Annotated in this window: 39 protein-coding genes and 1 riboswitch (1 of these 40 cut by a window edge); of the genes, 18 read left to right on the top strand and 21 right to left on the bottom strand. The window is 70.9% G+C overall.

Features of this window, described 5'->3' with window-relative positions:
- Window positions 1-165: the end of an isochorismatase family protein gene (locus ACFVYR_RS09110; protein WP_384252689.1), read on the top strand. It extends 384 nt beyond the left edge of the window; the window shows 165 of its 549 coding nt (coding positions 385-549); the start codon falls outside the window, past its left edge; it ends in the stop codon at window positions 163-165.
- Window positions 166-203: 38 nt separating this feature from the next.
- On the opposite strand, the gene ACFVYR_RS09115 is transcribed toward ACFVYR_RS09110, so the two are convergent.
- The 4 genes from ACFVYR_RS09115 to ACFVYR_RS09130 form a co-directional block, all read right to left on the bottom strand.
- Window positions 204-992: a GNAT family N-acetyltransferase gene (locus ACFVYR_RS09115; RefSeq protein WP_384252686.1), complete on the bottom strand. Its 789-nt coding sequence runs from the start codon at window positions 990-992 to the stop codon at window positions 204-206.
- A 93-nt stretch (window positions 993-1,085) separates the two neighbouring features.
- Entirely contained in the window at window positions 1,086-2,132 is a 1,047-nt protein-coding gene (locus ACFVYR_RS09120; protein ID WP_384252684.1) for a PhlD, read from the bottom strand.
- 201 nt (window positions 2,133-2,333) lie between these two features.
- Complete coding sequence (locus tag ACFVYR_RS09125; protein ID WP_384252682.1) at window positions 2,334-3,155, bottom strand: helix-turn-helix domain-containing protein; 822 nt, start codon at window positions 3,153-3,155, stop codon at window positions 2,334-2,336.
- Window positions 3,156-3,588: 433 nt separating this feature from the next.
- Window positions 3,589-4,476, bottom strand: a complete 888-nt coding sequence (locus ACFVYR_RS09130; RefSeq protein WP_384252680.1) for a Gfo/Idh/MocA family protein — start codon at window positions 4,474-4,476, stop codon at window positions 3,589-3,591.
- A 224-nt stretch (window positions 4,477-4,700) separates the two neighbouring features.
- On the opposite strand from ACFVYR_RS09130, the gene ACFVYR_RS09135 reads away from it, so the two are divergent.
- Both ACFVYR_RS09135 and ACFVYR_RS09140 read left to right on the top strand, forming a co-directional pair.
- Window positions 4,701-6,182 carry an MFS transporter gene (locus ACFVYR_RS09135; RefSeq protein ID WP_384252678.1) on the top strand — a complete coding sequence of 494 codons (1,482 nt, stop codon included), beginning with the start codon at window positions 4,701-4,703 and terminating at the stop codon, window positions 6,180-6,182.
- Window positions 6,183-6,184: 2 nt separating this feature from the next.
- Window positions 6,185-6,814, top strand: coding sequence for a TetR family transcriptional regulator (locus ACFVYR_RS09140; protein WP_384252676.1), 630 nt, complete (start codon window positions 6,185-6,187; stop codon window positions 6,812-6,814).
- On the opposite strand, the gene ACFVYR_RS09145 is transcribed toward ACFVYR_RS09140, so the two are convergent.
- Entirely contained in the window at window positions 6,765-7,709 is a 945-nt protein-coding gene (locus ACFVYR_RS09145) for a DMT family transporter (RefSeq protein ID WP_384252674.1), read from the bottom strand. The genes ACFVYR_RS09140 and ACFVYR_RS09145 overlap by 50 nt on opposite strands.
- Window positions 7,710-7,927: 218 nt before the next feature.
- Here ACFVYR_RS09145 and ACFVYR_RS09150 point away from each other — a divergent pair, with 218 nt between their 5' ends.
- Window positions 7,928-8,503 (top strand): TetR/AcrR family transcriptional regulator, encoded by a 576-nt coding sequence (locus ACFVYR_RS09150; RefSeq protein ID WP_384253010.1) that lies wholly within the window; start codon window positions 7,928-7,930, stop codon window positions 8,501-8,503.
- Window positions 8,504-8,743: 240 nt separating this feature from the next.
- Window positions 8,744-10,585 carry an asparagine synthase (glutamine-hydrolyzing) gene (asnB, locus tag ACFVYR_RS09155; RefSeq protein WP_384252671.1) on the top strand — a complete coding sequence of 614 codons (1,842 nt, stop codon included), beginning with the start codon at window positions 8,744-8,746 and terminating at the stop codon, window positions 10,583-10,585.
- Between the two features lie 18 nt (window positions 10,586-10,603).
- Here asnB and ACFVYR_RS09160 read toward each other — a convergent pair whose 3' ends face one another.
- The 4 genes from ACFVYR_RS09160 to ACFVYR_RS09175 all read right to left on the bottom strand — a co-directional run bounded on the left by ACFVYR_RS09160 (window position 10,604) and on the right by ACFVYR_RS09175 (window position 13,709).
- Window positions 10,604-10,876, bottom strand: coding sequence for a plasmid mobilization protein (locus ACFVYR_RS09160; protein WP_384252669.1), 273 nt, complete (start codon window positions 10,874-10,876; stop codon window positions 10,604-10,606).
- A gap of 255 nt (window positions 10,877-11,131) precedes the next feature.
- Window positions 11,132-11,887, bottom strand: coding sequence for a sulfite exporter TauE/SafE family protein (locus tag ACFVYR_RS09165; RefSeq protein WP_384252666.1), 756 nt, complete (start codon window positions 11,885-11,887; stop codon window positions 11,132-11,134).
- A gap of 167 nt (window positions 11,888-12,054) precedes the next feature.
- Window positions 12,055-13,299 carry an RNA polymerase sigma factor gene (locus tag ACFVYR_RS09170; protein WP_384252664.1) on the bottom strand — a complete coding sequence of 415 codons (1,245 nt, stop codon included), beginning with the start codon at window positions 13,297-13,299 and terminating at the stop codon, window positions 12,055-12,057.
- On the bottom strand, window positions 13,293-13,709 hold the full coding sequence (locus ACFVYR_RS09175; RefSeq protein WP_384252662.1) for a YciI family protein: 417 nt from the start codon (window positions 13,707-13,709) through the stop codon (window positions 13,293-13,295). Before ACFVYR_RS09175 ends, ACFVYR_RS09170 begins: the two co-directional genes overlap by 7 nt.
- 305 nt (window positions 13,710-14,014) lie before the next feature.
- Between ACFVYR_RS09175 and ACFVYR_RS09180 the strand changes: the two genes are divergently transcribed.
- Window positions 14,015-16,096: a pectinesterase family protein gene (locus ACFVYR_RS09180; protein WP_384252660.1), complete on the top strand. Its 2,082-nt coding sequence runs from the start codon at window positions 14,015-14,017 to the stop codon at window positions 16,094-16,096.
- A 41-nt stretch (window positions 16,097-16,137) separates the two neighbouring features.
- Here ACFVYR_RS09180 and ACFVYR_RS09185 read toward each other — a convergent pair whose 3' ends face one another.
- The 3 genes from ACFVYR_RS09185 to lpdA all read right to left on the bottom strand — a co-directional run bounded on the left by ACFVYR_RS09185 (window position 16,138) and on the right by lpdA (window position 21,679).
- Window positions 16,138-17,667, bottom strand: coding sequence for an MFS transporter (locus ACFVYR_RS09185; RefSeq protein WP_384252657.1), 1,530 nt, complete (start codon window positions 17,665-17,667; stop codon window positions 16,138-16,140).
- Between the two features lie 325 nt (window positions 17,668-17,992).
- Window positions 17,993-20,143, bottom strand: a complete 2,151-nt coding sequence (locus tag ACFVYR_RS09190) for an MMPL family transporter (protein ID WP_384252654.1) — start codon at window positions 20,141-20,143, stop codon at window positions 17,993-17,995.
- A gap of 132 nt (window positions 20,144-20,275) precedes the next feature.
- Window positions 20,276-21,679, bottom strand: a complete 1,404-nt coding sequence (gene lpdA / locus ACFVYR_RS09195) for a dihydrolipoyl dehydrogenase (protein WP_384252651.1) — start codon at window positions 21,677-21,679, stop codon at window positions 20,276-20,278.
- A 274-nt stretch (window positions 21,680-21,953) separates the two neighbouring features.
- Between lpdA and ACFVYR_RS09200 the strand changes: the two genes are divergently transcribed.
- The 3 genes from ACFVYR_RS09200 (at window position 21,954) to ACFVYR_RS09210 (ending at window position 24,440) form a co-directional block, all read left to right on the top strand.
- Window positions 21,954-22,823 (top strand): SAM-dependent methyltransferase, encoded by an 870-nt coding sequence (locus ACFVYR_RS09200; protein WP_384252648.1) that lies wholly within the window; start codon window positions 21,954-21,956, stop codon window positions 22,821-22,823.
- Between the two features lie 285 nt (window positions 22,824-23,108).
- Complete coding sequence (locus ACFVYR_RS09205) at window positions 23,109-23,984, top strand: TauD/TfdA dioxygenase family protein (protein ID WP_384253007.1); 876 nt, start codon at window positions 23,109-23,111, stop codon at window positions 23,982-23,984.
- Between the two features lie 33 nt (window positions 23,985-24,017).
- On the top strand, window positions 24,018-24,440 hold the full coding sequence (locus ACFVYR_RS09210) for a hypothetical protein (RefSeq protein WP_384252645.1): 423 nt from the start codon (window positions 24,018-24,020) through the stop codon (window positions 24,438-24,440).
- A gap of 133 nt (window positions 24,441-24,573) precedes the next feature.
- On the opposite strand, the gene ACFVYR_RS09215 is transcribed toward ACFVYR_RS09210, so the two are convergent.
- The 3 genes from ACFVYR_RS09215 to ACFVYR_RS09225 all read right to left on the bottom strand — a co-directional run bounded on the left by ACFVYR_RS09215 (window position 24,574) and on the right by ACFVYR_RS09225 (window position 26,992).
- Window positions 24,574-25,014, bottom strand: a complete 441-nt coding sequence (locus tag ACFVYR_RS09215) for a subtilase-type protease inhibitor (RefSeq protein WP_384252643.1) — start codon at window positions 25,012-25,014, stop codon at window positions 24,574-24,576.
- Between the two features lie 291 nt (window positions 25,015-25,305).
- On the bottom strand, window positions 25,306-26,487 hold the full coding sequence (locus ACFVYR_RS09220) for a diaminopropionate ammonia-lyase (protein WP_384253004.1): 1,182 nt from the start codon (window positions 26,485-26,487) through the stop codon (window positions 25,306-25,308).
- Window positions 26,488-26,548: 61 nt separating this feature from the next.
- Entirely contained in the window at window positions 26,549-26,992 is a 444-nt protein-coding gene (locus ACFVYR_RS09225; RefSeq protein ID WP_384252640.1) for a DUF3093 domain-containing protein, read from the bottom strand.
- Window positions 26,993-27,201: 209 nt separating this feature from the next.
- Between ACFVYR_RS09225 and ACFVYR_RS09230 the strand changes: the two genes are divergently transcribed.
- On the top strand, window positions 27,202-30,012 hold the full coding sequence (locus ACFVYR_RS09230; RefSeq protein ID WP_384252637.1) for a hypothetical protein: 2,811 nt from the start codon (window positions 27,202-27,204) through the stop codon (window positions 30,010-30,012).
- A gap of 101 nt (window positions 30,013-30,113) precedes the next feature.
- Here the strand turns inward: ACFVYR_RS09230 and ACFVYR_RS09235 are convergent, their stop codons facing one another.
- Window positions 30,114-30,506: a signal peptidase I gene (locus ACFVYR_RS09235; RefSeq protein WP_384252634.1), complete on the bottom strand. Its 393-nt coding sequence runs from the start codon at window positions 30,504-30,506 to the stop codon at window positions 30,114-30,116.
- 147 nt (window positions 30,507-30,653) lie between these two features.
- Here ACFVYR_RS09235 and ACFVYR_RS09240 point away from each other — a divergent pair, with 147 nt between their 5' ends.
- The gene (locus ACFVYR_RS09240; RefSeq protein WP_384252631.1) at window positions 30,654-32,279 is read left to right on the top strand and encodes a class I adenylate-forming enzyme family protein; all 1,626 of its coding nucleotides are present in this window, start codon (window positions 30,654-30,656) and stop codon (window positions 32,277-32,279) included.
- A 34-nt stretch (window positions 32,280-32,313) separates the two neighbouring features.
- On the opposite strand, the gene ACFVYR_RS09245 is transcribed toward ACFVYR_RS09240, so the two are convergent.
- Complete coding sequence (locus tag ACFVYR_RS09245) at window positions 32,314-32,460, bottom strand: hypothetical protein (RefSeq protein ID WP_384252628.1); 147 nt, start codon at window positions 32,458-32,460, stop codon at window positions 32,314-32,316.
- Window positions 32,441-33,148: an alpha/beta fold hydrolase gene (locus ACFVYR_RS09250; protein WP_384253001.1), complete on the bottom strand. Its 708-nt coding sequence runs from the start codon at window positions 33,146-33,148 to the stop codon at window positions 32,441-32,443. The genes ACFVYR_RS09245 and ACFVYR_RS09250 overlap by 20 nt, the downstream gene beginning before the upstream one ends.
- A gap of 349 nt (window positions 33,149-33,497) precedes the next feature.
- On the opposite strand from ACFVYR_RS09250, the gene ACFVYR_RS09255 reads away from it, so the two are divergent.
- On the top strand, window positions 33,498-33,995 hold the full coding sequence (locus ACFVYR_RS09255; RefSeq protein ID WP_384252625.1) for a GNAT family N-acetyltransferase: 498 nt from the start codon (window positions 33,498-33,500) through the stop codon (window positions 33,993-33,995).
- 17 nt (window positions 33,996-34,012) lie between these two features.
- On the opposite strand, the gene ACFVYR_RS09260 is transcribed toward ACFVYR_RS09255, so the two are convergent.
- Entirely contained in the window at window positions 34,013-34,849 is an 837-nt protein-coding gene (locus ACFVYR_RS09260; protein ID WP_384252622.1) for a hypothetical protein, read from the bottom strand.
- 152 nt (window positions 34,850-35,001) lie between these two features.
- Here ACFVYR_RS09260 and ACFVYR_RS09265 point away from each other — a divergent pair, with 152 nt between their 5' ends.
- Entirely contained in the window at window positions 35,002-35,733 is a 732-nt protein-coding gene (locus ACFVYR_RS09265; protein ID WP_384252619.1) for a class I SAM-dependent methyltransferase, read from the top strand.
- Window positions 35,734-35,784: 51 nt separating this feature from the next.
- Here ACFVYR_RS09265 and ACFVYR_RS09270 read toward each other — a convergent pair whose 3' ends face one another.
- Window positions 35,785-36,261 (bottom strand): VOC family protein, encoded by a 477-nt coding sequence (locus ACFVYR_RS09270; protein ID WP_384252617.1) that lies wholly within the window; start codon window positions 36,259-36,261, stop codon window positions 35,785-35,787.
- A 145-nt stretch (window positions 36,262-36,406) separates the two neighbouring features.
- Complete coding sequence (locus tag ACFVYR_RS09275; RefSeq protein ID WP_384252614.1) at window positions 36,407-37,189, bottom strand: arylamine N-acetyltransferase; 783 nt, start codon at window positions 37,187-37,189, stop codon at window positions 36,407-36,409.
- Between the two features lie 471 nt (window positions 37,190-37,660).
- On the opposite strand from ACFVYR_RS09275, the gene ACFVYR_RS09280 reads away from it, so the two are divergent.
- The 5 genes from ACFVYR_RS09280 (at window position 37,661) to ACFVYR_RS09300 (ending at window position 44,010) form a co-directional block, all read left to right on the top strand.
- Window positions 37,661-39,883 carry an MMPL family transporter gene (locus ACFVYR_RS09280; RefSeq protein WP_384252612.1) on the top strand — a complete coding sequence of 741 codons (2,223 nt, stop codon included), beginning with the start codon at window positions 37,661-37,663 and terminating at the stop codon, window positions 39,881-39,883.
- Between the two features lie 228 nt (window positions 39,884-40,111).
- Window positions 40,112-40,912, top strand: a complete 801-nt coding sequence (locus ACFVYR_RS09285; RefSeq protein ID WP_384252610.1) for a PTS sugar transporter subunit IIA — start codon at window positions 40,112-40,114, stop codon at window positions 40,910-40,912.
- Between the two features lie 90 nt (window positions 40,913-41,002).
- Window positions 41,003-42,577, top strand: a complete 1,575-nt coding sequence (locus tag ACFVYR_RS09290) for a PTS ascorbate transporter subunit IIC (RefSeq protein WP_384252608.1) — start codon at window positions 41,003-41,005, stop codon at window positions 42,575-42,577.
- Window positions 42,578-42,684: 107 nt separating this feature from the next.
- Window positions 42,685-42,869: riboswitch (cobalamin riboswitch) on the top strand.
- A gap of 29 nt (window positions 42,870-42,898) precedes the next feature.
- On the top strand, window positions 42,899-43,624 hold the full coding sequence (locus ACFVYR_RS09295) for an energy-coupling factor ABC transporter permease (protein WP_384252605.1): 726 nt from the start codon (window positions 42,899-42,901) through the stop codon (window positions 43,622-43,624).
- Window positions 43,624-44,010 (top strand): energy-coupling factor ABC transporter substrate-binding protein, encoded by a 387-nt coding sequence (locus tag ACFVYR_RS09300; protein WP_384252602.1) that lies wholly within the window; start codon window positions 43,624-43,626, stop codon window positions 44,008-44,010. The genes ACFVYR_RS09295 and ACFVYR_RS09300 overlap by 1 nt, the downstream gene beginning before the upstream one ends.
- Window positions 44,011-44,138: the final 128 nt, after the last annotated feature.

Consider the following 44,138-nt stretch of genomic DNA (forward strand, 5'->3'; position numbering starts at 1 on the left):
GTGGAGTCGACGGCCCGCGCGGCGCACGAGCACGGCTACCACGTCACCGTCGCCGTCGACGCCGTGACCGACATGGACGCCGACGCTCACCGCAACAGCGTGGAGAAGATCTTCCCGAGGCTCGGCGAGACGGACACGGCGGAGGCCATCGCCAAGCTGCTCTGAGCAGCCGCCGCCGCGGGAGGCGGCGGGTGAGGCTCGTCCTACGGCCGGTACACGTAGGGCGTGGTCGTGCAGAGCGTGGCGAAGCCCAGGCGGTCCAGGATGGGGCGGCTGTCGTCCGAGGCGTCGACCTGCAGATAGCGGTAGCCGCGTGCGACGGCGATCCGGGCGCGGTGGTCCACCAGCGCGCGGTAGATGCCCTTGCCGCGCCACCGCGGATCGGTGCCGCCGCCCCAGAGCCCGGCGAAGTCGGTGCCCGGGCGGAACTCCATCCGCGCGCCGCACACCGGCTGCTCCCCGGCCATCACGACGACCGCGACGATCTCGTCGGGCGTCGCGGTGAGCCGGTCGAGCACACGCCGGGCGAGCTGCTCGCTGAGCGCGGCGTCGTCCTCGCCGAAGGCCGCCAGGTGCGCCTGGGCCATGAGGCGCGCGCTCGCGGCGTCCGTCACCGGCAACAGCCGTACACCTTCGGGCAGGTCGGGGCCCGGAGGCAGGGCGTCGGCCTCCGCGACCATGACCGTCTCTGTCGGTTCGGCCTCGAACCCGGCCGCGAGGAGCCGCTCGGCGAGGTCGGCGGGGCGGTCGTAGGAGTGCAGCTTCCACTCGAACTCCCGCCCGGCGTCGGTGTAGTGGCGCACCTGCTCCGCGATCACGGTGTCCGCGGTCGTCGCGTCGATGTCGGCCCACAGCACGCCGTTCCAGGCATGGGCGTCACCGGTCACCCGCACGACACCGCCGGTCCTCTCGACCCGCGCGCCGTCGCCCTCGCCCAGTGCGCCGTGCCGAAGCTGCCGGTCGTACGCGGTCAGTACCGCCTCGTGATCCATGGGGTCACCTCAGCAGGGCGCGGAGGAGGCGGCAACCGGATTTCGCGGGGCCTCCCTGCCGGGTCCCGCCCTTGCGCGGGCGGAACACAGGATCTAAGCGGCGCCCCGCCATCGGCACCGCAGCGCCGTCGCGGCGAAGCCGGGGCCGAAGGCGACGACGGCGCCGTGCGCGCCGTCGTCGGGCGGGTCGGCGTGGGTGCGTTCCAGGACGCGCAGGACGCTGACGCCGCCGAGGTTCCCCTCGTGGCTGAGCGTGTCCGTGGCGTGTCGTGCGGCGTGGTCGTCGAGGTGCAGGGCGCCGGCGGTCTCGGTGATGATGCGGGGGCTTCCGGGGTGGAGCACGGCGAAGTCGAGCCTCTGCGGGCCGAGCCATTCCACGAGGCGGGGCAGTACGTCGGTGACCGCGGCCAGGACCTGCTTCGTGGAGTCGAAGTGGATGCCGTCCGCGGCCATCCGGCCGCGCTGCCGGTCGAGGCTGTCCGGCAGCACGTACTCGAAGGCGTCGTCGATGGCGAGCCCGGCCCCCGTCGGGGTGTCGGTGACGACCGTCGCGGCGGCAGCGTCACCGAACAGCGCCTTGTAGATCATTGACTCGATGGTGGTGTCGCTGTGGTGGTAGATGCCGGAGAGCACTTCGGCGGCGACCACGAGGACCTTGCTGCCCGGCCGCGCAGCGATGAGGTCGGCGGCCCGGGCGAGGGCCAGTGCGCCGCCCGGGCAGGCCACCGTCGCCAGTGCGATGCGGCGCAGGTCGGGACGGAGGCCGAGGCGCGAGACGAGGGCGATGTCGAGGTTCGGGACGGCCCAGCTCGTGGTGTGCGTGGTGACGAGGGCGTCGATGTCCTGTGCGGTGAGCCCCGCCTCGTCCAGGGCCAGGGTCGCGGCGTGCTCGGCCATGGTGAGGGAGTCGGCGAAGGCGGTGCGGACACGCTCGCCGACATCGGCCGTTCCGGCGACGGTGGGGGAGTCGAGGGGCCGTGTGAAGTAGCGGGTCCGCACCCCGCTGTTGCCGATGACGCGGAGGATCGCGCGCAGGCGCGGATGGTCGGGGTGGCGGGCGCTCACGTCGTCGGCGATCTCTGCCGTGGTGACCTTGTGTTCACCGACGACGGTGTGCGGTCTGAGTACGTGAGCAGTCACGGGGCGGCTCCCCATATGTACGCAAAAGGTGGGGTGTGGCCAAACTACTGCACTGTGCCGGGAGTGCCCTGTCGAGAAGACGCCCCTAGGGCGCCGAAGTGTCGAAGGTTTGTGCGAGATCCCCGGGGTGGCTCGCGCGTGCCGCGCCGGCGTCGTACGGGAATGGAGCGGATCGTCCCGCCCGTGGCCGGTCGGGGAGTGTCAGCCGGAGCGGAGGATGGGCACGCGGGCGTGGACGCGCCGCGCGCCGGGGTGGAACACCAGGATCATCAGCCGGGAGCCGGGCGCCGTCAGGGGCTGCGCCGCGCACATGGTGACCCAGCCGGGTCCGTCCAGGGCGTGCATCAGGGGGCGCTCGTCGCCGTCGGAGTGAGGGTGCGAGCTGCCCGTGGTGTAGAGGTCGGCGGCCTCCGGGTCGGCGAGGATCTCCTTCTCGATCTGCCGCAGAATGTCGTCGTCCGGCCTGGTGGCGAGCGCCGCGCGCAGTTGCTGCAGCACCATCGGGGCCCAGGCGTCGCGCCAGTCCATCAGGGTCTCGCGGCCGTGCGGGTCCAGGAGCATCCACCGCAGGGTGTTGGCCGGGACCTTGCCGTTCGGGAACATGTCGGCGAAGGCCGCGTTGTGGGCGAGCATCTCCCAGGACGCGTCCGTCACGTAGGCCATGTGCCCGATTCCGTCGACGGCCTCCTGCCAGACCCCGGGCACCTCCTTGCCGGAGGACAGATGCAGCGGTCCTGGCGGGTCCTGGAGCAGTGCGTAGCGACAGAGGGACACCCACTCCTGTTCGTTGAACCCGAAGAGACGGGCCACGTCGCGGAGCAGTGAGGTCGGCGGGTTGGGGTAGCTGCCGGATTCGAGACGGTGGTACGTCCCGAACGTGCGGTGGAGCAACTGGTCGACCTGGTGCTGGGACAGGCCGGGCGCGCGTCGGCCCTGGCCCGTCGGGCGGGCGAAGCCGTGTGATTCCGGGGCTATGAGGGCGCGTCGTTCGCGGAGCAGAGCGCGGAGCGCCGTCTTGTTCATGGTGGGTAATCCCTCTTGATGCACGCCGAGTTGGAGCGTGATCAGTCTAAATATTCACATCGGCTTTGGTAGTAAACATTGCCCGAAGAAAACGATCAGTCACTCGGGCATGATGGAGCTTGCGGGGTCACCGACCTGCAGGTTTGATCGTCGGACGGCGACCGTGCACAACAGCGGGGCGTCTTGTCCGGGGAGCTTGAGAATGGCTGAAATTCCCCGGCATTGGGTACCCCCTAGGCCTATAGGGCCGACACGGGAAGCGTGTGGGACAACTGTTCGTATTCCGGTCTGCGTGGGCGGAATCCGAGCAGCGCAGGACCACACGGCTCTTCTTCCCGTACCGGTTTCGTAGGGCCACCGGCTGCGGTCGGTGCCGTCACTCGCCATTACGTAGCGGCCACGGTACCGACCGCCCGTGGTTGGTCCCGGGCGATCACGTGGCCGTGACGCACTCCTCCGCCTGTGCCAGGATCTCCGTGACCCGCAGGCCGAACCGCACGTCGCACGGATGCGCCCGGCCACTGTCCGCGCACTCGGCGAGTTCCTCGATCGCCGTCCGGAACGCGTCGCCCGCCTCCTCCCACGGCGGCAGCACGGCCGTCCCGCTCGTACCGCGCAACTCCACCGCCAGCCCCGCGCACTTGACCGGCGCCGTCAGGCTCAGCGCCGCCGTGCTGGACGCCCCGCCGGTGTGGCGCAGGATCAGATGGACCGTGTCCCCGGGGCCGGCCGCAGCTGTCACGGCGCTCACGTCGCCGAGCACGGGCAGGAGCATCGACAGGGCGTGCGGGCCCACGTCCCAGAGCCCGCCCCGGCTCGCGCGCCACGGCGAGGAGAACGCCGCGCCGCCGTCCGGGGCGTAGAACGATCCGTACCAGTCGGCGCGGCCGGTGAACCAGCCGCCCACGGTGGCCTGTTCGGACACCCAGGCCGCGGGTCCCGCGGCGAAGCGCAGCGTGAAGAAGACCACGGACGCGACCCCGGCACGCTCGACCGCCGCCACGAGTTCGCGCGCCCCGTCCACCGTCGTGGCCACCGGCTTGTCGAGAAGCAGATGGCAGCCGGCCGCCGCGGCCCGGGCGGCGAGCGGCGCCTGCACGTCGGGCGGCACCGCGAACGCCACGGCGTCGCTGGCGGCGAACAGTTCGTCCACGTCCGGGTACGCCGTCGTGCCGTGCGCGGCGGCGAGTGCGGCCGCCGCCTCGGGGCGACGGCCCCAGACGCCGCTGAAGTCGACGCCGGAGTGCAGGGCCAGCGCGGGAGCGTGCGTGGCGGAGGCCCAAGGGCCCGTGCCCACCAGGCCGATTCGGAGACGGTTCATGGGCGGCAGTATGACCGAGACGGCCCGACGCAACCCTCCCCGGCGGGCGCCGCCCCGGTCGGTGGGGCGGTTGACGGCCACCTCACGGCGGGCTGCCGGAGTGCGCGTACGACGAAACGCCATCCCGGATACGCAACGCATTCCTGGCCGAATTCCTCGGAGTGAATGGCCATTCACCCGCTATGGTGAATTCGAATTCACCTGAGCCGGCCGGGGGAGATGCCATGGGGGCCGTTCCGATATCGGGTGACGCGAGGGGCCTGCGTGCCCGCCTCGCCGTCCCCGTCCTCGCCTTCGGCGGGATCCTCATGGCCGTCACCCAGACCGTGGTCGTCCCGCTGCTGCCCGACCTGCCCCGGCTGACGGGCAGTTCGGCCGGCGCCGTGTCCTGGCTGGTCACCGCGACACTGCTGTCCGGTGCTGTCCTCACGCCCGTCCTCGGCAGGGCCGGTGACATGTACGGCAAGCGCCGCGTGCTGCTCGTCGCCCTCGCTCTGATGGCCGGCGGCTCGGTGCTCTGCGCGCTCACGTCCGACATCCGGCTGCTCATCGCGGCGCGCGCCCTGCAAGGCGCCTCCGCCGCGGTGGTGCCGCTGTCCATCAGCATCCTGCGCGACATACTTCCGCCGCGGCGCACCGCGTCGGCGGTCGCCCTGATGAGCTCGACGGTCGGCATCGGGGCCGCGCTCGGTCTGCCGCTGGCCGCGCTGATCGTGCAGTACGCCGACTGGCACGCCATGTTCTGGGCGACAGCGGCGCTGAGCACCTGCGGGCTCCTGCTCGCCGGGTGGGCCGTGCGCGAGTCGCCGGTGCGCTCGCCGGGGCGGTTCGACACGTGGGGCGCGCTGGGACTCGCGGCGGGTCTGATCTGCCTGCTGCTCGCGGTGTCGCAGGGCGGCCAGTGGGGGTGGGGGAGCGGCCCGGTCCTCGGTCTTCTCGCGGGGGCGGTCGTCATCCTCTCCGTGTGGTGGCGCCTGCAACTGCGGGCGGAGCAGCCGCTGGTGGACCTGCGCCTGGCCTCCGGGCGACGCGTGGCGCTCCCGCACGTGACGGCCCTGCTGGCCGGATTCGCCTTCTACGCCAACTCGTTGGTGACCGCGCAGCTGGTGCAGGCGCCCGCCGCGAGCGGCTACGGCCTGGAGCTGTCGATCGTGGCGACCGGCCTGTGCCTGCTGCCCAACGGCGTGGTCATGCTGGTCCTCTCGCCGGTTTCGGCCCGTGTCTCGACGGCGCGCGGCCCCAGGGTGACCCTGGCCGCCGGCGCCCTGTTCATCGCGCTCGGCTATGCCGTACGCATCGTGGACAGCCGGGAGTTGTGGGTGATCATGGTGGGCGCCGCGGTGGTGTCGACGGGGACCACGTTCGCGTACTCCGCGCTGCCCACGCTGATCCTGCGGGCGGTGCCGGTCGAGCAGACCGCCTCCGCGAACGGCGTGAACGTCCTGATGCGCACGATCGGGCAGAGCGTCTCCAGTGCGGCCGTCACCGCCGTACTCGTCCGGCACACCTCGGCCGTCCAGGGCCTGCGGGTCCCCACCCTGGGCGGCTACCAGCTGGCCTTCGCGATGGCCGGAACCGTCGCGCTCGTCGCGTGCGCCGTGGCCCTCGCCATACCCTCGGACACGGCCCAGGACGGCGAGCGGACGGCCGCCGGGCCCGGCGGATCCGGCGGGTCCGTCTACAGGGCCACCCTGGAAGGGAGATGACCATGGCGGGAGGGAACGGGACCACGGTGAGCGGGTCACCACGGACGGGCACCGGCGCGGACCCGGAACCGCCGCCACCCGCCGCCCGCAGGGACGCCGAGGCGACCAAGGATGTCATCGTGCGCGCCGCACGCCACCTCCTCGCCCGGCACGCGCACGGTGACATCACCCTCAAGGCGGTCGCCGAACGGGCCGGAGTGAGCGCCCCGCTGATCCTGAAGTACTTCGGCAACAAGGACGCGCTGTTCTCCCGGATCATGTCGTTCGAGGCCGACGCCGACGGCTTCCTCGACGCGCCCCTCGCCGACCTCGGCCACCACATGGTCCACCAGTTGCTCACCGGCCAGGCCGAGCGGGGCGCCGACCCGATTCTGCGGATCGTCTTCGCCCCGCTCCACGGTGAGCAGGGCGACGTCCTGCGCGCCAACTTCCGTACCCAGGTGGCCCAGCGGCTGAGCGAGCGGCTCTCGGGCCCGGACGCGGGGCTGCGGGCCGAGCTCGCCGTGGGGATGCTGCTCGGCCTCGGCGTGATGTACGGCATCGCCCGCGGCCCGCACCTGCGCGGCACGGAGATCGCCGAGATCACCGGCCGGTACGCACCCGCGGTGCAGGCTCTGCTGACGCCCGGGTGACCCGCGCCGCCGACTTGGCGGCAGGGCGCGCACCGGCTCCACGCCGTACGACCGCCACCGCCGCGAGCCCGACCGCAAGGCCCGCCATCGTCTGCGGACCGAAGGGCTCACCGAACATCAGGGCGCCCCACAGAGCCGTCACCGGTGCCATCAGGAACATCAGCGTGTTGACCTGCGTCACCCCGGAGCGCCGCAGGATCAGCCAGTACAGGCCGTAGCCCCCGAACGTGGAGAGCGTCACCAGCCATCCGATCGCCGCCCAGAAGGACGTCTCGGCGGGCGGCGTCGCGGCGCCCGCCACCAGCGCGAGCGTCGTGAAGACCACGGCACTGGTGACGCAGTGCACCGTCAGCGACACCGCGGGGCCGACCGCGCGGGGTGCGCGCCGGTCCAGGAACGTCGCGGCGACCAGCGAGAACATGCCGAGGAACGGCACCAGGTAGGCCCACCACGCGGCGTCGCCACCGCCCGCGAAGTCGGCCGCCGTCACGATGACGACCCCGGTCACTCCGAGACCGAGGCCGACCCATTGCGTGCGGGAGACGTAGTGGCCGAGCAGCGGCCCGGCGAGGGCGCCCGCGACGAGCGGCTGGGTGCCGTCGATCAGCGCGGTCGTACCGCTGGAGACGCCGAGCTGGATGGCGTAGTACACGGTGAGCAGGTAGCCGCTCTGCGACAGCGCTCCCACGGCTGCCTGACGTCCCACGTCGCGCGTGGTCAGGCCCCGCCAGGAGGCCCGGCCCAGCAGCAGGGCGACGAGCCCGAGGACGACGGCGAGCGGCAGGAAGCGCCACATCAGCACGGTCACCGCGGACGCGCTGCCCGCGCCCAGTTTCGCCCCGATGAACCCGGAGCTCCAGGTCAGTACGAAGGCGGTCGACAGCAGGACGTTCATGGATTCCTCCTCGTCAGACAGGCCCGAGGCGGGCGAGCCGGGTAAACAGATCTGTTTACCTGACTTCGTGCCGAGTATACAGATCGGTATACAGGTCGGTATACGGATCGGTCTACTATGGAGGCATGACCGAGAACCGGCATGAGGTCGAGAACGGGCGCGAGCGTGAGAACCGGCGCGGCGCCGGGAGTGGGGCGGTCGCGCCGCGGCGCATCGTCATGACGCCGGGGGCGCGCCGCGCCCTCGACGCCGCGGGGCGGCTCTTCTACGAGCGCGGCATCCACGCCGTCGGCGTGGACCTGATCGCCGCCGAGGCCGGCGTGACGAAGAAGACCCTCTACGACCGCTTCGGCTCCAAGGAACAGATCGTCGTCGAGTACCTCGCCGACCGGGACGAGCGCTGGCGCGCCTTCCTCGCCCCCTACCTGGAGGCGGCCCGCACGCCGGACGGCCGGATCCTCGCCGTCTTCGACGCCCTGCGCGACTGGGCCGAGGGGCGCCTCGCCAAGGGGTGCGGCATGGTCAACGCGCACGCCGAGATCAGCGACCCCGCCCACCCCGCGTACCCGATCATCACGGGTCAGAAGGCCTGGATGCTCGCCCTCTTCACCGGGCTCGCCGAGGAGCTGACGACGCGCGGGGCGGTCCGTCTCGGGCGGACGCTGATGCTGCTGCACGAAGGCGGCCTCGTGGCGCACGGGCTGCGGGTCTTCCCCGGAGCCCTCGGTCAGGCGCGTGCGGACGCGGAGGAACTGCTGCGCGCCGCTGTGGCGCGGGACGCCGAGGATCGTTGACAAGTCTTTGCCCGTGGCCGGAATCTTCCCTTCCGTCGCGGGTGTCGCTCCCGTGTCCGGCGGGGTGACTGGCCCGGTCGCGCGTACGTCGTGTCCTTTCGCCTCGGCAAAGTGCGGCTGAAATGGCCGGGGTGGGCGACATGGCCGCCCGTGCAGGGCCGTTGACCGTATGCGTTCGCGGGCGCACGCTGCAGATGTAGGTGCTAGATACATCTAGTGCGGCAAGCGGAAGGAATGCGCATGTGCGGCATCACCGGCTGGGTCTCCTTCGACCGTGATCTGACGGCCGAGTCCACCACTCTGGACGCCATGACGGAGACGATGTCCTGCCGCGGTCCCGACGACCGCGGCACCTGGACCGGGGGGCCCGCCGGGCTCGGACACCGCCGACTGGCGATCATCGACCTGCCCGGCGGACGCCAGCCCATGACCGTCGAGACACCGACCGGCACTGTCGCCCTCGTCTACTCCGGAGAGACCTACAACTACACCGAACTCCGCCGTGAACTGACCGGCCGCGGCCACCGGTTCACCACCGAGTCGGACACCGAGGTCGTGCTGCGCGGCTACCTCGAATGGGGCGAGGCCCTCGTCGAGCGGCTGAACGGCATGTACGCCTTCGCGATCTGGGACGCCCGCGACGACCGGCTCGTCATGATCCGCGACCGCATGGGCATCAAGCCCTTCTACTACTACGAGACCCCCGACGGCGTCCTCTTCGGCTCCGAGCCCAAGGCGATCCTGGCCAACCCGCTGGCCCGCCGACGTGTCACCCTGGACGGCCTGCGGGAGCTGTTCGCCACGGTCAAGACGCCCGGTCACGCCGTGTGGGACGGCATGCGCGAGGTCGAGCCGGGCACCGTCGTCACCGTCGACCGCTCAGGGCTGCGCCGACACGTCTACTGGACCCTGCGGACGCGGCCGCACACCGACGACCGCGAAGCGTCCGTGGCCAGGGTGCGCGAGCTCCTCGAGGACATCGTGCGCCGCCAGCTCGTCTCGGACGTACCGCGCTGCACGCTGCTCTCCGGTGGCCTCGACTCCTCGGCGATGACGGCGCTCGCCGCGCGGCAACTGGCCGAGGCGGGCGAGACGGTACGCAGCTTCGCCGTCGACTTCGTCGGCCAGGCCGACAACTTCGTCGCCGACGAACTGCGCGGCACGCCCGACACCCCCTACGTGCACGACGTCGCGAAGGCGGCGGGCACCGAGCACCGTGACATCGTCCTGGACTCGGACGCCCTCGCCGACCCGGACGTGCGCGCCAGGATGATCCGCGCGCGGGACATCCCGATGGGCTTCGGCGACATGGACGCCTCCCTCTATCTGCTGTTCCGCGCCATCCGCGAGCACTCCACGGTCGCGCTCTCCGGGGAGTCCGCGGACGAGGTTTTCGGCGGCTACCTGCAGTTCTTCGACGAGACGGCGCGCACGGCCGACACCTTCCCCTGGCTGGTGAAGTTCGCCGACCACTTCGGCGACGACTCCGGCGTCCTGCGCCCCGAGGTGGCGGCCGCGCTCGACCTGCCCGCGTACATCAAGGACAGCTACGCGAGCGCAGTCGCGGGCATCGAGCGACTGGACGGCGAGAGCGACTTCGAGTTCCGGATGCGGAAGATGTCCTATCTGCACCTGACCCGATTCGTACGCATCCTGCTCGACCGCAAGGACCGCGCGAGCATGGCCGTCGGCCTGGAGGTGCGCGTGCCGTTCTGCGACCACCGTCTCGTGGAGTACGTGTACAACGCGCCGTGGTCGCTCAAGTCCTTCGACGGAAGGGAGAAGACCCTGCTGCGCGAGGCGACGGCCGATGTGCTGCCGCGGTCGGTGTACGACCGGGTCAAGAGCCCGTATCCCTCGACGCAGGACCCCAAGTACGCGGTCGCTCTCCAGCGGCACGTGAAGGACCTGCTCGCTCGGCCCGACCACCCGGCCTTCGCGCTCGTGGACAGGGAGCAGGCGGCCCGGGCCGCCGAGCGCGATGCGCCGCAGATCACTCAGGCCTCCCGGCGCGACCTGGAACGGACGCTCGACCTGGCGCTCTGGCTGGACCTCTACGAGCCGGAGATCGTCCTCACCTGACGTCCCTGGGGGCGCCTGTCACCCATCGGGCTCCGACGACGCGGCGAGCGTGTCGAGGAACCGCTGGAGCGCGGGCGTCCCGTCCGGATTGAGGCCGCGCTTGACCGGCGGTACGGCGGCTCCGCGCCGGCTGTCGGACGCCTGGCACGGACCGGGCTGCTCCTCGGCCCTGAGGGTCACGGCACGTCGGACGAACTCGGCTACCGGCATCCCGAGATGATCCGCGTGGCGCAGAATCGCGGCGTACTCGTCGGGCGTGAACAAGACCTGCACAGGCTTGGCACCGTCCATGGACGCATGATGCCGGTCGGGCGTGTGTGGCGCGCTGTGGTTGGCATATTCACCCTCGAAGGCGTGAATGCCGGGGCAGGGCGTCGGCCGGGGATTGGAATGCGACCCCGACCGGACGGGGGAATCTCGGTCGGGGTCACATCATGTTCAACGATAAACCATGCGGTTGGGTTTCCGGGACGCGGGCTCCTGAGTGTGAGCTGCGTTACGCCTGTGCGTCCTCGTTGCGATCCCTGTCCCTGCCGGTCAGTGCCCCTATCGCAAGATCATGATCAGCGAAGCCGTGACCCCCACCACGACGATGAAGGCGCGCATCGCCACCGGAGGCAGCTTCCGGCCGAAGCGCGCGCCGATCAGGCCGCCCGCCGTCGAGCCGAGGGCGATCAGCCCGGCGGCCGTCCAGTCGACGTCGGCCACCACGATGAAGAGGACGGCCGCGACGCCGTTGACGAGCGAGGCGAGAACGTTCTTCGCGGCGTTGAGGCGCTGCAGGTCGTCCAGGAGGAAGGCCCCGAACAGGCCCATGAGCAGCACCCCTTGGGCCGCTCCGAAATATCCTCCGTAGACGCCGGTGACGAGGACTCCGCACCACATCGGGATGCCGCCGTCGTTCTTTCCGCCGCCCTCGCGGTCCTTCAGCCTGCGGGCCAGCCGGGGTTGCAGCAGGACCAGGAGGCATGCGGTCAGGATGAGGACGGGGACCACCGCCTGGAAGGCGTCGGCGGGCAGCTCCAGAAGGAGCAGGGCGCCGGTCAGCCCGCCGATCAGGGAGGCCGTGCCGAACCGCACCAGGCGCCTGAACTGCCCCTTCATCTCCCTGCGATAGCCGTACGCGGCGCTCAGCGTGCCCGGTACCAGGCCGATGTTGTTGGACACGTTGGCGAGCACGGGTGGGAAGCCGAAGGCCAGCAGGGTGGGGAAGGTGATGAGGGTGCCCGACCCGACTACCGCGTTGAGCCCGCCGGCCGCGACACCGGCGGCCCCGACAGCCACCATCTCCAGCGCTTCCACACGTCACCTTTCCTGCCGTGTCAAGGAGTCCGCGCACCGGGGCCGGATGTCCGGCTCCAGGGTCGAAGGCCCTCCGCCGGGCCGTCACCCGGATGGAAGCGATCTTGGTGCACGGTGAAAACCCAAGTCAATCCTCGGGTTTTCTTGCATCCCTCCAAGGTATGGCTTCAAGCCTCTCGGGGTGCCAGACGGGCGGCGCGCCTCCGCAGGTAGTGGGCCTCGGGGCGGCTGAGAGTGCCCTGCGCCGCGGACCGGTACGCGGCGCAGGCACCTTCGACGTCGCCCGCCTTCTCCAGGAGATGCGCGCGTACGGCTTCCAGCCGGTAATGGCCCGCCAGCCTGCCCTCCAGGGCGCCCAATGCATCGAGACCGGCCTGCGGCCCGTGCACCATCGCACAGGCCACGGCGCGTCCGAGCGCCGCCATGGGTTCGGGAGTGCGGCGCACGAGATGGTCGTACAGGGCGAGGATCTGGGGCCAGTCGGTGGCCTCCGCGCTCGGGGCCTCGTCGTGCAGGGCGGCGATCGCGGCCTGCAACTGGTAGACGGCCGGCGGGCCTTGGAGCAGTGCCTCCTCGACCAGTGCCGTTCCCTCGGTGATCGCCCGCCGGTCCCAGCGGCTCCTGTCCTGCTCGTCGAGCGGGATCAGCTCGCCGTGCGGCCCGGTCCGTGCGGCGGTGCGCGCCTCGGTGAGCAGCATCAGCGCCAACAGGCCCGTCACCGTGCCCTCGTGGGAGAGCAGACGGCGCACGGAGCGCGTCAGGCGGATCGCCTCCCTGGCGAGGTCCGCGCGGTGCAGCGCGTCACCGGATGTCGCCGTGTACCCCTCGTTGAAGATCAGATAGAGCACCTGGAGGACGACCGCGAGTCGCGCGTCGCGGTCCTCGGGGCCCGGCTGCCGGAACGGCATGCCTCTGATCTTCCCCTTGGCCCTGCTGATCCGCTGGGCCATGGTCGCCTCGGGCACCAGATGCGCCCGGGCGATCTCCGCCGTGGTGAGTCCTCCGACGGCGCGCAGCGTCAGGGCGACCTGCGCGGCCGGGGTCAGCTCCGGGTGGCAGCAGAGGAACAGCAGCGTGAGGGTGTCGTCGTCCGCCGGGGCGCGGCTCTCGCCCGGCGGGGGAGCGGTGAGCGCGTCCCGGGGGGTGAGCAGCGCAGCGTCCTCCTCGCGCCGCCGCCGCGCCTCGTCGGCGCGCAGCTGGTCCGTCAGGCGGCGCGAGGCCACCTTGATCAGCCAGCCGCGCGGGTTGTCGGGCAGGCCCTGTCCGGGCCACTGCCGGGCCGCGGCGAGCAACGCTTCCTGTACGGCGTCCTCGGCGGCGCCGAAGTGCCCGTACCGGCGTACGAGCGCGCCGAGGACCTGCGGCGCGTGCTGTCGCAGCAGGTCCTCGACCTCGGTCGTACGTCTCAACACTCGCCGCCCGAGGCGTCCTGGACCGGCCGGATCACGACGGGCGGTTCGACGTGGCCCTCGGGTCCGGGGCAGCTGATGACGCGCCGGGCGATCTCGGTGACCCGCTCCAGGCTCTGGCACTCCAGGAGCCAGTACCCGGCCAGGACCTCCTTCGTCTCGCCGTAGGGACCGTCCGTGATCACGGGGCGGCCGTCCTTGTCCTGGCTGACGAGGCGGGTCCGCGCGGGCTCGGTGAGTCCCTGCGCGTCGATGAGTTCGCCGGACTCGGCGAGGTCGTTGTTGATCTCGCCCATGTAGGCGAACATCGCCTGCAAGTCCTTCTCGCTCCAGACCGGTCTGTCCGTGGAGGGCTTGCCCGCCATCGCCTCGTAGTCGGCCTGCGATCCCTGGACCATCACCAGATACTTCATGACTTCGCTCCTCAGCTGCGCCGTCGCCCCTGGTGGGCGGCTTTCACAGGGGACGTCGGAGCGGACGGCGCGTTCTCGACAGCCTCGGGAAGGAATTTCCGGGTCGGGGTGGCGGAAGGGGCTGACGCGCAAATCCTATCGACGGACGGCGGAGCGTTCCTGGCGCGAAGGGACGCGAAGGGATTCACCGGCGCGGTTCGCGCGGGGCGGCAACCTTTCGGGGCTCGACGGCGACTGATCAGCGGCCAGTGCCTCCGTACGGAGGCGGGTCCCCCCCACGTACGCCCAGAGACAGGAAGCGACACATGACTGAGCTGCACGGCACGGCGCGACACCGCAAACGGCGGATTCCCCCGCTGGTCGGCGTCCCGGTGGCGCTCGCCGTCGCGGGCACATTGGCCTACGGCACGGCCTTCGGTGTGGCCCTCGGTGCGGCCGGGCAGGACGCCCCGGCGCCTCGCCGGGCCGCCGCCGCGACCGCATCCGGGCCGGCCGGGGCCGACGACGTCGCCGACGGTTTCGCGTCGGTCGACGCGCTGGGCCAGCGGGGGACGTACGGCGGACGGGACGGCAGGACCGTCACCGTGCGGACCCTCGCCGGTCTGGAGAAGTACGCGACCGCCCCCGAGCCGTACGTCATCGTCGTGGCGGCCACGATCGCCATGGAGCCCAAGGGCAGGGAGATCAAGGTCGCCTCGGACAAGACGATCGTCGGGGCGGGCACCTCGGGGCAGATCGTCGGCGGCGGGTTCTTCCTCGGTCGGGGCGTCCACAACGTGATCATCCGGAACCTCACGATCCGGGACTCGTATCACGGCGTCTGGAACGACAAGGAGCACGACTGGGACGCCGTCCAGATGGACGGCGCGCACCATGTCTGGATCGACCACAACGACCTGCGGCACATGGCGGACGGCCTGATCGACAGCCGCAAGGACACCACCTGCGTGACGGTGTCCTGGAACAGGCTCAGCGACAACAACAAGACCTTCGGCATCGGCTGGACCGAGAACACCACCGCGGACCTCACGATCCACCACAACTGGTTCCGCGAGACCGAGCAGCGCAATCCCTCCACGGACAACGTCGCCCACGCCCACCTCTACAACAACTACCTGCAGGACGACCCGGGCACGGACATCACCTCGTCGTACGGCGACTACGCGCGCGGCAGGACGAAGATGGTCCTGGAGAACAGCTACTTCGACGGCGTCCACAACCCCGTCATCAAGGACACCACCGCCGCCCTCGTCCAGCGCGGCAACGTCTTCTCCGGCACGAGCGGACGCAACGAGAGCGGCGGTACGGCGTTCGATCCGAAGGCGTACTACGACTACACCCTCGACAAGGCGGCCGACGTCCCCGCACTCCTCAAGTCCGGCGCCGGGCCGCGGAGTTCGCTCGGCGCGACGGCCGGGCCCCGGACCCGCGCCGCCCTCACCGTCGCCAAGGACGGCAGTGGCCGGTTCACGAGCGTGCAGAAGGCGATCGACGCCGTTCCCGCGGGCAACAGTTCCCGCGTGGTGATCCAGGTCGCGCCCGGCACGTACCGCGAGACGGTCAGGGTCCCGTCGGACAAGCCCCACGTCACGGTCGAAGGGGCGGGCGGCAGCCGCAAGGACACCGTCGTCGTCTTCGGGAACGCCGCAGGAACGCGGAAGCCGGACGGCTCGGGAAAGTACGGCACCAGCGGCAGCGCGACCTTCGCCGTGGAGGCGGATGACTTCCGGGCCCGCAATCTCACCGTTTCCAACGACTTCGACGAGGCGAGGAACCAGCACCTGGACGGAGTGCAGGCGGTGGCGCTGCGCACGGCTGCCGACCGGGTCCGCCTCGACTCGGTCATCGTCAGCGGCGACCAGGACACGCTGCTCCTCGACACCGCGGCCAAGGACAGGCCTGGCCGCGTCCGCATGACGGACTCCTACGTAGTCGGCAACACCGACTTCGTCTTCGGCCGCGCCACAGCGGTGATCGACAGGTCCGTCCTCTCGCTGAAGAAGCGCTGGGACGGCAGCTCCGCCGGATACGTCACCGCGCCCAGCACGGCCGCCGGACGCAAGGGATTCCTGATCACCCGGTCGACCATCGACGGCGGCGTGGCCGCGCGGAGCTTCTTCCTCGGCCGGCCGTGGCACGCGGGCGGCGACGCGGCGCTCGATCCGCAGACCACCATCCGCGACAGCAGGCTCGGCGCTGCCGTCAAGGCGGCGCCCTGGACGGACATGGGCGGCTTCTCGTGGAAGGACGACCGTTTCGCCGAGTACCGGAACAGCGGTCCGGGTGCGGGCGGTCCCAGCGGTGACCGCCCGCACCTGACGGACGCGCAGGCCGCGGCGCAGGAGGCCGCGGACTGGCTCGGCGACTGGACACCCTCAGCCGGCTGACGGAGACGCAACTCGTCAACCGGCTGGTCGCGGGCGGGAGGTCACCCCATGTGGACGGGTGCCGTGCCTTCGGTCATCTCCTGCTTTCCGGCGGTGATGGCCAGGCCGGTGACGAGCAGGCCGGCCAGGAACATGATGCCCGCGCCGACGAAGGCCAGGGTGTAGCCGTGCGTCAGCGCATCGGCCGCCCTGGCCACCAGGCCGTGGTCGTCGGTGGCGAGGCCCCGGTAGAAGGAGGCGGCCGCGTCGGGGAGCCGGTCGTTGGCCGCCGAGGTGGAGACGGTGGCCAGTACGGCGAGGCCCAGGGCGCCGCCGATCTGCTGGGCGGTGTTCAGGAGCGCGGAGGCTATGCCGGTCTCCTGGTGGTCGACCCCGCTGACCGCGCCCAGCGTCATCGGCACGAAGCCCATGCCCAGGCCGAGCGCGGTGACGAACATCGCGGGCATCAGATGTCCGGCGTACGACGAGTCGGGGGTGAGCGTGGCGAACCAGAACATGCCCGCGGCGGCCACCAGCAGACCGGGTCCCGCGATCGCCCGGGGAGCGAGGCGGGTGACCAGCTTGGCGCTGAGGGCGGCCGCGACACCCATGCCGAGGCTGAACGGCAGGTTGGCGAAGCCGGTCTTGACCGCGCTGTAGCCGAGGATCAGCTGCATGTAGAGGGTGAGGAAGTAGAAGGTGGCCATCATGCCGGCGCCGATGAACAGCATCGTGGCGTAGGAACCCGAGCGGTTGCGGTCCTTGAAGAGTCGCAGCGGCATCATCGGGTCCGCCGCGCGGCTCTGGATGACCAGGAAGGCGCTGAGCAGGACGGCTGCGACGGCGAAGCAGGTCAGGGTCAGGCCGTTGGTCCAGCCGTGTTCGCCGCCGCGCGTGATGCCGTAGACGAGGGCGATCAGGCCGCCCGTGCCGGTGACGGTGCCCGGAAGGTCGAGGCGGCCCCGGTGCCGCTCGGCCTCGACGAGCGTCCTGGTCCCGGCGAGCACGGCGAGGCCGATGGGGATGTTCACGAAGAACACCCACCGCCAGTCGAGGGCGTCGGTGAGGACGCCGCCGAGCAGCAGGCCGACGGTGGCGCCGATCCCGGCCATCGCGGCGTAGACACCCATGGCCTTGTTGCGCGGTTTGCCCTCGGGGAACGTCGTGGCGATCAGCGACAGGGCGCTGGGGGCCGCGATCGCAGCGCCGACGCCCTGGAGGATGCGCGCGCCGATGAGCAGGCCCTCGTTCGGGGCGAGCCCGCCGAGCAGCGATGCCAGGGTGAACACGGCGATGCCCACCTGGAACATCCGGCGCCGTCCGAAGAGGTCCCCGGCCCGCCCGCCGACCAGCAGCAGCCCGCCGAAGGCCAGCGCGTAGGAGTTGACGATCCAGGCCAGATTGGCGTCGGACACGTCCAGCGCGGTCTGGATGCTGGGCAGCGCGATGTTGGTGATCGTGCCGTCGAGCACCACCATCAGCTGGGCGGCGGCGATCACGAAGAGGGCCAGACCGAGGTGACGGCCGCCGGGCGGGGCGCCGGACGTGTCCGCCGGCGCGGGGGAGATGACAGCGGGGCTGTCAGTAGACATGAAAGAGCTCCAGAACGAGGCGTGGACACATTTCGCCGGAACGGGAAACGGGTGTGGAAGGTCGGCTTCCATTCCGGTGTGAGAGGGCCATGGTGTACCGCTGCGGAAAGCAGGGGAAAGCGGATCAGCCCTGGACGACGAGAAAGCCTAACACCCAATAGTCGCTGGTAGAGGCCTCGGATAGGCGGCTTTCTTACCGCCCGTCAATGGACTTGACTTTTCCGTCCGCTTCCTAGGCTATCGACTTCCGGCGGTTTATCGATTTCACTTGCATTTTCGTTCTGGTTGTGAGCAATGGCGGCAGGAGGGGTGGAGGATTCTGTGCTCACACTCTTCGCGTGGAGGCAAATTGGCCTACGTCCCCGGCCCCGTTCCGCTTCCGCTGCTCGTCCCCGTGGCCGGGCCACCACGCGGCATGGCCGATGAGGGCCGTCAGCGCCGGCGTGAAGATCAGCGCCATGACGAACGCGGCGATGACGATGCCGAAGGAGAGCGAGAAACCCATCTGGGAGAGCGTGGAGTTGCCCGCGAGCATCAGCGTCGCGAACGTACCCGCGAGGATCACGCCCGCGGAACCGATCGTCGGCCCCGAGTGGCGTACCGCCGTGCCCGCCGCGTCGTGCGGATTGCGGCCCTCGCGGGCCTCCTCGCGCAGCCTCGACACCATGAGGATGTTGTAGTCGGTGCCGAGCGCCACCACGAACAAGTACATGATCACCGGCAGCATGAACATCAGGCCGGGCTGGTCGCCGATCCGCTGGAAGAGCAACGAGGTCGCGCCGAGGGTCGCGCCGAAGCCGAGCGCGACCGACAGCATCAGGTACCAAGGCGCCACCAGGCCGCGCAGCAGCAGGCCGAGGATCACCATGATGGCCAGCGCCGCCACCGGGAAGACGACCGAATAGTCGCGGTCCACCGCCTTGTTGATGTCGACGTAGACCGCCGTGGTGCCGCCGACGAGTCCCCGCGTCCCGGCCGGCGCGTCCTGGTGGGCGGCGGGCCGCAGCCGGTCCTTGACGGTCGAGAGCGCCTTGTCGGAGGCGGGTGGGTCGGCGAGGATCACGGAGTACGAGGCCGTCGTACGGTCAGGGCTGAGGCGCGGGGGCGCGACCTCACCCACCCCGCCGACGCCGGAGAGCCGCTCGCGGAAGGCGGCGGCCGCGGACTGGCTGACGGGGCGGTCGGTCGTGGACGTCAGATAGACGGAGGTCGGGTCCGTGGTGCCCGCGGGAAAGCCCTTCTGGAGGTCGTCCAGCGCGGCCATCGACTCCTTGTCCTTCGGCAGCGAGGATCCCGCCAGGTCGAAGTTGGCCTGGTAGCCGAGGGCGCCGAGCGTGAGCGCGCCCATGAAGAGCGCGGAGACCAGCGCCCAGACGGCGGGCTTGCGGGCGATGGACGTCCCGAGTCTGGCGAACCCCGTGCCGTGTGGCTCCTGTTGCCAGGACTTGGACGGCCAGAACACCTTCGTGCCGAGGAGCGAGACCACCGCGGGGACGAGGGTGAGGCCGGCGAGCAGTGTCACGAACACGGCGATGGCCAGGGCCGGGCCCATCGACCGCAGCATGCCGAGCGAGGACAGCGTCAGCGCGGCGAAGGCGACGATGACGGCGCCCGCGGCCGACGTGATGGCCTCGCCGACCCGCTCGACGGCGTACACCATGCCGTGCTTGGGATCCTCGCCCGCGCGCAGCGCCTCCCGGTAGCGGAAGAGCAGGAACAGGATGTAGTCAGTGCCGACGCCGAACAGGACGACGGTCAGGAGCTGCTGGATGGAGGAGTCCGCCTTCATGTCGAAGGCCTTGTTGGCGGAGGCGATCAGGCCGGTCGCCATCGGCGAGATCAGACCGATGAGGACCACGGGCAGCAGCGCGATGATGGGGCTGCGGAAGATGACGAGCAGCAGCACGATGATGATGACGATCGTGCCGGCGCCGACGAGCAGGCCCGCCCGCTCGGACGCGTCGCTCTGGTCTAGCGCCTGCGCCGCGGAGCCGGTGATTCCGGCCGACAGGTCCGTGCCCCTCAACTCCGGCTTCAGACCGGCCCGCAGCTCTTTCACCGCGTCCTGCTGCGCGGTGTCCTCGGGGTCGGTGAGCTTCGGCATCGCGACGGCCGAGGTCTGCACGAGCCCGTTGGGCGAGACCCCGCTCACCACGATGGCCTGCACCTGGGGAATCTTCCGGTCCTGCAGATCCTTGGAGACGCGTCTGACGTCGGCGGAGTCGGCGGCCGTCAGCTTCCCGCCGTCGGAGCGCTGGAAGACGATGATCGCGCCGATGTTCCGCTGCCGGGGGAAGTCCCTCTCCTGCACATCGGCGGCGCGAATGGACTCGTAGTGGTGGGGGAGGAAACTCGCCTCGTCGCTGCTGGAGGTGAGCTTCGGCGCCAGTGAGATCACCGCGCCGGCCGCGACCACCCACGCCAGAATGATCCACCAAGGGCGGCGCACCACGAATCGGCCCAGTGCAGAGAACATCGGCTACTGCCTCTCCTCGCCCCCGAGGCACATCAGTCGTGTTCCGCCCAGCATCGGCCGGACCGGGCGGCCCCGCCACTCGAACCACCGGATTCCGGTCGTTCGCGTTCCGGCGGGGCGCCCGGCGCCGCCTCAGAAGTTGATCATGTGTCCGGCCAGGCCGTGCACCGCTTCCTTGACGGCCTCGCCCAGGGTCGGGTGCGCGTGGACGTTGCGCGCCACCTCGTGGACGGTGAGGTCCCACTGCTGGGCCAGGGTGAGCTCGGGCAGCAGCTCGGTCACGTCGGGGCCGATCAGGTGGGCACCGATGATCTCGCCGTGCGTGTCATCGCTGATGATCTTCACGAAGCCGACGGTGTCGCCGAGGCCGTGTGCCTTGCCGTTCGCCTGGAACGGGAACTTCGCGACCTTGACGTCGAAGCCCTTCTCCTTGGCCTGCGCCTCCGTCCAGCCGAAGCTGGCGATCTGCGGCTGCGAGTACGTCGCGCGCGGGATCATCGGGTAGTCGAGTTCCATCGTCTCGGCGTCCGCGAGCGTCTCCGCGGCGACGACACCCATGGCCTCGGCGGTGTGCGCCAGCATCAGCTTCGCGGTGACGTCGCCGATGGCGTAGATGTGCGGGACGTTCGTACGGCAACGGCCGTCGACGTCGATCGCGCCGCGCTCGGTGAGCGCCACGCCCGTCGCCTCGAGACCGAAGCCGGTGACGTTCGGCGCGAAACCGATCGCCTGGAGGACCTTGTCGGCCTCCAGGACCTGCTCCTTGCCGTCCTTGCCCGTGACCGTCACCCGGACCTGCTCGCCGGACTCGTCGATCGACTCGACGCGGGTCGAGGTCATGACGTCGATGCCGAGCTTGCGGTACTGCTTGGCCAGCTCCTTGGAGACGTCCGCGTCCTCCAGCGGCGCGACACGGTCCAGGAACTCGACGATGGTGACCTTCACGCCGTAGTTGTGCAGGACGTACGCGAACTCGATGCCGATGGCGCCGGCGCCCGCGATCACGATGGAGCGCGGCAGCGTGTCGGCGAGGATCTGCTCCTCGTACGTCACGACCCGCTCGCTGCGGCTCGTGCCGGGCAGCAGACGCGGCGTGGCACCAGTGGCGATGATGCAGTTGTCGAAGCCGATCGTGGCGGTCGTGCCGTCGGACTTGGCGACCCGCAGCGTGTTCGCGTCGAGGAAGGTGCCCCGGCCGTCGAACTCCGTGATGCCGTTCTTCTTCATCAGGAAGTGGACGCCCTTGACCCGGCCGTCCGCGACCGTGCGGCTGCGGTTGAACGCCTCGCCGTAGTCGAAGGACACCTGCCCGTCGACCTTGATGCCGTACGTCTTCTGCTCGTGCGTGAAGAGGTGGGCGAGCTCGGCGTTGCGCAGCAGCGCCTTCGTCGGGATGCAGCCGACGTTGAGGCAGACACCGCCCCAGTACTTCTCCTCGACGACTGCCACCCGCTTGCCCAGCTGGGCGGCGCGGATGGCGGCAACGTAGCCGCCGGGTCCTGCTCCGAGCACGACGACGTCGAAGCGGTCTTCCATGGGGAGGTCCTCTCTGGGTGGTACGGGTCCGGTGGTGCGGATGGCTCTCGCCACGATCATCCGTCATCCGGAGCGCCCGGGGGGCGGCGGGTGGGACACGCCACAGCGCGTACCGCTGCCCAGGACGCACACGGGGACCGCGGCAACCGCCAACCGTCTTTCCCCGCAAGTGTGTTGGAGATTCGCCAGTAGGTTCACCCGAACGTGGATCACCGGATAGTGTCGCCGCAGGAACACGTTCCGTACATGTCGTGGGAGAGGTGGAGAACGCGCCGTGGAGAGTGAGAACCAGCCCGAGACGATGTCGATTCCCTATGACGTGCCGACCTCGGCGCGCGGTTACGGCTGGATGCTGGGCGGCAAGGACAACTACGAGGTGGACCGGAAGTTCATCCTCTCCACCGTGCCCTCGTTCCCCGAGGTCGTCGACATCGCCCGACAGAACCGCGAATTCCTCTTCCGCGTGGTGCGCTATCTGACGCGCGAGGCGGGCATCCGCCAGTTCATCGACATGGGCTGCGGACTGCCCACGGACGACAACGTCCACCAGGTCGCCCAGCGCTTCGCCCCCGACGCCCGCGTCGTCTATGTCGACAGCGATCCGATCGTTCTCGCGCACGGCCGCGCCCTGCTCGCCGACGACTCGTCCACGACGGTCATCATGGGTGACATGCGCGACCAGGAGGCGATCCTGGAACACCCCGACGTGGCGCGCCTCATCGACTTCGACGAGCCGGTCGCCGTGCTCTTCCTCTCCGTGGGGCACCACCTCACCGACGCCGACGACCCGGCCCGCATCCTGCGGACGATCATCGACCGCGCGGCGCCCGGCAGCCATCTGAGCTTCTCGCAGGTCGTCGCCGACGACCCGGAGCGCGGAGCGGCGATGACCGCGCACATCGCAGGCGGCGGCGTGCCCTGGCAGACCCGCACGCCCGCCGAGGTTGACGTACTGCTCGAAGGACTCGAACCGGTGGAGCCCGGCGTGGTCAACCTCGTCGACTGGCGCCCCGACCCCGACCAGCCGCCGCTCGCCCCGGTCCACCCCGACCTGGCCCCGTTCCTCGGCACGACCGAGTCCAGCAAGGGGATATACGAGTACGGAGGAGTGTTGCGCAAGCCCCGGCAGGAGCGACAGGCCTGAACCGGTGGCCGCCGGTCGCCACGGGCGCCGTCAGCGGACGGTTGACCCGCAGCGGCCGGCGCCCCACAATGACGACCATGATCCAGCACCTGACCGCCGCGGTACGGACGTTCAACGTCCCGTGGCGGCGCGGGTGCGAGCGATCGGGCCGCTAGCTGTACGGAGTCCCCGCTCCGCACGGCCGTCCGCCCGTTTCCGCCCTGTGAAGGATCACATCCCATGACTGCCGCACCGCAGACTCCGTTGCCCGCAGCTCTGCGCGAAGCCCGCGTCCCCGCCGACGGCATGTACGAGGGCCGCCGTACGCTGCGCCGCCTGCCCGACGACTGGCAGGAGCGCCCCTACGAACTCCTCGACGTCGTGCCGCAGGGCCGCGTCATCGGCGCCGAGATCCGTGGCGTCGACCTCGCGCGCCCCCTGACGCCCGCCCTGCGCGAGGAGCTGAACCGCGCCCTCCTCGAGTGGAAGGTCCTCTTCTTCCGCGGCGCCCGCATCACCTCCGAGCAGCAGCGCGCCTTCGCCCTCAACTGGGGCGACCTGGAGACCAACCCCCTGCTCGCCCGCGGCTCCGCCGACGACGTCGTCCGTTTCGACAAGGGCGGCAGCGCCACGCCCACCTACGAGAACGTCTGGCACGCGGACGTCACCTTCCGTGAACGCCCCGCGCTGGGTGCGGTGTTGCAGCTGCACGAGGTGCCGCCGTTCGGCGGGGACACGATGTGGGCGGACATGGCGGTCGCGTACGACAACCTTCCCGACCCCGTCAAGGCACGCATCGACGGCGCGTACGCCGTGCACGACTTCATCCCCGGCTTCGCCCGCTTCTACGGTCCCGACAAGCTCGCCCCGCTCCAGGACCGCTTCCCCCCGGTCACTCACCCCGTGGTGCGCACGCACCCGGAGACCGGGCGGCGGATGCTCTTCGTCAACACCTCCTTCACCACGCACATCGTGGGCATGGACCGCGAGGAGAGCGACCGCCTGCTCGGCTACCTGGTGCGCCAGGCCCATGTGCCGGAGTACCAGGTGCGCTTCCACTGGCAGCGGGGCGACGTCGCCTTCTGGGACAACCGCGCCACCCAGCACTACGCCGTCGACGACTACGCCCCGCACTGCCGCGTCGCGGAGCGCGTCGCCATCGCGGGCGACCGGCCGTACTGAGGATTGTCAGTGGTGGATGCGAGGGTGGTCGGCATGACACCACTGCGACTCACCGACATCGAGGCGGCCCTGCGCGGCAGTTGGGGCGCGGACACGGCCGACCCCGGCTCCGGCGAGAGCTGGCCCCCGGACAACCCCGAGAGGGACCAGTGCGGCGTCACCGCGCTCGTCCTGAACGACCTGCTGGGGGGCGAGCTGCTCCTGGGCGAGGTCCATGTCGACGGCGAGCGGACGGGGTACCACTGGTGGAACCGCCTGGCCTCGGGATGCGAGATCGACCTCACCCGCGGCCAGTTCCTGCCGGGGGAGACCGTCACGGACGGCGTCCCCGTCGTCCGGCCGCCGGAGATCCGCCGCTGCCGCCAGGAGTACGAGCTGCTGCGTGCCCGCGTCCTGAGCAGACTCGGCGAGCTGAACAGGGACAGCCGGATACCGGGCGCTCAGGCCACGTCGTAGCTGCGGGTGCGCGTGGGGGGGAACACTACGGCCCCCGGTGTCGCCCGACACCGGGGGCCGCCCCGCGTCCCGGCCGCCTTCCCCCACGAAAGGTCACCGGGACTCCCCTGAGTGTGGTTCAGGGTCTGGTCCCTCAGAAGGTCAGTGCGACACCCTCTCCGAGACCAGCCTTCATCTCACACCGGTTCGCGAAGGTCTTGGACCAGGCGACGTGCTTGCCGTTCCAGACGCCGGCTGCGGTCACCGTGACCGGCTGCCACTCCTTGGTACAGATGGCGTCGGACGAGGAGCCGACCAGCGCGGTGAACTGACCGTTGACCTGGTTCAGTTCGGCGCACGCGGCCGCCGCCGCGGGGTGGCTGCCCCCGGGGCGCGGCGCGCAGGTGAGTGTCACGGCGCGCTCCACCGTGGCGGAGCCGGCGTCCTCGCCCTGGCCGACCGTGAACACCAGGGCTGACGGCGCGTAGAGGCTCATGGTCTTCGGGGCCTCGGCCTGCGCGGTGCCTGCTGTCGCGGCGAGGACGCAGGTGGCCGCTGCCGCGGCTGCTCCTACGGCCTTGAGGGTGCGACGCATGGTGGACTCTCCTTCGATCGATTCGGTTGGTGATGACTGCGGTGAGGAGTCTTACCGGTGCGGAGAGTGAATGCCATGCGGATGGTCGATTTCCGGATGTGCCGGTCCGGTGAGCGGTGTTAGTACGCCCGTTCGGGCAGCTCAGGAGCGGTGGAGGTGGCCCCGTACCACCTGTCCAGCATATGGACTTCTGGCAGTGGTATAACCAAGAACTATCCACTGACCTGCGGAAACCGCAAATTGGTTCAGGCTTCGACGATCTGCATCGACTGGAAATCATCGCTGAATACGTCATTTTTGTACGTATTGGTGCCGCGTCCGGCCCTCCGGCTGCCGTGTGTCGGCGGTCGCGCCCTCGGTGCTGATCAGTACGAGAGCCGCCTCGGGGCCGACCCCGAGCGCGGTGCGGCGGCCATCACTGCCCCGGCCGGTGAGTGCGGCGCGCACCCCGGCCAGGGCGGCGGCGCCGCACGGACCGGACGAGACTCCCAGGGCCGCCAGGTCGCGCGCGGCCGACATGCTGCCGGCGTCCGTGACGGCGACCGCCGCGTCGAGGCCGTCGCGGAGCACGGGCCAGGCGAGGGTGGAGGGCGTGCCGCAGTTCAGCCCGGCCATGACCGTGACGTCGGTCGGCACGCTCGTGAGCCGTCCCGCGTGAAGACTCTCCAGTACGCACGCCGCTCCCACCGGCTCCACCGACAGCAGGGACGGAGAGGCTCCACCGGACCGGGGGCCCGCGGTCCGTCCGCCGCGGTAGTGCGTGACGGCCGCCTGGGCGAGCGACCCCACCCCCACCGGGACGGCGACCAGGCTGGGCGACTCCACGCCCGCGGCGCCCAGTTGGGCGTCCACCTCGGTGAACAGGGTCGCGTACCCCTCGACGACCAGCGCCGGGATCTCCTCGTAGCCGTCCCACGCCATGTCCTGGACGAGCACCGCGCCGGGCGTCACGGCCGCGTCCTTCGCCGCCCGCACCGCCGCGTCGTACGACCCGGACACCCGCGTGACCTCTGCGCCCTCGCCCTCGATGGCGGTCACCGCCTCCGGGTGCACGCCGTCCGGGACGAAGACGTGCGCCCGCAGACCGAGCCGCCCGGCCGTGCGGGCCACGGCCCGGCCGTGATTGCCGTCGGTGGCGGTGACCAGTCGCAGCGGCCGGTTGTCGACGGTCCCTGACGCGTCGTTCGCGTCGCGCGTCAGGATGTGGTGGATCGCCCAGGAGGCGCCCAGCGCCTTGAAGGCGGGCAGGCCGAGGCGCGTCGACTCGTCCTTGACGAAGACCCTCGCCACCGACAACTCCCGTGCGAGCGCGGGTAGTTCGCGCAGTGCGGTCGGTGCGTACCCGGGCAGTGAAAGGTGGAAGTCCCGGGCGCCCGGCGGAGGCGGGGCGCACGTCCACGCGCGGGAGGCAGGCCGCGCGTACCAGGGGAGGGGGGAGGGGGATCCGGCCACGGAGTCAGTCGCTGGTGTGATCACGAAAACCAGCGTGCGGTCGGCCGGCGCTCCGGTCCAGGGCGAGGCGGCGGCGCGCCGGTCAGCCGCGCGAGAACGCCAGCACGGCCGCCAGGTTCATCGGCTGCCGTGTCGACACATAGACATACGGCGCGCCTCCCCAGGAGTTGCGCAACTCGATGCGCAGCGCGGTCGGGACGTAGGAACGCAGGAGCAGCAGCGCGTACGGATTCGCCCTGACCGTGCGCCACTCGAAGGCCTCGCGCTCGTCGAGGATCTCCGTCGTGCCGAGCGCCTCGATGGGAATGACCCGCTTGCCGATGACGAGGGAGCCCGGCGTCACGAGGATGCGCACACTGCCGTGTACGTGCACGATCGCGGCGGACACCGCGATGCCGACCGCGGCCACCGTGACCGCGGCGAACACGCCGAAAGGCATCGCCCCCACCGCCAACCCCGCCCCGCCGAGCGCGATCAGTCCCCACCAGGAGCGGGGCACGCTCAGCCGCTCTTCGTAGATGTGCATGACCGCATCCTGGCAGGCAGTCCCCCCGCCTCGGGCAGGGGGCTCCCGTGGCGCGCCCCTCTCCTGTGCGTCACCCGTCTCTCGCTGCCCGTGATTTTTGCTCGCGCGTGCTGCCCATGGGTACCGAGAGGCAACTCATGGCCATCGTTTTCCGTCATCGAAGGAGTAAGCGGGGCACATGAGTTCGTCCGTGCGCCCTGATGTGTGTGATGACGAGGAGGACCACGTTGAGAGGTGTCGCACGCGTGGCGACCACGGCCTTGGCGGTGCTCGCGCTCGCGGCGGTCTCGCCGGGCGCAGCGCAGGCCGGGCCGACCGCCGGCTCCCCGCCTCCGGCGCCCGCGTCGGCCGGGAGTGACGGCAAGGGCCTGCCGGAGGGCTGGCGGCTGACCGGTGAGGGCGCGGGCGAACAGCTCGTGTGGGCCTCGCCCGACCCCGTGCCCATGGGGGACGCTCGGATCGAGTTCTACTCGGGCGACAAGCTCCTCGGCCACCCCGTGGCCGCGCGGGACCGACGCTCGTTCCGGCTGCCGCTGAACGGCGCGCGCCTCGGTGACGCCAAGAAGCTGAAGGTACTTGCGGCAGGACGCCGCCTGGACGAGGCCGGGGCCGACGAGCGGTCGCGCGGTCGCCTCGCCGCGCCGCCGACGGGCTCCGCGGCGCTTCCGCCCGCGAACAAGGTCGACCCCGGAGTCCCGGGCCGCTACCGCACCGTCACGGGTGAGTACGCGCTCAAGTCGGTACGCCTGCCCGGGTTCCCGGCCCCGGTGGAGATGCGGGCCAAGGTGGTCGGCCCCGCCGACGCGCCCGGCAAGCGGCCGCTGGCCCTCTTCCTGCACGGCCGCCACTACACCTGCTACGGCGCGGGGGACGGGGAGGGCATGGGCTGGCCCTGCACGGGCGGTACGAAGCCGGTGCCGAGCCACGCGGGCTACCTGCGCGCCCAGAAGCTCCTGGCCTCGCAGGGGTACGTCACGGTGTCCATCGCAGCCAACGGCATCAACGGCCAGGACGACGTCGCCGAGGACGGTGGCGCGCAGGCCCGTTCGTCGCTGGTGCGGCTGCACCTCGCCCGCTGGGCACAGTGGGCCGACAAGCGGTCGACCGCCCCGGCCGCGGTGCGCGCCGTCGCACCGGCGGACCTGTCCCGCGTCCTCCTCGTCGGACACTCCCGGGGTGGCGAAGGCGTCAACCGCGCCGCGCTGGACAGCCTCTACCGACCGCCCGCCGACCAGGACGGGTACCGCGGACCGGTGCGCTGGAAGATACGCGGCAACGTCCTGATAGGCCCCACCGTCTTCGGGCAGAACCCGGTCCCCGACGTCCCCTCCACGACGATCCTGCCGGGCTGCGACGGCGACGTGTCCGATCTGCAGGGCGAGATCTACGTCGACGGCACGCGCGGCGTCAGCCGCGGCGCCGCCCTGCACAGTGCCGCCTACGTGGTCGGCGCCAACCACAACTTCTTCAACAGCGAGTGGACCCCAGGGCAGGCCACCGCGCCCGCCGAGGACGACTTCTCCTCCGAGGGCGGCTCCGACCCGGTCTGCTCGAAGGGCACCGCGACCCGGCTGACCGCCTCGCAGCAGCAGGCCGCCGGCGCCACCTACATAGCCGCGGCGGCCCGGCTGTTCGTCGCGGGCGACGACCGGGTACGTCCCCTCCTCGACGGCTCGGACCGGCGCGCCCCCTCGGCGGGCCCCGCGCGGGTGCTGACCCACGCCGTCGGCGCGCACCGCACGGGGGCGCTGCTGCCGGACTCCTCGACGAAGGTCACGGGCGGCCGGGTGTGCGCCCAGGTGGCCGCGGACGCGGCCCACGCCTGCCTGCCTGACGGGGCGTCCGGGTCCTCACCGCACTTCGCCCGCTGGGAGGTCGCCCCGGAACCGGGCCGTGACGCCGTGGCCATGAGCTGGTCGCGGGCGGGTTCACCGGTGCGGGTGAGTCCGGCGCGCCCGGTCTCCCTGGCGAAGGCCAAGGACGTGGCGCTGCGGGTGATCGTTCCGCCCAACACCACGGGGACCCGCCTCGACGTGTCCCTCGTCGACGCCTCGGGCCGACGGGCGAAGCTCGGCGGGGTCCGGGTCGACGGACTGCCGGGCAGCGACCGGACCGCTTCCTACTGGGGGCGCGAGGTCCGGGTACCGCTGTCGGCGGCGGTCCGGGGCAAGCTGGACCTCAAGCACGTGAAGTCCCTCGAACTCACCCCGCGCACCGGCTCCGGCAAGGCGTGGCTGATGGACGCCTGGGGCTGGCGCCCCGGCACCCCCGCGGTGCGGCCCGCCGAGCTGCCGCGGGTCGACATCGGCCGACTGACCGTCGAGGAAGGCGACTCGGGCGTGCGCACCTACCGCGTGCCGGTGTCCGTCTCGGGCAAGGGCAGCGGCCAGGTCCGGCTCTTCCCGCTCGACCCCGCCGAGGGCGGGGCGGCGCCCCGCACGGTGACGGTGCGTGCGGGTGAGCGTGTCGACGTGCCGGTCGAGGTGCGCGGCAACACCCGCTGGGGCGCCGACGTCGCACACGACACGCTCGTCAAGGCGGTGCGCGGCGCGGTCGTCGGCTCCTACCACGGCGGGGTGACGGCCCGGAACGACGACCCGATGCCGAAGGTCACGCTGAAGCCCGTCGCGGACCGGGTCACCGAGGGCAAGTCGCTGACCTGGCGCATGACGCTGTCCGAGCCCGTCGATCTGGACGTGACGGCCAGCCTCTCCTTCCAACCGGTCGAAAGCGGCAAGGAGTTGTCCACCCTGGACGTGGACCCGCGCTGGCTGAAGGAGCAGTTCGGTGTGTCGCCGCGTCCGGAGCGGCCGCTGTCCAAGGTGGGGAACGGCCCGGACGGGGGCCTGTTCCTGACCGTGCCGGCGGGGAAGAAGAGCGCCGAGGTGCGCGTACCCACCGTCAAGGACCGGGTGCGGGAACCGGCCGAATCCCTGAAGGCTCAGCTCTACGTCTACAACGAGAGGTGGGAGCCACAGCCGGGCCCGGTGGTCACCGGAACGGTGCGGGACGCCTCGTAGCGCCTGCCGAAGAGCGGTCGACCCGGCGCCTCCGCCTCGGGTCGACCGCTCCACCACTTGGGTAAGCGGCCATTTCCAGTCGTCATGATTGCTGCCCCGGGTCAGGGCAGCGGTCGCGCCTCGGCTTCGTCCTCCGGTACCGCGTAACCGGGCACGGACGGCCACCGAACGGTCAGCACCACCGACTCCTCCTCCGCGATCCACGAGTGGTCGACCCCGCGCCCCCACACGACGTAATCGCCCTGCTGCTCCAGAAGTACGCTGCGGCCGGGGAGTTCCACGCGGAAGCGGCCGCTGATGAGGACCAGGAGGGCCGTGCGTTCCTCGCCCTCCACCCACCGCAAGCGCTCATCGCCTTTGGGGTGGACACCCCACTTGATCTCCACGGCCTCGCTGTGCCGCGGATCGCCGGGTTCCTTGAAATGCCCCAGGACCCAGCCCCGGTCGAGTGCGGCATCCTTGCCCGCGTTGCCCACATACACGCTGTCGTTCACGTGGCCGGACGCTAGCAGCCGCTCTCCCCGCCGGCTCCCGCCGAGCCGACCGACCGCCTCAAGCCGGGGCATAATACTCCGCCGGTCGATGGCCGAAGTCGCCCCCCGTGACGCCGCGACTCCGGCCGGGCATGTTTGCATATGTTCATGATCGTTAACGCACGGGAAACATTCGAGCCGCGGACGTACGTGGACCAGATCCTGGAGCACTGGCACGAGGACGAGGACGCCGAGGCGCTCGTCCAGGGTGCGCAGCGGCTGACCCGGGGGCAGGCTCGGCGGCGGCTGTTCAGCCTGGGGCACGCCCTTCGTCGGCAGGGGCTCGGGCCCGGCGACGGAGTGGGACTGTTCCTGGCCAACCGCGTGGACTCCGTCCTGGTGCAGCTCGCGGTCCATCTCATCGGCTGCCGCGTCGTGTTCCTGCCGCCGGAGCCGGGGCCGGGCGAACTCGCCGCGCTGGTCGAGCAGTCCAGGGCGCGCGCCGTGGTCACCGACCCGCTCTTCGCCGACCGGGCGGCCGACGCGGCCGGCCGCAGCGTCCACGCACCCGTGCTGCTCAGCCTCGGCCCCTGTGCACAGCGGTGCACGGACCTGCTGGCCGTGGCGGCCGAGTGCCCCACGGAACGCCCCGAGGGCGTGCCCGCCCCCGAGCCGGACGAGGCCGTCACCGTCCTCTACACCGGCGGCACCCTGGGACGCCCCAAGCTCGCCGCGCACAGCCACCGGCTCTACGACGTGCTGACGCACCTGGTGGGGGACGGCTCGGAGGGCTCAGGACCCTCGGTCTTCCCTGCCATGTCCGAGGGCACGGACCGAGTGCTCGCCGCGACGCTGCTCACCCACGGCAGCGGCCATCTCACCTCGCTGCAGGCGCTGGTGACGGGTTCCGTCCTCGTCGTGCTCCCCGAGTTCGAGGCGGGCGCGGCGCTTCAGGTGCTGCGCGATGAGCGGATCACCGCCACCATGTTCGTACCGCCCATGCTGTACGCGCTGCTCGACCACCCGGAGTGCGTCCCCGGCGCACTTCCCGACCTGCGCCGGATCGCCGTCGGCGGCGCGGCCTCCTCGCCCAGCCGCCTGCAGCAGACGGTCGAGCTCTTCGGCCCCGTACTCAGCCAGGGCTACGGGCAGTCGGAGGCGCTCGGCATCGCCGCGTACGGCGCCGAGGAGATCGCCTCGGCGGGCGCCGAGCGGCCCGAGCTCTGGCGCAGCTGCGGTCGCGCCATCGCCGACGTCCAGATCGAGATCCGGGGCGAGGGCAGCACGGAGGCGCTGCCCGCCAGGCAGGTCGGCGAGGTGTGCGTCCGGGGCGAGACGGTCATGCTCGGCTACTACGAGGACCCCGAGCGCACCGCGGAGGCGCTGCGCGACGGCTGGCTGCGCACCGGCGACATGGGCTACCTCGACGCCGACGGGTATCTCTACCTCGTCGACCGGGCCAAGGACATCATCGTCACCGGCAGCACCAGCGACAACGTCTACTCCCGCGTCCTTGAGGACTTCCTGCTCACGCTGCCCGGTGTGCGCAACGCTGCGGCGCTGGGCGTGCCGGACGAGGAGTACGGCGAGGCCGTGCAGATCTTCCTGGCCACGGCCGAGGACGCCGACGTGGACCCGGACGCGGTCGGCGCGGCGGTGACCGCCGAGCTGGGCGAGCTGTACACGCCCCGCAAGACGGTCCTGCTCGACCGGCTGCCGACGACGAAGGTCGGCAAGGTGGACAAGAAGGCGCTGCGCGCAGCGTGGACGGGCGGGGCCCTGCAGACGCGCTAGTTCTCCCGGTCGTACACCTGCCCCCGGCCTTCGGTCACCGCCAGAACTCCCGGAGCGCGACGACGAGTGCTTCGGGCGCCTCCTCGGCGATGTGGTGCCCGGAGGCGATGGGGCCGCCCTCCAGTCGGCCGCCCGCCCAGTCGCGCCAGACGCCCAGCACGTCACCGTAGAGGTCGGTCATGTCGTCGCGGGTGGCCCACAGCACCTGTAGGGGACAGCCGACGCGCCGGCCGGCCCGCCGGTCGGCGTCGTCGTGCTCCCGGTCGATGCCGAGACCGGCCCGGTAGTCCTCGCACATCGCGTGCACGGTGGCCGGGTCGTGGATCGCGCGCCGGTAGTCCTCGTACGCTTCGGCGCCCATCTGCTCGCGGGTGGCCTTGTACCAGGCGTCGGGGTCGGCGTTGATGACGCGTTCGGCGGGCTTGTCGGTCTGGCCGAGGAAGAACCAGTGCCACCAACTCGCGGCGAACGCGGCGTCGCAGCGCCTCCCAGATGGGGACGGCGTCGAGCACACTGAGGGCGGACACGGCCTCGGGATGGTCAAGGGCGAGACGGGTGGCCACGTACGCGCCCCGGTCGTGCCCGACGACGGCGAACCGTTCGTGCCCGAGCCGGCGCATGAGCGCCAGGCAGTCGTCGGCCATGGCGCGCTTGGAGTACGGGCGATGCAGCTCGTCGGTCGGCGGCTTGTCCGACTCGCCGTAGCCCCGCAGGTCGGGGCAGACCACGGTGTGACCGGCCGCGGCCAGCAGCGGGGCCACGCGGTGCCAGGTCGCGTGCGTGCGCGGATGACCGTGCAGAAGCAGCACCGGCGGGCCGCTGCCGCCGTGCCGCACCCTCAGGCGAACGCCGTCGCCCTCACACCGCATCAACTCGAAGCCGTCGAACACGCAGCCTCCTGTATCTCAGACGTCTGCATCTCAGACATATGCATCTCAGACGTCTACATGTCAGACGTCTGCGTCTCGGACACCCGCACCTCAGACATCTACACGTCAGACACCCGCACCTCGGACATCTACACGTCAGACGTCTGCACCTCAGACGTCCATACCTCAGACAACTTCCCCGCCGGCGCCGGCGCCAGCGCCTCTGACGCCACCGCCGTCAACATCCCGGCCCGTCTGCCCCGGAGTGCTCCCTCCATACCTCGGCGCCCGCTCGCTCGGCCCGCGAAATGCAGTCGAGCCCCGGTGGCGGAGTTCGTAAGGTTCTGCCATGCCCACGCCCGTAACAACCCCCGACATCCAGCTCCTTCGCCCCGACCACGCGCCCGCGCTGCTCTCCTTCGAGGAGACGAACCGCGCCTACTTCGCCGCTTCGGTGCCCGACCGCACAGACGCCTACTTCCGCGACTTCGACGACCGCCTGCGCGCACTCATCGCCGAACAGGACGCCGGGATCTGCTACTTCCACGTGCTGGTGGGAGACGGCGGTGAGGTCGTCGGGCGGGTCAACCTGGTCGACGTGGCGGACGGCCGCGCCGACCTCGGCTACCGGATCGCGGAGAAGGCCGCGGGCCGGGGCCTGGCCACCTGGGCCGTCCGACAGGTCTGCGAACTCGCCGTCACCACCTACGGGCTGACGGGACTGCGCGCCGCGACGACGCACGACAACCCGGCCTCCCGAGCCGTGCTGGCCCGCACCGGCTTCGAGCCGGTCGGCGAGGTCCGGCTCTCCGGTAGTCCCGGGATCAGCTACGCCCTGACGTTCTGACGCGCGCGGCCCGGGGATCAGTCGGTGCGCGGCCGCGACTCGTGCAGCCGCGTGTGATAGCGGCCCTCCGACTCGTACCCCGTGGGGTCCGCACCCGCGAGGATCACCTGACGGACGGCGTCGCGACGTTCCTCGGGGCTGGTGAACAGGCGCTGCGCATAGGTCCGCGAGGAGTCCGTCACCGTGGTGAGGCCGTGTGCGGCCAGGGTCTCGGCGATACGGTCGTAGGGCACGGTCCGCAGCACGAACGCACTCACCCACACCGGCTCCCGCGCGCAGCCCAGCAGGGCGTCGAAGGTGCGGTGCGAGATGTAGCCGATACCGCCGGTGACCGTGATCAGGCCGGTGCGGGCGACCGCGCGGCGCAGCCCGTCGCTGGGCGGATGCCGCTCCAGGTTCTCGGCGTACGCCTCGTCGAGCAGTCCCGCGTCGAGTGCGTAGCGGGTGGCGTTCTCCGCCATGTCGAGACCGATGACCGGGGTGGCGTCGAGGCGGCGCCGTGAGGCGTAGAACTCCTTGTCGCGCTCGACGAGTTCGTGCGGAGTGAGGGCCGCCGCCTCGTCGCAGGTGTAGTGCGCGTACAGGTCGGCGAGGGTCAGATCGTGGTTGAGCAGCGCCGCGTTGATGCCGTACGAGCAGCACAGGTCGAGGACGGTCACGGGGCCCTCGCCGCCGGACCGCTGCCGGGCCCGCAGGTCGCGGGTGCGGCGGAACACGGCCTGGGCGTGCTGCGGGATCTCGTACTCGTAGGGCGCCAGCGTCCGGAAGTAGGCGCGCGGGTCCGGCTGGTCGTAGATGTCGTCGAATCGGGTCTTGCCCGATGCGGTCCTTGTCCTGTTCCGGTCTGTGGCCATGGGGCACCTCCGGGAGCGAAGAACGGGTCTGGGGCGAAAGTGCACCTCTACCCGACCCGTACCGCCCCCCGGTAGACCTCCTGGCGCTATCCGGCCACGTCGCCGCCCCGGCGGAGACCCGCGCGGCCGTCCCCCTGGCTACCCTGGAGCCGATGTTCTCCTCCCAGGGTCCCACGCTGCGTGAGCTCGCCGTTCAGGCGCTGTCGTCCACCGAGCACGGGTACGACCTGCTCGCCCCCAAGTTCGACCACACCCCCTTTCGTACGCCTGGCCGGTTCCTGGCGGCGACCGCCGACGTGCTGTGCCCCTTGGGACCCTTCGACGCGGGCCTCGACGTCTGCTGCGGGACCGGCGCGGGCGTCGGGGCGCTGCTGCCGCTGTGCCGCGAACGGATCACCGGTGTGGACTTCAGCGCGGGGATGCTGGCCGCCGCGGCACAGGCGGTGCCCGAGCCCGGCCCCGGCGGCCCCGCGGTCGACTGGGTGCGCGCCGACGCCCGCGCCCTTCCCTTCACCGAGGGCTACGACCTGGCCGTCAGCTTCGGGGCGTTCGGCCACTTCCTGCCCGCCGAGCGGCCCGCCCTGTTCGCCGGCGTCCACCGGGCACTGCGCCCCGGCGGCCTCTTCGCCTTCCCGATCGGCGCACCGCAGGGCTTCACCTCTCGTTGGTACTGGGCGTTGCGCGGTTTCGACGGCGTGATGCGCGTGCGCAACCTGCTGTGGCGCCCGCGGTTCGTCATGTACTACCGGACGTTCCCGCTCGGCGGTGTGCGGGCGGATCTCGTCGACGCGGGGTTCGACGTGCGGCTGCGGCCCCTGGAGGAGTTCGGGCGGCGCGCCGACGGGGCTCCCCACTGGCGCCTCGTGGTGGCGCGAAAGATGTAGGACGGGCCCCGGCCGTGTACCGGCCGGATCTCGCCCGTGCTTCCGGAGCCGCTACACCTTGCCGTCGGCCGCCGCCTCCAGCGCGGCGACGTCCAGCTTCTTCATGCCGAGCATCGCCTGCATGGCGCGCTGGGACCGCTCGGGGTCCGGATCGGTGATGAGCTCGCCGAGCACGGCCGGTACGACCTGCCACGACAGGCCGTACTTGTCCTTCAGCCATCCGCAGGGCCCTTCTTCGCCGCCCTCGGAGAGCTTCGTCCAGTAGTGGTCGACCTCTGCCTGGTCGGCGCAGTCGATGTGGAAGGAGACGGCCTCGTTGAAGGTGAAGTCAGGGCCGCCGTTGATCGCCGTGTAGGACTGCCCGTCCAGCACGAACTCCACCGTCAGGACGGTGCCGGCCGGGCGCGGGGCGCCTTCTCCGTAGTAGGAGACCTTCTTGATCTCAGAGTTCGGGAAGACCGAGACGTAGAACTGGGCGGCCTCCTCGCTCTGCAGGTCGAACCAGAGGTTGGGCGTGATCCTGGGCATGATGCTCTCCTGTCGCGTACGGGCGGTCCTGCCCGCGTTCTCCATGTCCGGCTATGTGGCTCTGCCTATGTGGTTCTGCCTATGTGGACCGTCGCGGTGCCCGGAACTCATCGGCCCGTGCCGACCGGATCGCGTCATCCGCCCGTCAGCGGAGCTCGCGCACGCGCGGCTCCCGTTCGAGCACGATGCCGAAGTGCTGCTCGTACGCCGCGAGCACCTCGGCCTCCGTGGTCAGCTCGGTGGTCTGCCGTTCGCCGGCCACGGTGGTCGTCAGGTTGCGGCCGCTGAGGGTGATGCGGCCGGTGCCGGTCAGGCGGGAACAGACCAGGGACTGCGTGAAGTGGGAGTCGGGCGACGTGCGGTGGTACCAGGCGCCGACCTTGAAATCGGTCAGGGCGCGCGGCCTCGGCTCGGCGAGGTACTGCGGCTTGCCGTCCCGGGAGACCGCCAGATCGCCCTCGGGAGTCTCCGTGACGCGGAACGTACCGTCCGGGTCCGCCTGCTCGCCCCGGTCGCCGAAGGCCAGCGGCAGTTGGCTGTGCGCCCCGAAGCCGACATCCGCCAGCCAGTCGCCGCCGTCCTCGGTGCGTACGCGCAGCGCCAGATGGTCGTAGGGGATGCCGGGCTGCCCCGCGTCGTCGTACACCCGGGCCTGCAGCAGCGCGACGTCGAAACCGAGGCTCGTCAGCAGGGCGGCGAACGCGCCGTTGAGTTCGTAGCAGAAGCCGCCTCGGCGCGCGTCCACGACCTTCGACACCAGTGCCTTGTCGCTGAGTTCGATGTCCTCGTCCAGGTGGATCGAGAGGTTCTCGAAGGGAACGCCGCGCAGGTGTGCCAGGTGCAGGTCGTGCAGGGCCCGCGAGGTGGGGTCGACGGGCCGGTCGGCGCCGATGCGCCGCAGGTACGCGTCGATCTGTTCGGTGTCCATGGAGACCAGTGTGGCGGGGCGGCGGGGAACCCGGCTCGGGCCTCGGACGGCGCCCGCGCCCTCCGTCGGTCCTAGGACTCCGGAACGAGTCAACCGGACGACGAGAACAGGCCATCGGCCGTTCACGCCGTCGCCCGGCACCGATAACGATGCGTGAATGATGCAGGTAAATGGCCGAAGGCGCCGGACGGCAAAAAGGGAATGGGCAATTCCGCGCCAATGATGAAGAAGTCATTGACACGTGACTGCACCCTGTGAACTAGAAAAGGAGATCGGCCCTCCTCCCATGGGATGACTTCGCGCACGGTGCACTACAACGGCCGTGGGCCGATAGTCCGGCTCGCAGGCGGACTTGTTCCGCGCAATCGGCAGTGAGGATGGAGAGGAATCCTGCTGAACACCCTGACGTGCGCCGATCACGGCGGAAGAGGGGCGTTCCTGCTGCCGAACCCGACGGGAGTCCCCTTCGCCGTGGCTACGTTCCTGTACAAACTAGGCCGCCTCGCCTTCCGGCGGCGCCGCTATGTGGCGCTGCTCTGGGTGGTGGCGCTGGCGGGGGCCATCTTCGCCTCCTCGGCCGCCCCCGCCCCGCCCGAGGACTCCTTCTCGATGCCGGGTACGGAGTCGCAGAAGGCCTTCGACCTGCTGGAGAAGCGCTTCCCCGACGCCAGCGCCGAAGGAGCGAGCGCCCGCGTAGTGATCCGCGCCCCCGAAGGGGAGAAGATCGACTCGGCCAAGCCCAAGGCCGAGGTCGAGAAGCTCGTCGCGGCGATAGGCAAGGGCCCGCAGGTGTCGAGCGTCGACGACCCCTACAAGGCCCAGACCGTCAGCAAGGACGGCTCCACCGCCTACACCTCGGTCACCTACAAGGTGGCGGCCACCGAGCTGACCGACAAGGCGCGTGACGCGCTGACCGACGCGACCGACAAGACCCGCGACGCGGGCTTCACGGTGGAGACCGGCGGCGACGCCGTCATGGCCGAACAGGAGATGGGCGGCAGCGCCGAACTCATCGGCATCGCGATCTCCGCGGTCGTCCTGATCCTGACCTTCGGTTCGCTGGTCGCCGCGGGCATGCCGCTCCTCACCGCGCTCATCGGCGTCGGCATCGGCATCTCCGGCATCGCGGCGCTCGGCAGCACTCTCGACCTCTCCGCCACGACCTCCACGCTCGCGATGATGATCGGCCTCGCCGTCGGCATCGACTACGCCCTCTTCATCGTCTCCCGCTTCCGAGCGGAGATCACCGAGGGCCGGACCCCGGAGGAAGCGGCGGGCCGGGCCACCGGAACCGCGGGCTCCGCCGTGGTCTTCGCCGGACTGACCGTCGTCGTCGCCCTCTCGGGCCTCTCGATCGTCAACATCCCCATCCTCACCAAGATGGGCCTGGCCGCGGCAGGCACCGTCGTGATCGCCGTCCTCATCGCGCTCACCATGATCCCCGCGCTGCTCGGCTTCGCCGGCCGCAAGGTGCTGCGCCGCAAGGACCGCAAGAAGTCCGCGAGCGAACTGGCCGACCCGAACGCCAAGCCGAAGCTCGGCACCCGCTGGGCCCGCTTCGTGCTGCGCCACCCGCTCGCCGTGCTCATGGTCGCCGTCATCGGCCTCGGCGCCGTGGCCGTCCCGGCCGCCAGCCTGGAACTCGGTCTGCCGGACGAGGGCACGTCGGCGCCGGACACCACGCAGCGCAAGGCGTACGACATGCTGTCCGAGTCCTTCGGCGCCGGCTTCAACGGCCCGCTGATGGTCACCGTCAGCAAGGACTCCGGCGTGGCGGCCGCCGCCAAGACCGTCGGCGACTCCATCGGCAAGATCAAGGGCGTCGCGACCGTCACCCCGGCCCAGGCCAACAAGGCCGGCGACACCGCCATCATGAACGTCGTCCCGAAGACCGGGCCGAGCGACCACGAGACCGAGGAACTGGTCAAGTCGATCCGCTCGACCGCCGACGGCATCGGATCCGACACCGGCTCCGAGATCCTGGTCACCGGCCAGACCGCGATGACCATCGACTTCTCGCAGACCCTGGACGACGCCCTCCTGCCCTACCTCGGCCTGGTCGTCGGACTCGCCTTCCTGCTCCTGATGCTCGTCTTCCGCTCGGTCCTCGTCCCGCTCAAGGCGGCGCTCGGCTTCCTGCTCTCGGTGGCCGCTGCGCTCGGCGCCGTGGTCGCGGTCTTCCAGTGGGGCTGGCTCGCGGACATCGTGGGCGTCGACCAGCCCGGCCCGATCATGAGCATGATGCCGATCTTCATGATCGGCGTGGTCTTCGGCCTGGCGATGGACTACGAGGTCTTCCTCGTGACGCGGATGCGCGAGGCGTACGTCCACGGGGCGAACTCCGGGGAGTCGGTCGTCACCGGCTTCACCCACGGCGGACGGGTCGTGGCCGCGGCCGCGATCATCATGATCAGCGTCTTCTCCGGCTTCATCATGGAGAACGACGACATGATCAAGATGATGGGCTTCGGTCTCGCCGTCGCCGTCCTCTTCGACGCCTTCGTCGTCCGCATGGCGATCGTGCCCGCGGTCCTCGCCCTGCTCGGCAAGTCCGCCTGGTGGCTGCCGCGCTGGCTGGACAGGCTGCTGCCCAACGTGGACGTGGAGGGCGAGAAGCTGCACAAGAACCTCGGCGACACGGGGTGGCCCGAGGCCGACGAGAAGGACCGCGAGCTCGCCCCCGTGAGCAGGTAGGACCGCACCGTCGAGGACGGGCGTGCCGGTCAAGTACGGGCGGGCTGGTCGGGACATCCCTTCAGAGGGAGTGCCCCGACCGGCCCGCCCGTCTTGGCGGTCCACGTAGACCATCCGGACCTGACCTGACCAGGGGCTAAGGGCATCGGCTCACCGTTGGCGCGGGTGAACGTGGTGCGGCACCGCCCCGTGCGCCCCGGACCTCCTCCGTCGGCGAGAATCATGTGCATGGCAGCGCTGAGCGAGATCCTCCCCGTGGAAGCCGTGCTCCTCGACGCCCCGGCGGCCGACTGGCGCGAGGCCGTCCGGCGCGCCGGTGACCTGATGGTCGCGACGGGCGCCGCCACGGACGCGTACACCGCGGAGATGATCCAGAACGTCCTGGACAACGGTCCCTACATCGTCATCGCGCCCGGACTCGCCTTCGCCCACGCCCGGCCCTCGCCCGCCGTCCTGCGCACCGGCATGTCCTGGGTGCGGCTCGCGGCTCCGGTGGCGTTCGGGCACGAGGCCAACGACCCGGTCGGGCTGGTCGTCGGTCTCGCCGCCGAGGAGGCGTCCGAACACACCGCCGCGATGGGCGGCCTGGCCAGGATGCTCGCCGACCCCGGGACGGCGCGCGCACTGCGGGAAGCGGCGACCCCGCAGGCGGTGCGCGCCATCCTCGTAGGCGGGGGAGCGCAGGCGGGAGCGCGGCAGGAAGAGGACGCGGGGTCGCGGCAGGATGCGGCGCGTGGCGGAGAGCCGCACAAGATCCTGACGGTGTGCGGCAACGGGGTCGGTACGAGTCTCTTCCTCAAGCAGACGCTCGAAGGCGTCCTGGACCACTGGGGGTGGAGCCGGTACGTCACCGTCGAGGCGACCGACACCATCTCGGCCAAGGGCAAGGCCAACGAGGCCGTCGCCATCCTCACCTCGCGGGAGATCGCCGGGGCCCTCGGTGACGTGGGCGTACCGGTGAAGGTCGTCGAGGACTTCACCAGCGCGGCCGAGGCCGACCGCGTGCTCAGGGACACCTACGACGTATGAGGATCACCTACGTCGTCTGAGGGACATCTACGACGCCTGAGGGGCACCTGCGACGTCTGACGGCCCGGCCCCCGGGCAAGGAGAACCACCATGGACCGGCTCGTGTCGATCGCCGAGTTTCTCGTCAACGAGATCCTCAGCCAACCCGCCTACCTCATCGGCCTCATCACGGCCGCGGGCCTGATCGCGCTGCGGAAGCCGACCGGGCAGGTCGTCGGCGGCGCCATCAAGGCGACGCTCGGCTTCCTGCTCATCGGGGCGGGCGCCACGCTCGTCGTCGGCGCCCTCGCCCCGCTCGGCGAGATGATCCAGGGCGCGACCGGAGCGCACGGCGTGATCCCCACCAACGAGGCGATCGTCGGCATCGCGCAGCAGGAGTACGGCGCCCGCGTCGCCTGGCTGATGATCCTCGGGTTCGCCATCAGCCTGGCCCTCGCCCGCTTCACCCCCCTGCGCTACGTGTTCCTGACCGGGCATCACATGCTGTTCATGGCGACCCTGCTGACGATGGTCCTGGCCGTCGCGGGCCGGCCGTCATGGGTCGTGGTCGTCGTCGGCGGAGTCCTGCTCGGCATCCTGCTGGTGGCCCTGCCCGCCTTCGCACACCCCTGGACCAAGCGCGTCACCGGCAACGACAGCGTCGCGATCGGCCACTTCGGGACGGCCGGGTACATCGCGGCGGGCGCGACAGGGCAGTTGGTGGGCAGGCGCAGTCGCAGCACCGAGGAGATGAACCTCCCCGAAGGGCTGCGCTTCCTGCGCGACTCGATGGTGGCGACCGCCCTGTCGATGGTGCTGATCTACGTGATCATGTCCCTGGTCTTCCTCGGGAAGGTGGGAAAGGAGGAGGCGTTCAAGGCGTTCGGCGAGCACGGGGCCGCGGGCGCGAGCGGTGTCGGCGACTACGTCATGCAGTCGGTCATGCAGGGCCTGCAGTTCGGCATCGCCGTCGCCGTGATCCTCTTCGGTGTCCGCACGATCCTCGGTGAACTCGTCCCCGCCTTCCAGGGCATCGCCCGCAAACTGGTGCCCGGCGCGGTGCCCTCCCTCGACGCGCCCATCGTCTTCCCCTATGCACAGAACGCCGTCCTGGTCGGCTTCATCGCCAGCTTCACCGGCGGTCTTGTCAGCCTCGGCCTGCTCGCCTGGGTCTTCCACCCGGCCTTCGGCCTCGCCCTCGTCCTGCCCGGCCTCGTCCCGCACTTCTTCACCGGCGGCGCGGCGGGCGTCTACGGCAACGCGACCGGCGGCCGTCGCGGCGCGGCCCTCGGCGCCTTCGTCAACGGCGTCCTCATCACCCTCCTGCCCGCCCTCCTCCTGAAGGTCCTCGGCGCCTTCGGCGAGGAGAACACGACCTTCGGCGACGCCGACTTCGGCTGGTTCGGCACGCTCACCGGCTACGCGGCCAAGACGGGCGGGACCGGCGGAGTCGTCCTGATGCTGCTGCTCGGCGCGGCGGTCCTGCTCGGCGCGGTCGTCTTCCAGAAGCGCGTCGTGGAGACCGGCTGGGACCCCGGAGCCCACCGCGACGCCCTGCTCCCCACGCACGGGGCGGGCTTGCCGTCGGCGACCGGGACCGCCGCGGGTTCACCCGTTGCGTACGCGAAGATCGCGCCTCCGCGCGGTGCCCCGAAGCCGCCCCCGCCCCTGGGCGACCGGCCCTGAGCAATGCCCGTGTACAGCCTCTGAACAGGGGCGCACGCGGTGGTACACGCGCCCGCGTCTGCCACCCCCACCACCATGGCGCGAGTTGTCAGCAGATCAGTTGCGCACTAATGTCACCACGCCTTGGTGCTCGGGAAATCCGGTGTGATGCCGGTGCGGCCCTCGCCACTGTGATCGGGAAGTCCGGCTCCAGCCCTCGCGGCAGCCACTGGGTGCACACGTACCCGGGAAGGCGGAGTCCGGTCGGTACGACCCGTCAGCCAGGAGACCGGCCAGGGCGCGTTGTCCATCCACGAGGTGCTGGAGAGGGTCTGCCGAGCCATGCACATAGCCGAGGGTTTCCTCCCGCCGGCGCACGCGATCGCCTGGGGCGTAGCGTCCGCGCCGTTCGTCGTCCACGGAGTCCGCTCCCTGACCCGTGAGGTCAAGGAGCACCCGGAGAGCACCCTGCTCCTCGGCGCCTCCGGGGCCTTCACTTTTGTCCTTTCCGCACTGAAGATCCCGTCCGTCACGGGCAGTTGCTCGCACCCGACGGGAACCGGGCTCGGAGCGATCCTGTTCCGGCCACCCATCATGACGGTGCTCGGCACCATCACCCTGCTCTTCCAGGCCCTGCTGCTCGCCCACGGCGGCCTCACCACCCTGGGCGCCAACGTGTTCTCGATGGCGATCGTGGGGCCCTGGGCCGGATACGCGGTCTACCGGCTCCTCAAGCGGTACGACGTGCCGCTCATGGTCGCCGTGTTCTTCGGGGCGTTCGTCGCCGACCTGTCCACGTACTGCGTCACCAGTGTCCAGCTGGCGCTCGCCTTCCCCGACCCCAGCAGCGGGTTCCTCGGCGCGCTGGGGAAGTTCGGCGGCATCTTCGCCGTCACCCAGATCCCCCTCGCGGTCAGCGAAGGGCTGCTCACCGTCCTGGTGATGCGGCTGCTCGTGCAGTCCAGCAAGGGCGAGCTGACCCGGCTCGGCGTGCTGCTGCAGGGCAAGCGGAAGCAGACCGTGACGACGACGACCACGACCACTACGGAGACGGGGGCCAGCGCCTGATGAGCCGGAACGCGAAGATCAACATCCTGCTGGTCGTCGTCGTCGCCGCGCTCGCGGTGCTGCCCCTGGCCCTCGGGCTCGGCGACGACAAGGAAGAACCGTTCACCGGCGCCGACTCGCAGGCCGAGACGGCGATCACCGAGATCGAGCCGGACTACAAGCCGTGGTTCTCCCCGCTGTACGAACCCCCGTCCGGGGAGATCGAATCGGCGCTGTTCGCCCTGCAGGCGGCCCTCGGCGCCGGTGTGCTCGCGTACTACTTCGGGCTGCGCAAGGGGCGCCGCCAGGGCGCGGAGCCGGCGCTAACTCAGCAGGAGCGGACGGAGCAGGCGGCCGGTACGCAGGCCGACGCCGAGGGCGCCCGTCCCGAGACCGAGCAGGTCTGATCCGGCGTGCTGCCCATCGACGCGGGGGCGCCCCCCACGCCCGGGCGCCCCCCCCCCCCCCAGGGGCAGGCCGCGCTGGGGGGCGGGGCCACCCCCCAGGCCCCCAGGCTGACCCCCGGGGCGGGCGG

Source organism: Streptomyces sp. NPDC058284 (assembly GCF_042881135.1).
GTDB lineage: Bacteria > Actinomycetota > Actinomycetes > Streptomycetales > Streptomycetaceae > Streptomyces.

What these genes read in the sequence shown, in the direction of transcription:
- ACFVYR_RS09115 (WP_384252686.1), bottom strand. Translation starts at nt 992, where the DNA reads ATGGATCACGAGGCGGTACTGACCGCGTACGACCGGCAGCTTCGGCAC.
- ACFVYR_RS09125 (WP_384252682.1), bottom strand. Translation starts at nt 3,155, where the DNA reads ATGAACAAGACGGCGCTCCGCGCTCTGCTCCGCGAACGACGCGCCCTC.
- ACFVYR_RS09130 (WP_384252680.1), bottom strand. Translation starts at nt 4,476, where the DNA reads ATGAACCGTCTCCGAATCGGCCTGGTGGGCACGGGCCCTTGGGCCTCC.
- ACFVYR_RS09135 (WP_384252678.1), top strand. Translation starts at nt 4,701, where the DNA reads ATGGGGGCCGTTCCGATATCGGGTGACGCGAGGGGCCTGCGTGCCCGC.
- ACFVYR_RS09140 (WP_384252676.1), top strand. Translation starts at nt 6,185, where the DNA reads ATGGCGGGAGGGAACGGGACCACGGTGAGCGGGTCACCACGGACGGGC.
- ACFVYR_RS09145 (WP_384252674.1), bottom strand. Translation starts at nt 7,709, where the DNA reads ATGAACGTCCTGCTGTCGACCGCCTTCGTACTGACCTGGAGCTCCGGG.
- ACFVYR_RS09150 (WP_384253010.1), top strand. Translation starts at nt 7,928, where the DNA reads ATGACGCCGGGGGCGCGCCGCGCCCTCGACGCCGCGGGGCGGCTCTTC.
- asnB (WP_384252671.1), top strand. Translation starts at nt 8,744, where the DNA reads ATGTGCGGCATCACCGGCTGGGTCTCCTTCGACCGTGATCTGACGGCC.
- ACFVYR_RS09160 (WP_384252669.1), bottom strand. Translation starts at nt 10,876, where the DNA reads ATGGACGGTGCCAAGCCTGTGCAGGTCTTGTTCACGCCCGACGAGTAC.
- ACFVYR_RS09175 (WP_384252662.1), bottom strand. Translation starts at nt 13,709, where the DNA reads ATGAAGTATCTGGTGATGGTCCAGGGATCGCAGGCCGACTACGAGGCG.
- ACFVYR_RS09180 (WP_384252660.1), top strand. Translation starts at nt 14,015, where the DNA reads ATGACTGAGCTGCACGGCACGGCGCGACACCGCAAACGGCGGATTCCC.
- ACFVYR_RS09185 (WP_384252657.1), bottom strand. Translation starts at nt 17,667, where the DNA reads ATGTCTACTGACAGCCCCGCTGTCATCTCCCCCGCGCCGGCGGACACG.
- ACFVYR_RS09190 (WP_384252654.1), bottom strand. Translation starts at nt 20,143, where the DNA reads ATGTTCTCTGCACTGGGCCGATTCGTGGTGCGCCGCCCTTGGTGGATC.
- lpdA (WP_384252651.1), bottom strand. Translation starts at nt 21,679, where the DNA reads ATGGAAGACCGCTTCGACGTCGTCGTGCTCGGAGCAGGACCCGGCGGC.
- ACFVYR_RS09205 (WP_384253007.1), top strand. Translation starts at nt 23,109, where the DNA reads ATGTACGAGGGCCGCCGTACGCTGCGCCGCCTGCCCGACGACTGGCAG.
- ACFVYR_RS09210 (WP_384252645.1), top strand. Translation starts at nt 24,018, where the DNA reads ATGACACCACTGCGACTCACCGACATCGAGGCGGCCCTGCGCGGCAGT.
- ACFVYR_RS09215 (WP_384252643.1), bottom strand. Translation starts at nt 25,014, where the DNA reads ATGCGTCGCACCCTCAAGGCCGTAGGAGCAGCCGCGGCAGCGGCCACC.
- ACFVYR_RS09225 (WP_384252640.1), bottom strand. Translation starts at nt 26,992, where the DNA reads ATGCACATCTACGAAGAGCGGCTGAGCGTGCCCCGCTCCTGGTGGGGA.
- ACFVYR_RS09230 (WP_384252637.1), top strand. Translation starts at nt 27,202, where the DNA reads ATGACGAGGAGGACCACGTTGAGAGGTGTCGCACGCGTGGCGACCACG.
- ACFVYR_RS09240 (WP_384252631.1), top strand. Translation starts at nt 30,654, where the DNA reads ATGATCGTTAACGCACGGGAAACATTCGAGCCGCGGACGTACGTGGAC.
- ACFVYR_RS09245 (WP_384252628.1), bottom strand. Translation starts at nt 32,460, where the DNA reads ATGACCGACCTCTACGGTGACGTGCTGGGCGTCTGGCGCGACTGGGCG.
- ACFVYR_RS09250 (WP_384253001.1), bottom strand. Translation starts at nt 33,148, where the DNA reads ATGCGGTGTGAGGGCGACGGCGTTCGCCTGAGGGTGCGGCACGGCGGC.
- ACFVYR_RS09255 (WP_384252625.1), top strand. Translation starts at nt 33,498, where the DNA reads ATGCCCACGCCCGTAACAACCCCCGACATCCAGCTCCTTCGCCCCGAC.
- ACFVYR_RS09260 (WP_384252622.1), bottom strand. Translation starts at nt 34,849, where the DNA reads ATGGCCACAGACCGGAACAGGACAAGGACCGCATCGGGCAAGACCCGA.
- ACFVYR_RS09265 (WP_384252619.1), top strand. Translation starts at nt 35,002, where the DNA reads ATGTTCTCCTCCCAGGGTCCCACGCTGCGTGAGCTCGCCGTTCAGGCG.
- ACFVYR_RS09270 (WP_384252617.1), bottom strand. Translation starts at nt 36,261, where the DNA reads ATGCCCAGGATCACGCCCAACCTCTGGTTCGACCTGCAGAGCGAGGAG.
- ACFVYR_RS09275 (WP_384252614.1), bottom strand. Translation starts at nt 37,189, where the DNA reads ATGGACACCGAACAGATCGACGCGTACCTGCGGCGCATCGGCGCCGAC.
- ACFVYR_RS09285 (WP_384252610.1), top strand. Translation starts at nt 40,112, where the DNA reads ATGGCAGCGCTGAGCGAGATCCTCCCCGTGGAAGCCGTGCTCCTCGAC.
- ACFVYR_RS09290 (WP_384252608.1), top strand. Translation starts at nt 41,003, where the DNA reads ATGGACCGGCTCGTGTCGATCGCCGAGTTTCTCGTCAACGAGATCCTC.
- ACFVYR_RS09295 (WP_384252605.1), top strand. Translation starts at nt 42,899, where the DNA reads ATGCACATAGCCGAGGGTTTCCTCCCGCCGGCGCACGCGATCGCCTGG.
- ACFVYR_RS09300 (WP_384252602.1), top strand. Translation starts at nt 43,624, where the DNA reads ATGAGCCGGAACGCGAAGATCAACATCCTGCTGGTCGTCGTCGTCGCC.